Below are 57,671 nucleotides of genomic sequence, written 5' to 3' on the forward strand. Positions count from 1 at the left end.
CTCGTAGCTCAGCTGGATAGAGTACCTGGCTACGAACCAGGTGGTCGGAGGTTCGAATCCTCCCGAGCGCACCATTTCAGAAAAATCCTTCGAAGCGTCCGCTTCATGATCAAATCCCCTGCTATAAATATTCATGCTTAACCAACGGCAACCTTCGTCGTCGTACGGCTTTTATATCAATCACACTCTTTCAGAACCCAGGCACTGCTGCTGTTGCACCCACTCTAACAACTGCTCAAATCGTTCCGGCGGAAAGCAGACAATGCCATGCTGTTGCAGCAGCGCAGCGGTGATGCCGCTATAGGGTGTCAACTGCTTGCTGAATGAGCCATCGTAAGTACTGTCGGTGCCACAGGAAGGAGAACGTGATGCCAGTAACGCCGCTTGTACGTTATGGGCCTGGGCATAAGCCAGGGTTTGCCGAGCGCCCGCCAGAAACGATTCAGTAACGTCGTCGCCACTGCATGTCAGCACTCGGCGCTGGCCAGCCAATACCTGCGTACCATCACCGCCAACGATTTCCGCCGCCGGTCGTGGGGTCGGCAAACCGCCAGCCATTTCCGGGCAGACCGGTATCAGCCATCCCTTGCGCCGCCACTGATCAAGCGTCGCGTGGTGGAGGGCCAGTTTGGTGGCGTTGTCGGCACCATCATAGCGGACGGGCTGACCGAGCAGGCAGGCTGATACCAGAATATTCATGGGTTGATTATCACCGAGTGGTACGTCTGGCCATTACATGGATATAACGACCGAACAGGCGATAGGGATCTTGCAGGCCAAATTCCAGATCGGCCTGATTAACTGCCGACTGGCCAATACGGTCACGGATTTTCTGGTGCATATGATCGTGGATGCAGCGGATGCCACGCCAGCGGACAATATCAAAACCACCCGCTTGCAGCTTATCCATCACCTTGTCTGGGTCGAGAGGATGCTGGGGTGCATTGCCTTCCTGGCGCAGCCGATCATTGGAGCCGTCCGGAGCATGGGTACGGCCGTTCATAAGCTGACGCCACTGATGACCATGGCGGTTGTAAAACATCAGCGAGAGCCAGCCGTTGGTTGCGACCTTGCTGGTGATGGCCTGCAGTGCATCGTAGGGCTGTTCCAGCCATTCCAGTACCGCATGGTTGAGTACCAGATCAAACTGACCAGGAAACCGGTCTGAGGCTGACTGCAGGGAGCAACAGGCACTGTTGAGCGGCAGGTTGTCGGCCGCAAAGCTGTGTTTTGCCTGCGTCAGCATGGTTTCGGAAATATCACACAAATGGATCGCCGCCCCTTGTCGGGCCAGTTCCAGGGCAAATTGCCCTTGTCCGCCACCGAGATCCAATACCCTGGCGTTGGGTAGCGCGATCTTCAGGTCGGCAAAATCCTGTCGCAGGGCCGCCAGGCGCAGCTGGCCTTTGGGGGTGTCGTAAATCGTTTTGCGAAAGCGGGCAGAGATATCATCAAAATTACGATCAGGTGCCAGTTTGTCACTGACTGTTGGCGGTTGAGTACTCATTATCAGCTCTGTGGGCGCACCATTTTTTTCTGTTTGGCCAGCCAGCGATCGAGGCTATTGGCAAACGACTGTTTGTCACGTTGATCAAAGGCAGAAGGCCCGCCACTCTGAATACCGCTGGAACGCATGGTTTCCATAAAGTCCCGCATGTTCAGCTGTTGACGGATGGTTTCGCGGCTATAGGGTTCGCCGCGAGGGTTCATGGCATCCACCCCCAGCTCCATGATTTCTGCGGCCAGCGGAATATCCTGAGTAATCAACAGATCACCGGGACGAGCGCTTTGCACAATCGAGTTATCGGCGACATCAAATCCGGCGGCCACGGTACGGCTGTGGATCCACTCCGATTTGGGTAGCGGTAGCGTATGGTTGGCAACAAACCAGATATGCACCTGTGTGCGCACAGCGGCTTTACAGAGAATATCCCGGATGGCTTTGGGGGCGGCGTCGGCGTCAACCCAGATACAGGCTGGTTGTGGCAGGGTGTTCAATAGAAAAATCCGTTCAAGACAGTATTGCTTGCAGCACCCATCGTTCTTGGTGGTGATGGGCGTGCTCGCCGGTTAAAGGTGGTCGACTGTATGTACCAATGACATGTTAAGCCATGACAGTGGAGGCTTGCATTTACCATCGAGCGTGTCGTTGTGGTTATCAACCAGAGCTGCCGAGACCAAACGATTATCCGGGTTCATCAGGTTAAATCCAAAGCGGCTTTGAAAGGCTATGGGGTAGTCACGATGACCGGCGTTATTCTGGGCGCTGGCGACAGGAAACTGGGTAATGGAGCCAGCCAAGGCTTTATACGTATCGCTGCAAGGGCCGGGAGAGCGGGCCATATCAATGAGCCAGCCACTCCAATCCTGATTGTTGTGGATACCGAAAGCAGCACAATGGTCGATGCCCTGTTTTGCATCCGGGCAAACTCCCCAGGGGATTTGCAGTTCATCCAGCCGTGTTTCCCATAGATGGTTGCTGGCAGATAGCACAACAAACAAGGGTAGCTCACTGCCGATAGCGGATTGCAGTGCTGATTCCAGCTCAGGCAGAGGCATCAGGCTGGCAGATAAATCATTAAGACACGCGGCCTTGTTGGCGACTAATACGATACCGGGAGAAGACATACGATGACGTCCCTGATTCAAGGGCTTAAACCCTACTACAGAGATGGGAAGTGGTAAATATATAACCGTATTGTTTGATCCAGCGCCGTAGAGCAGCCGGGCCAACACCAGGCGCTTGGCAGGCCTTGTGGTTGGGGGCTTATTGATAACTCAAGCTTCCAGAGGGATTAGGCTATCGCAACCTGGCCGAGGCCAAGAAAGATGTTGGTGGTTATCTGATGGACTACTACAACCGGCAGCGACCTCATACATTCAACGACGGTATTTCGCCCGTTGCAGCTGAGGAAAACCTTAAAATGCTGTCCGGAATCAGTTGACCACTACAATCACTCCGGTCGTGATCTAGCCCTCAACGCCCAGTTCGCTGGGCGTTGTTGTGAATGCAGAACGTATAAGCTCAGTTAAGTCGTTCGTGTGGGTTAATTGGTTGTTTTTGTTTGTGCTGCTTGCACCTTGTGAAGTGAGTGCAAGCAATATGTAAGCAAATGTAGATTACCGAGACCGCACTTTTACGTGTTTGACCTCAAGGTCTTGTACGCCCCAATGCTTGTAATATTCTCAGGAAGATTCAGCTCGGTCAGAATAGGGAGCAATGAATTTTCTGTCTGAGTAAGGCTAACTAAAAACTCTGCTTTCACTCCCAGCTCGTTTAACAAGCCTCCAAACGTTTTACCGTAGGATTGCAGCAGTAACGTTAAACTGGATGGTAGTAACTCTGGCAAGTCGAGAGGGATTTTGTCGTCATAGAATTCCTCCTTTGTTTGCCCTGTCTTGCTAAAATGGATATTGGCAGTTCGATATTGTGACGGGGTGATCAGGCCATACTGATTGAGTCTATAAACAATCGCTCTGGCGCTAATTCCCCACTTTACTTTTATCGAATAAATGGTGTTCCAATCTATCCTTGTTTTGCTTCTGCTTGTGTACTCGCGAATTAGAGCAGCGCGAGGAAGTAAAAAATGGCTGGCAAAATGATCCGCTTGTGATTCTGTATCTCTATCACCTGTCTCAACGCCATCGTGGCCGATTATGTGTAACATTTCGTGGCCAATATCCATTCGGATTCTTGGCGTATTCTTTGTTGTGTTCAGGATGATAATTGGACGCCCTCTGTTTAAGGAGAGGGCGTCAATTTTTTCAGATATATCACCAAAAGTTGAGACAATAGCGCCAGCATTTTCTGCAACGCGGATCATGTTTTTTATTGGGCCATCACCCAGCTTCCAATATTTTCGGCATTCAATACTAGCGGATTCAGAATCAGCAAGAGACGAAATTTCAAATTGGGGGAAGTTCACCTTCGGTAGATCAAGATATGCTTCCAGTGTCTCGATTAGCTTGTTCATCATGGTGGCGCGTGCTGCACTTTCCCGTCTTGATGAAACAAGAGTCGTTTTTAATTTTCTAAAGTGACATTCTTCTTCTTTAACTTGGTTCCCAAGCGGATAGCAGAAGAAGCTCGAATCGACACGTAATTCATACGCGAGGGCATCAACTAAATCTTTAGTTGGCACTTTTTTATCGGTGGTCTCAAGTTGATGGATATACTGGCGAGTTGTGCCCACTCGCTCACCTAACTCATTCAGAGAAATGCCCGACATAAGCCGGGCAATTCTTAAGTTATCACCGTTGAATAAAATTCTATCAGTCATTCGTCGCGCTCTTCTGAATCAGATGCTTTGTCTTTTCTTGTTTTTGGCAAAGATGCAGATGCTGGCGGCAACTCTACTGGTTCGCTCTCTGTAGTATTTATAGCTACCAGATTAGTAGATATATCGAAGATTGGCACCGTGCGTGATGCCACTACTTCACCTGACTCGCTCATGCCAAAAAATTCTATGTTGGTGGTCGTGCCTTCAAGATCCGTTTCAACTGCGTAAACCCAAACGAGTTTTTCGGGTATTGGGAGATCATCAAATAGCATGGAGTTTTGACGTAACTCTGGATGGGACTGCGCCCTGCTGCAAATGTTGTTCTTGGGTTTTTCTGCCATGCCTTTGTAGAAGCTAAACTGCACACTGCCGATTTGAGCAATAAAGCGAAGCGATGGGTCGACCACATTTAGCCACGGAATGCTTTCTGCCTGATTCTGAATTTCACTGCAAATCCAAGCATGAGCTCGGCAACCTGTACTCCAGCCATTATCTCTATCTTCGACGGAATCCAAATTTTCAGCTCTGACCCTTGCAATCAGCTGGCCGATATAGTCAATGCGTTCATCAGTAAGGCAGGAATGTATTTCAGAAGGCTTTTTGATCATGTGGCAGTACCCATCTATGGCAGTGAAGGTGTGATCATGATATGGGCTATTTGTGGTATTTGTCAATCTGATGTTAATTTGTAAATCAGAGGGCGGTTTGTCAACTTGATGATAGCAATATCGCGTTGGCAGATTTTGTCAGTTTTACTTAAAAGTAAGCTCATGTAAGCGGGGCGAATGTTTGTTTATCCAGAAAATAAAAAGCCCCGGAAGCCTTACGGCTCGGGGCTTTGATATGGTGGGCCTTCCCAGACTTGAACTGGGGACCTGCCGATTATGAGTCGGATGCTCTAACCAACTGAGCTAAAGGCCCTTCTGATCGAGGTGTGCGGTCGCACGCCTCTGGTTGCTGCCATAACTGTAACTGGCAAAAACAGGGCGCTGATTATAAATTGGCGCTCGTGACTATGCAAAGAGTAGATATAAAAAAACCGGCGCAAAGCCGGTTTTTTTATATCACGCTGGCCGATTACACGACTATTCGTCGATAAAGCTGCGCAAGTGATCTGAGCGGCTGGGATGACGCAGCTTGCGTAATGCCTTCGCTTCGATCTGGCGGATACGCTCGCGGGTCACGTCAAACTGTTTACCCACTTCTTCCAGAGTGTGATCGGTGTTCATATCGATACCGAAACGCATACGCAGCACTTTGGCTTCACGGGCCGTCAGGCCAGACAAGACGGAGCGGGTCGCTTCGGTCAGGCCATCGTTGGTGGCAGTATCCATCGGAGACTCGGAATGCGCGTCTTCGATAAAATCACCCAGATGCGAATCTTCATCGTCGCCGATTGGCGTTTCCATGGAGATAGGCTCTTTGGCGATTTTCAGTACTTTGCGGATTTTGTCTTCTGGCATTTCCATTCGTTCTGCCAGTTCTTCCGGCGTTGGTTCGCGGCCCATTTCCTGAAGCATCTGGCGGCTGATACGGTTCAGCTTGTTGATGGTTTCAATCATATGTACCGGAATACGAATGGTGCGTGCCTGGTCGGCAATCGAACGGGTGATTGCCTGACGAATCCACCAGGTGGCGTAAGTCGAGAACTTGTACCCACGACGGTATTCGAATTTGTCGACGGCTTTCATCAGGCCGATGTTGCCTTCCTGAATCAGATCCAGGAATTGCAAACCCCGGTTGGTGTACTTCTTGGCGATCGAGATAACCAGACGCAGGTTGGCTTCCACCATTTCTTTCTTGGCGCGGCGGGCGCGGGCTTCACCGATGGAAACGCGACGGTTTACTTCCTTGATTTCCGGGATGCTCAGGCCAACACGGGTCTCAACGGCTTGTATTTTGCGTTGGGCACGGAAAATATCGAGCTTGTAGGTGTCGAGTTTTTTCGAGTAGGGCTTGTTAGAGGCGATCAGGCCTTCAATCCAGTCATGATCAACTTCGTTGCCCTGGAAAAACTTGATGAAGTCCTTGCGATCCATCCCGCACTTGCGCGTCATCATCATCATGATCTGACGTTCCTGGGTGCGAATGACGTGCAATGATTCACGGGCAGCGACGACCAGTCGTTCAAAGTACTTGGGCGACAGCTTGATCGGCGCAAAGACAGAGGCCAGTTCAGACAGGGCCGTTTCGGCTTGTTTGCTGGCGCGGCCATGTTTTTCAATCGTGGCCAGCACTGCTTCGTTGGCGTCGTAGATTTCTTCGAAGCGACGGTTAACCTCGGTCAGGTCGATACCACCGCTTTCTTCGTCATCGTCGTCATCGCTGTCTGAGTCGTTTGTTTCTTCGACTACGGCATCAGGGCCACTTTGTGGGCCGGGTTCCGGGTCTTCATCGGAAGGGTCGATAAAGCCGTTGAAGATATCACCAATGCGGTTCGGGTCCTGTTCGGCGTCTGCAAATGCCTTGAGGATGGTCTGTACAGCGCCCGGGTAATAGGACAGTGCTGACATCACTTCGCGGATGCCTTCTTCAATACGCTTGGCGATAACAATTTCGCCTTCACGGGTCAGCAGCTCAACGGTGCCCATTTCGCGCATGTACATACGGACTGGGTCGGTAGTGCGACCAACATCGCTTTCAACGGATGCCAATGCAGCAGCGGCTTCTTCAGCGGCAGCATCGTCGGCAGCATCGTTCATGAACAGTGCTTCGCCATCCGGTGCCACTTCTGATACCGGAATGCCGATGTCGTTGATCATGCGGATGATGTCTTCAACCTGATCCGGGTTGGCAATGTCATCTGGCAGATGGTCGTTCACCTGAGCATAGGTGAGGTAGCCTTGCTCTTTACCTTTGGCAATGAGTTCTTTCAATCGGGACTGTTGGGTATTCGCAGACATAGGGGCCCTGTGATCCGTTGGTATCAGGCGTGGCAAGAAAAGCGCCGAAGTATATCTTTTTGACCGGTTTTAGGCCAGCACCAAGGGGATGGGTTCCATCCGGGCTGTGAATAAAAATATACAACAAGGACTCTTTGTGTTGAGTCGGGGCATTTCTGATACGACTTATCCATATGGGGGTGAATGTTTGTGTTTTCAAGCAGCATAGACCGGATCTAACGCTGATGTGGGTTGTTCAGGTAAATATCGCCACGTCCGGCGGTGAGTTCACGGCGTTGGCGTTGGTAGGTTTTCAGCTGTTTTATATCGTCGGCGCTCATTTGGCGGCGGCTTTCCTTGTGCTGGTAGCGTGCCAGTAGTGACTGGTATTCACGTTCCGTCTGGCGGGCACAGAGGCGCTTGATGGCATTGCCAACTTCGGCAAGAACGGGTCTGACCGGTGTTTCGTTGTGGTTGGCCAGGCGAGTCAGCTCGGTGTGGAAGGGGGTGCCTATCCATTGTATGAGTAGTCCAACGCTGCTGGATTGTGGCGATTGATGCAGCTTTTTCATAACTTCCAGCAAGAGTTGTTCGCGCTCGGTGAGGGGCTCAAAGTCGACGGGGTCCAGCTGGCTGGCGAGTGCCGGATTGCGTATCAGGGCGGACAGTGCGCGTTCCACTGCCGCTACCATGCGTTGGCTGTCGCTGGCGGAACTGTTGTCGGAACCGCTTTGACCAGTCTGGTTATTGTAGGGGTGGCTGGTATCGGTGGTGTCATCATCGAGCCAGGCGGGCACGTTATCTGAGTGTGGATGGCGCTCGATTGCTGGCTGGTGATTCTGGCTGGCAGGTGGCGTGTGATCGTCATCGGCGCTGTTGATTTTGTTCATTGCCCGGCTTTGCACGCCCAGCTGTTTTTCCAGTTCAGCGGTCATCAGGTCGCGCAGGGTGCCACGCGGGATCTTGCTGATCAGTGGCGCGGCCAGTTGGTCCAGTCGTGCTTTGCCATCCAGGCTGTCGAAGTCGACCTGTTGTTTGAGGTGATCAAACAGAAACTCTGGCAGATGGCGGGACTGGTTCAGGCGCTGTTCGAAGGCTTCTTTGCCTTCCTGTCGTATCAGGGTGTCCGGGTCTTCACCATCGGGTAAAAACAAAAAGCGGGCTTGCAGGCCATCTTCAAGGATGGGCAATACGGTTTCCATGGCCCGGGCAGCGGCGGTGCGACCAGCGGCGTCGCCGTCAAAGCAGAAAATCAGTTCGGGCACCATTTTGAACAGCCGCCGCAAGTGATGCTCGCTGGTAGCGGTACCGAGGGTGGCAACGGCGTAGTGAATTCCGTATTCGGCCAGGGCGACAACATCCATATAGCCTTCGACGATCATCAGGCGATTCAGTTTCTGGCGAATTTTGCGGGCTTCGTAGAGGCCATACAACTCTTTGTTTTTCTGGAATATCGGCGTTTCCGGCGAGTTGAGATATTTGGGTTTTTCGTCGCCCAGCACGCGGCCACCAAAGGCGATGACGCGGCCACGGATATCCCGTATCGGGAACATGATGCGATCGCGGAAACGGTCATAGCAGCGGCCGTCGTCTTTTTCGATCAGCATGCCTGATGTGATCAGTTGTTTGATATCGCCGGGAGTGTGGCCCAGAGCATCGAGCAGGTTGTCCCAGCCGGGCGGGGCATAGCCAATGGCAAAAAACTTGGCTGCCTTGCCGGAGAGGCCTCGGCTTTTCAGGTAATCGACGGCGCGCTGGCGCTGGCCATGCTGACGTAGCTGGCGACTGAAAAAATCACTGGAGTGAGACAGTTGGCGATACAGGGGATCCTGTTCTTGCTGCTGCCGTACCATATCCTGGCTTTGCTGGTCGCGAGGGACATCCAACCCGACACTGGCGGCCAGTTTTTCGACGGCATCAGGGAAGCTCAGGCCGTCAAATTCCATCACAAATTTCAGCGCACTGCCGGAGGCGCCACAACCAAAACAATAGTAGAACTGTTTCTCGCGGCTGACGGTAAACGAGGGGGTGTTTTCATTATGGAAAGGGCAGCAGGCGGAGTAATTTTTGCCGGCCTTTTTAAGCTTGACGCGACTGTCTACCACATCGACAACGTCGGTGCGTGAGAGCAGTTCATCAATAAATGCTTGTGGTATCCGGCCCGCCATCGATTATTCAACCCGTCGACAACTACACCTGCGGTATAGCGTAAATAAAGATAGCAGAAAACAAAAAACGCCACTGTAAAAAAGTGGCGTTTTGACTCTGGCGTTGGTGTCTGTCCAGCCGCTTAACCGAGTATGGCTTTCACCATTCGGCTGACTTGCGCCATATCTGCGCGGCCTTGCACCTGTGGTTTGAGGATGCCCATAACGTTACCCATGTCCTGCACGGAGGCAGCACCGGATTGTGCAACGGCATCAGCAACGAGCTGGCTCAGCTCATCTTCACTCAGAGCTGCTGGCAGAAATTCGCTAAGCACATCAATTTCGAATTGCTCAACGGCTGCCAACTCATCGCGACCTGCTGCCGTATACTGGGCAATAGAATCGCGACGTTGTTTGGTCATCTTGTCGAGAATAACCAGAGCCCGGGCATCATCTACGTCGATGCGCTCGTCCACTTCCACTCGTTTGAACTCAGCAGTTAATAATCGCAAGGCGCCCAACCGGTCTTTCTGTTTGGCACGCATGGCGTCTTTTACAGCTGCTTTTACCTGTTCAACCAAAGTACTCATGATGGCTCCTGTTGTTATTCAGAACAAAAATCAGTACAGGCGAACCAGCTTGCGTGATTCACGTTGTACTTTTTTCAGATGACGCTTGACGGCAGCGGCAGCCTGGCGTTTACGGATCCAGGTTGGCTTTTCGTAGTGTTCACGACGGCGTACTTCAGACAGTACACCGGCTTTTTCACAAGAGCGTTTGAAACGACGCAGAGCGACGTCAAATGGTTCGTTTTCTTTAACTTTTACAGCGGGCATCCAATCACCTACGTTTTAGCTGAATTCTTTTGTCGAGGCCGATGATTCAGGAAACTCCTGCACGGACCCCAGTTAGAGGGCGGGCATTCTAATGTTTTTTGCAGCGGAATGCAAAGCCCTGACGGTCTGTTTGGTTGGCTTTCGATCAACTGGGCCGTATTATGGGCGGCTTGGCTGTTGCTGCAAGATATTCTTGGTGGCGGTCGACCAAAATCAGGAGCAGGTGAATGAACGTGTTGAAGGGTGTGGCGTGATTGTATTGGGGCTGGAAACGTCTTGTGATGAAACCGGTATTGCCGTTTACGATACCCGCCGTGGATTACTGGCGCACCGGTTGTATTCCCAGATTGCCGTGCACGCGGAATATGGTGGTGTCGTGCCGGAACTGGCTTCGCGGGATCATGTTCGCAAGGTGATGCCACTGATTCATGAAGCGCTGGCGGAGTCCGGTCTGGTGGTAAACGATCTCGACGGCATTGCCTACACATCGGGGCCTGGGTTGGTTGGAGCCTTGCTGGTTGGGGCCTGTTTTGGCCGCAGCCTGGCCTGGGCGCTGGGAAAACCGGCGATTGGCGTTCATCATATGGAAGGCCATTTGCTGGCCCCCATGCTGGAAGATAATCCGCCGGAGTTTCCGTTTATCGCCCTGTTGGTCTCGGGTGGCCATACCCAGCTGGTACAGGTGGACGGTATTGGTCAGTATCAATTGCTCGGTGATTCGCTGGATGATGCGGCTGGAGAAGCGTTCGACAAGGCGGCCAAAATGATGGGACTGCCTTACCCTGGCGGCCCGGCTCTGAGTCAGCTGGCGCTGGCCGGTGACGACAAACGTTTTACGTTCCCGCGGCCAATGACCGACCGGCCTGGTCTGGATTTCAGTTTCAGTGGTTTGAAAACCTTTACCCGTACCAAAATCCTGGCGATGGCTGTCGATGGTGTATTGGCAGAACAAGACAAGGCTGATATCTCTGCCGGGTTTCAGGCGGCAGTGGTGGATACCTTGTCGCTGAAGTGCAAACGGGCGATGAAACAAACCGGTATCAAGCGGCTGATTATTGCTGGTGGGGTCGGTGCCAATACCCGCTTGCGCCAGCAGTTGCGAGATACCGCGGAAGCCATGGGCGGAGCGGTGTATTACCCCCGTCTGGAGTTTTGTACCGATAATGGTGCCATGATCGCTTACGCCGGAGCACAACGTTTGGCGGCGGGTCAATCTTCAGATTTGGCGGTGGCGGTTGTTCCCCGTTGGCCTTTGGTTGATTTACCGGCTGTCGCCGGAGTAACAGCAATGGAGATCGCCATCGATGGATAGAGTGTTTATTGAAGGCCTCAGGGTGGACGCCGTCATTGGTGTATTTGAGTGGGAAAAACAGGTTCGCCAGCCGTTGGTGTTTGATTTGGAAATGGCCTGGGATATTCGTCAGGCCGCGGTGACCGATGATCTGGCGTTTGCCCTGAATTATCAGGCGGTTACTGAATATATCGAAGGGTTTGTGCGTGAGCAGCACTTCCAGTTGCTGGAGTCGTTGCTGGAGCGCTTGTCTGACGGGTTATTACAAGAATTTGGCATGCCCTGGTTGTCGATCCGGGTAGAAAAGCCGGCAGTGGTGCCGCAAGCGCGGGCTGTCGGGTTAAAAATTGAGCGAGGAGTCTTGTAATGGCGGTTGTCTTTCTGGGGATCGGTTCCAACCAGCGGCCAGAAGAAAACATCGTGGCTGGCTTGGTGGCACTGGAGCAGCAGTTTGGGCTGGAACAGGTGTCGCCCTGGTACCGCTCACCAGCCATGGGGTTTGATGGCCCGGCGTTTATCAATCTGGTGGTCAAGATCTCGACCGATTTGTCGTTACAAGCGTTGGGGCGTGTGCTCAAGCAGCTGGAGCGGGATTTTGGCCGCGCTCCCGATGCGGTGAAATTTTCATCCCGTACGCTGGATGTGGATGTGTTGCTGTACAACGATCTGGTTGGTGAATACGAAGGCCATTCGTTGCCGCGTGGTGATATCCGTCGCTGTGCTTTTGTGTTGCGGCCGTTGCTGGATATCGCACCGGACCTGAGTTGCCCATCGAGTCATCAGCGGTTTGACAGTTTTTGGCCAGCATTGGCCTTGCAACCGCTGGAGCAAATCACGCCGCCGGTGGATGTCGAAGGGCGAGTGCCCTGTTTCAAGCAACCTGCCTGATGGCTAAGATCAGGCATCACGATGCCTGATGCGCTTTCCAGTCTTCCAGGTGGGTTTTTCTGGCGGCCGCCAGTGCGGGTCGAATAGCGGCTCCGCTAATACCGGTGGCGATAATGTCCTGGGCGCTGATGGTCAGTACTGCTGCCAGCGCGCGTTGCAAATACTCCACTTGCGGGTAGTCGCAGTCTTCAAAACCGGTTCGGCCTCTGGAGTCCGCCTTGGCAACCAGCAGCAGTTGCTCAAACCGCTCCCGCCGACGCCAGACATCCACCCCATCGAATAACTTCAAGATGGTTTCTGGTCGTAATTCCAGTGCCCGGTGCACATGGGTGTGCCATTGACTGGACAGCAAGGATAACTCGGCAGCATCTTTTGGGGTTTTCAGGCGTTTGGCCAGTTGCTTGGCCGGCTTGATGCCTCGTGTTTCGTGGCCAATATGGCGCGGCCATTCTGCTGGTGCGGTCAGGGCTTTGCCCAGATCGTGGGTCAGAGCCGCCCAGCGGACTGCCACCAGGCTGGAGAGACGTGCTGCCGCGGTGAGTGACATCAGGGCATGGATGCCGCAGTCGATTTCCGGGTGATGCTGTTCCGGTTGTGGCACGCCAAACAGGGCGTCGATTTCCGGGAACCAGACCGCCAGTGCGCCGCAGTCACGCAGCGTTTGAAAATAGACCGCAGGCTGGTTTTCTTGCAAGGCGCGTTGGGTTTCTTGCCAGACCCGCTCTGGCACCAGGTGGTCTAGCTCACCGGCTGCTACCATGGCGCGCATCAGGGTTTGGGTTTCGTCGGCGACGGTAAAGCCCAGGGATGCAAAACGAGCGGCAAAGCGTGCGACCCGCAATACCCGCAAAGGGTCTTCTGAAAACGCCGGAGAAACATGGCGCAACAGCCGGTTGTGCAAATCCTGTTGGCCGCCATAAGGGTCAACCAGGCTGCCATCTTCTTGCTGCGCCATGGCGTTGATGGTGAGATCCCGTCGCAGCAAGTCTTCTTCCAGTGTAATGTCGGGACTGAAACGGCATTCGAAACCTTGATAGCCGTTGCCGGACTTCCGCTCGGTGCGAGCGAGAGCGTATTCCTCGTGGGTGTCCGGGTGCAGGAATACCGGAAAATCGGCTCCGACCTGTTCATAACCCTGGTCGAGCAACTGTTGTGGTGTTGCGCCAGTCACAACCCAGTCGTGATCTTTTACCGGAATGCCCAGTAGTGCGTCGCGGACGGCACCGCCGACCAGATAAGGCTGCATGATGTTGGTTATCCTGAACGAGTGGGTTGTCTGGCTTTGCTTGTCTTGCCAGAACGACAAGCATAAAAAACGCCAGCGGGCTTGTCACCTGCCGGCGTTTTCGGGTTGGTGTGACACCCCTGTTGGGCGTGTCAGGCCGAGGTATTAAAAGTAAAAACCGGTTTCCAGAGCGATGCCGGCTTCTTTTTCAACATCGTTGGGGTTGGCCATGGCGGCAATATCGATATGCACGCCAAAGGGCGAGAAGCCGAAACCGATCGAGGCGACTTCGGCATCGGAGACACTCAGGTTGGTGCGGTAACCAGCCCGCAGCTGCAAGGTGTTGTAGATATCAAATTCTGCGCCGACAGCGACATATTGCGTGGGGTTTTCCCAGGCAACCGGGTCGTTTTCGGTGAGATCAACGTCCAGGGCGACGGTGGTCCAGTTGCCATTAAAGGCCAGGCCTGCGCGGAACTGGGGGTTAAGGGATATTTTTGGCCCTGCCAGAGTGGTTGAGTCTGCTGAGCCGCGAATCACCACTTCCTTGGCTTGATAGGTTTTGCCAATCAGGTTTTTACCAACCAGACCAAATACCCATTTGTTGGTGGCTCCAAAACGGAAGGAAGCCCCCAGATCGACGTTGAACTGGTTAAAGGTTTCGGAAGCATCTTCCAGATCCTGTTCGTCGATATCACCTTCATAGTCGGCTTCTGCGGCATAGTGAAGCGTGATAACGCGTTGGTATTTCGGTGTGATACCAATGGCCACTTTTTTGTCCCAGATGCTGAACTCCCGGGAAAAGGAAATCCCGAGGTCAGAGACAGCAACACCCACCATTTCCAGATAGGAGTCCATGTCGGTATCTTCGGCTTCAGAGCTCAGCTGGCCATTTTCGATGATACTGATATCACCGGCTGCGGTGGAGATGCTGTCGGATGTGTAGTTGCTGGTATTTTCGGCTTGAGTGGTAATCCAGTCGAGATCATCTTCTGTCACATCACCGTTCTCGGCATCGTTGAGCAGCGCGTCGAAGTCGGTGCTCAAGGCGTCGGCATCGTCGACGTAACCACTGGCGGCATCACCATAGCCGTTAATCAGGTTGTTATCGTTCGAGCTGTAGCCAACGCGGCCAGAAAAGGTCACGTTGGCAGACAAGCTGATGGCCGCGGCAAAACGTTTGCTGGGCAAGGCAATGGCGGCAGAAGTGCCCAGACGGCCACTGAACGGGTTGCCGGAGATAGAAGTCAGATCACTGGTCAGCTGGTCTGTCAGGCTGTCGACCTGTTTCAGGTCGTCATTGACGGTGTCCAGAGCACTTTGCAAGTTGTTGTTTTTGGCGCGTAGTTCGGCGATGGTTTCATCGACATTATTGACATCGTTTGCGCTCAGGCTGTCGAGTGCGTCGTACAGGGCCTGGGAGGCATTATCCAGTTCTTCCAGGTGCTGATTGAAGTTGTTATTTTCGGCGTTATCAAACAGAGCTTCAAATTCAGGAATCAATTCGTCATTCATGTCGATGAAGGTATCGTACATTTCTTCTTCATCGGCGATGGAAAGTCCGAGCTGTGGAAACAGGATGGCAAAATCATCATCGTGTTCGGCTTGTGATAGCAGCGAGGGGTTGTAGGCCGGCGCGTGCGCACGTTGGGCACTGGCAACACCGGTATTACCCATCGCAAGCCCTCGGGCGTCCATCGGCAAGAAAGGGGTTGCCTGAACACTGGCTGCACCCAGTGTGGCAATGGCTATAGCAAGCAGTGAGCGTGTCATCATATCCGGGTCCTGATATTGATCTATGTGATAAAGCGATTGATGCGTATTACTTCACGGCCTGATCAAGCTTGATCTTTTTCTCGTCAATGGGTATTCGCTGCCTGGTATGACGAAAATAGAGTCATAAAAAAGTCATCTTTTGTCGGCGCTGTAAAGTTCCGTAATGTTAGCGATTTTTTTTTACCCTTGCACGGCTATTGCTGGATAAGCAGGCTACTGGCTCATTTGGCACTGCAGACAGAACAGGGGAGGAGGTAAGGAGGAGGTTGGGAGCAAAGAAAGTACCTGCAGCTTGTTTGAGCAGCTGCAGGGTGGTGGATCAGGGGCAGAACATAACAATATTACGGAATAATGAAACCAATGATGCGATTATGGTTCTTTATTGGTTGCTATCATCCGTTAGCGACAGGGTTTGCCGGGAAATTTGGCCACATATCAAAAGGCTGTTTTTCGAATAGCATCTCACCATCCGGGCCTTGTTCTATGTTGATCCAGGCCTGCCAGTTTTCTTTATCGACTTCCGGGTAGTCGAGGCGGTAATGGCTGCAGCGGCTTTCGGTACGCATGATCGATGCCTTTAATTTCATTTCGGCAGTAATAATCATGTTTTCTGTTTCATGAGCAAGACGTAATGCATGTAAATCCTCAGCCATTAACATCGGACTGTGGTGGTCTCGCAGTTCTTCGATGTAAGCCAGAGCGGCTTCCAGTAAACGGCCTTTTTTAATATATAAAACGAAATTCGGAATCATGATTCCCTGCAGAACCTGAGTGACCCAGGCCGGGCTGTAGCCCCGCTCACGCAGCAATGGAGCCAGGATTTGCTCGGTATTGTAGCGCTGGTTGGCAGCGCTGATCGGATTGTGTGGCAAGGTTGCACTTTGTTTGGCGGCTGCTTCACCGGCAATGGCTCCCTGCACGGCTGAACCGGCCAGTGACGAGCCAATCTGGGTGTAGATGCCGCCCGACATATAAGAACCCAGCGCATCACCGGCAGCATACAAACCTGCAACGGTACTCAGGCCGGTTTCATTTATGGGAACCAGTCCTTCGGATTTGTGAATGGCCATGCCGGCACTGGAGCCTCCCACCTGTTCGCCACCCATACCCGGAGGGCCGGAGGGTCTGCCTTTACCAAACAGCGCTGCCAGGCCGGGCTCTGGTGGTGGCATGGGCGGGCGACGGTCCGGGTGCCTGAATGCGTCGGGTATCCATGGGCCACCACTCAATTCGGTGTCTGTTTGGGCTCCGGGGGGTGCCATGGTGACCGGAGCACCCAGATTATAGGCTTGATAATTGAGGTCAACGCCGAGATCGTGGTGTACCTCAATACCCGTGGTGGATGGCTTTTCTTCAATTTGACCATGCCAGTTGTCATAACTGGAGCCTGAATTTTGGGCGGATCCCGGGTGGCCATCGTTCCATTCCTTGCCGGTGATCTTGGCACCAATCTTATAGGCCATGATACTGCCGTCATGGGTCAAGTCGCAGACCGGAAAGCCATTGGGCTTGAAGCCACCAGAGCCGGTACACAGCACAACGGTTTTGGCGTGAAAGTGGATGATTTTGGGGCTGTCGAGACTGAAACCGGAGGCTCCCACAACACGACCATCCTGCTTGACCAGATGGGTAATCATGATGCGTTCGTGCAAGGGAATGCGGCGTTCTTCGATGGGCCGCATAAACGACTGGTTGTACAGGGGAGAATCAAAGAATCCCCAGGCTTTTAATTCCTGTACCCGATCATAAGAGTGTTCAGCCATTTGGCGGGTAAATACCGGATTGTTGGTATCTATGGCGGATTCCGTTACTTTTTCTACGAACTCATCCAGGCTGATCTGGCTGTTATGCTTGTCGTAACAAAAAATACCTTTGGCAAAGGGCGTCAGGCCGGAGCTGCCTAGGCGGCCTTTCGATACCATGGCGACCGTGGCCCCGGCATCATGTGCCTTGACGGCGGCAAAAAGGCCAGCCATTCCGCCACCAATCACCAGCACATCGGTGGTCTGGTTGTCGGTGGTGAATTCGGCGGATTCGATTTTGCGTTTGTTGATGGTTGGCGGTTGCCCCAGAAAATGCTGACCCAGCGCATAGCTGCCAATGGCTGCGCCGACAGCACCGCCGGTGAGGCCGATAAATTGACGCCGGGATAATCCGCTTTGCCCGGCTTGGGTGCCTTGCTTGCTCATGTTATCTCCAGGAAACCATAACAGGGATGCTTTTTTCCGGCGTAATGGTGATTGCTCCGACCGGACAATACAGGCGACACAAATGGCAAATCTGGCAGTCTTCTGGATAAGCGATCACGGCCTTTTTGGTTTCCTGATCCAGTTTTATCACATCGGTCGGACAGCTTTTAATACATGACTCGCAACCAATGCAGCCAGAAATCTGATGAATAGGCATAATGAAACGTCCCGGGTTGGTTATTAAAAGTCAAATTCTTCGTAAATGATGTTGTTTTTCGGGATATGCAACACCCCCAGATCTTTTTGAACACTCTGCATCATTCCCTCTGGGCCACAAAGATACACAGCCCAGTGTTGTGGTTCTGGGATAGTGGTTGCCAGGCTGTTGCTATCGATAATACCGTGATGAATGTCAGGGTCCGATGTGGGTACTTCACAGACAAATAGCGATTTGAAATCTACCATGGACTGCTCCAGCGCTTTGATCTCTTTATACATCACTATTTGATCCTGCTTTTTGTTGCCATAGAGTAAACGGACAGGGCGAGGGTCATGGTTTGCGGCCAGCTGGCGTAACAGCCCCAACATTGGCCCGATACCGGCTCCTCCGGCAACCAGAGTGATGCCTTTGGCTTTTTGGCTGGCATCGAGAGTCAGCTGGCCAAAGGGGCCATCAAGGTAGACGGTTTGCCCGACCGACAATTGACCGAGCTGGCGGGTGTAATCTCCCAGCTCTCTGATAACAAAAGAAATATCAGGCAGAGACTGGGTGCACGAAGCGATAGAAAAAGGGTGGTAATCCAGACTGTAAGGGGAAGCATGTGTATTAATCCAGACAAATTGACCGGCGTCAAAATCAAACGCTGTGTGTGATTTTCCCGTCAGTGTCAGTTGCCAATCAGTGCTACTGATTTTTTCGATTGACCGGATAACAAAAGCATGTTTTTGCAGCGTTTTGGGCTTGATGGCGTAGTTGTAAAAAGAAATAGCAACAGCCATACAACACAGTCCCCAGAAGATACTATTAAATACGGGTTGTAACTGACCATGACTGCCAACCGCCGTGATATGGAGCGTTGCCAGAATGGTAATAACAACAAAACCCAAAGTGTGCCAGAAACGCCATACCTCATAACCTAATGGCAGTTGTTTTTTTAACGCTGAAAAAACAACCCAAACAAATAATAGTATCCAGGCGATAATGCCGGTGAGCATCTCAGGTGCAAACAGGACCGTCTTGATGGCCAGCCAGCCATCTGCTGTGGATAACATCCATTTGGGAGCCATAATCAGAAACGGGTGCAGAAAGAATATTCCACCAATCCAGTACCCCATGGATTTATGCTTGGCCACACTCCAGTTTATATTCTTGAATAAAGGAAATGTCTTTAAACGCCCGGTTAATGGAAATTGCAGATAAAACGCTGCAATCCCCACCAGGTTGATCAAAATAATCAGCCGAACATAATAACCCTTGTCATCCATCGGAGAAACAAAAGAGCTGAAGTAAAGTATGAGCAGCAAAAAACTGTAACCGATAGAGAATTTTGTATTTTTGGATAGAGAAATTTCAGGCATTCTCACAGACAATCTCCAGCACAAACAGAATGAAAACGGTGTTTATTGGATCACAAGTTTATTGTGGCTATCCATGATCTTTATTAAGAGATTGGGTTTTTATGAGTATGTTTGCGAAGGATTACAATATTTACAATTGACTTATACTTGTCGACTTGAGTGTTTGGTACTGTTCCTGCTGAACTTGGAGGCGGAGCAGAGCGGTTGACAGTCAACGATCTAACGTCTGTTTGTTAATTTCAAAATAACTGATTTTCCTGAAACCAGGCCATTGTCTGGCGTGTAATACACTCTGTTTTTGCTCCTTGTTTTCTCAACGAGTAAAGTCCGGAAAGCCGTTAACGGCTGGTGTTTATTTTATAGAGGATAGATATGAAAAAAAATTTGATCGCCTTACCCTTATTGGTTCTGTCTGCTTATAGTCTGACAGCAGTAGCCGCTGACGATGATCGACCACAGCGTCCACCCAGCTTTGAACAGATGGATACCAATGGCGATAATGAGCTGAGCAAGGATGAGGTAAAAGGGCCACTGCTGGATGATTTTGACAAGTTTGATGAAGACGGCAGCGGCACACTGACAGAAGACGAACTGCCAGAACCTCCCAAGGGTCGATAAGCTGGCGACAAGGGTTTCACAACCGTGGAGTCCTTGTGTCCTTTCTGGCCAATTGCCATTGGCCATCGTGTTGCGTGATGCCGCTATCGCGCAGCTCAGTATCTCCACCTTCTGATTGATAAGCCGCCAAGGCATCCTGCCATACAGGTTGTTGCAGCAGACGCCATGGCTGCTTCTCATCCTCGTCCTGTACTGAAATCAGCCACCGCCCGATAAGTTGTCTGGATCAGGTTTGTCAGCAGTGTCCACATGAAGGCCCGTGTCACAACAGAGCAGGCTATCTGGATCTATAGCTCTGGATTCGAAGGGTTACTGTATTCCGCAAGCACAATGCTCAGATTGGTTCTCAGAGAGCCATAGCACCAGAATCTGGCCAAACAGGACACCCACTATGAAAGACATCACCAATCTCGATATCACTGCGCAATCTTCACAGCTGGTTGAGCTGTACAACACCGGCATTAGCGAGCTGTGTCGTTTCAAAGACCCATCACCACGCATTGAGGCCATGTTGAACGACGATCCTGCCTTTGTGATGGGACTGATTCTGCAGGGCAACCTGTGTTTGTGGACCACCGACAAGGATGACCATGGTGGTGCGTTGGAGGCACTCACTGCCTTGCAGACACTGCCAGCCACACACTTTAATCACCGCGAACGCATGCACCTGGCGGCGCTGGAACCCTGGGTTAAAGGCGACCTGATGACCGCCTCCGATATCTTTGATCAGCTGCTGGTGGAATACCCGCAAGACATACTGGCGCTGCTCAGTGGCCACCAACTCGACTTCTTTTTGGGCCAGGTGCTGAATTTACGTGATCGGGTTGGCCGGGTACTGCCGTGTTGGGATCAGCAACATCCACTATACGGATACTTGCTGGGCATGCTGAGTTTTGGCCAGGAAGAAGCCGGGCATTATGAGCAAGCCACCGACAACGGTTTGCGGGCGGTGGCGATGAATCCGGGGGACATCTGGGGTATTCATGCGGTGGCTCACGCCCGGGAAATGCGTGGCCAGTTCCAGGACGGTGCGGCATTCATGCGCCAGTACGAACCGTACTGGAACAAGGATAACGATATGATCAGTCATAATGCCATCCACCTTGACCTGTTCCTGCTGGAAACCGGTGAACTGGAGGAAGCTGTGGCGGTTTACGATAAATATGTCCATTTCCCGGGTGTCAATCCGGCACCAATGGCCTTGTTGGATGGCTCCTCGGTGTTGTGGCGGCTGTATCTGGAAAACCAGAACCTGGGGCATCGTGCCCAAGCACTGGCCGACTCCTGGATGGATAAACACAAACAGCGGTTTTATGTCTTTAACGATGCCCATGCTGTGATTGCTCACGTTGCAGCGGGAGACTTTGATACGGCGACGGATATCGTCACTGACCTGAAAGACTATCTGGTACATGGCGATAGCGCCCCGACCAACTACCAGATGGTGAAACAAACCGGCCTGGCCGTGTGTGAAGCATTTTTGGCCTTTGGCCAAGGAGACTATAAAGCAGCGGTGAACAAACTCTGGCCAATCAAGAACAGCAATGGTCAATTCGGAGGCAGCCTGGCTCAGCGTGACGTACTGGCACGTACCCTGCTGGAGGCTGCAATCCGGGATGGTAATCGCTCACTGGCACAGGCACTGGTCAATGAACGTTTATTGGCGCGTCCGGCGAGTCCGTACAACCTGGGCAAGCAGGAAACCATTCGCGCCATGGCATAAATGCGTGGTGCAAGTGCGTGGTGCTGGCCGGTGATTTTCGGTTATGGCTGTTATTGGCGGGCTTTTTGACTCGGTTGATTGATAGAATCCTGTGAGTCACTCAGCCGTTTGAGTCGGACAACGACCCGGAAAAGTACCGATACACCATGTTCAAACAACTGTTTCACCTGAACCCGGACAGCACCAACACCTTGCAGCAGCAAGTGCGAGAGCAAATCAGCAAAGCGATTTTGGCAGGCCATATCCCGGCGGACATGCAATTGCCGTCTACCCGTGAATTGGCCAGGATGCTGAAGATCTCCCGCAATACCGTCATCATCGCCTATCAGGAATTGATCGATGATGGCTACCTGATCTCGCGACAACGGGCCGGGTTTTTCGCGGCCCCAGATATCCGCAAGGATTGCTTGCCGGTGCCGTGCGACCATGACCACCACACCCGTCATACACCAGACTGGCAAGGGTTATTGATCGACAAACCGGAGCTGCTGGCGGAACCCGGACAGGTGCGCTGGCAACAGGCTCAATACCCGTTTGTATACGGTCAGCTTGACCCGGCCATGTTTCCGGTCAAGCGTTGGCGGGAATGCAGCCTGGATTCGGTCAGAACCCAGTCTGTCAAAAGCTGGTCATCGGATCATTACAATAGCGATGACCCCTTGCTGATTGAACAGATTCGTTCGCGGTTGCTACCGCGGCGTGGCATCTGGGCAGAAGCGGACGAGATATTGATTACCGTTGGTGCCCAGAATGCGCTGTACCTGCTGCTGAACGCCCTGCTTGGACCTGGACGGGTGTTCGGTTTTGAAAATCCCGGCTACCCGGACCTGTCCCGTATCGCCCGCCTGGTGGGGGCCAAAACCCGGGCCCTGCCCGTTGACAGGAACGGGCTGGTGGTAAATGAACAGCTGGATCACTGCGATGTGGTCTTTACCACGCCCAGTCACCAGTTTCCGACCACCGTCACAATGCCGCTGGACAATCGTAAGGCACTGCTGGAACGCGCTGCCGCCGATAACTTTCTTATAATTGAAGATGATTATGAATGCGAAACCAACTTCGCTTCCCATCCGACTCCGGCACTGAAAAGCCTGGACCGTCATCAACGCGTGATCTACGTGGGCAGCCTGTCGAAAACCCTGTCACCAGGATTACGGATGGGCTATATCGTAGCTCCCAAACCCCTGATTGCCGCCTTGCGAGAATTACGGCGCTTAATACTAAGACACCCACCAACCAACAATCAGCGAACGGTTGGACTGTTTCTTGAGCGGGGCTACCACGACAGCCTGATTCGCCATCTGCTGGAAGTGTATGAAGAACGCTGGCAACTGATCCGGCAAGGGGTTGATGAGCTGATGCCGGTCAGTACTATCCCTCCGACCTTTGGCGGCTCCGCTTACTGGATTGAAGGTGACGCCGGGCTAGATAGCCTGGCCCTGCAATCCCTGGCGGTGCAACAGAGCATTATTATCGAACCTGGCCAGTGTTATTACGATCAGAATGGGCCACTCAACTGTTTCCGGCTGGGCTACTCATCGATAGCCACTGAACGGATTCGGCCTGGCCTGGAACGTTTGGCAGTTCTGGTGGCTCAGCTGACTCGTTAGGCAGTCATCAACCATGAAAGACTATCGGTCGTCAGGTGTGCCGTGGTGAAATCTGGGTCTGTAGCGCTGATAGCTTTTTAAGAAATAAACTATCAGGTGTTTAGTTTTGTTTGATTTTAACTATTTTATAAAAGCGTTAATCTGTCTGTGTACCTAATCAATGCCAGACAACGCCTACCAGGCAACTGGCGAGGAGCTTGAAATGACCAAGACATTAACCTTTGCTGTCATGCACTTTTCTGTCGCTTTTACCGTTGCTTATGCTTTGACCGGAGACTTGCTCGTCGGAGGGTTGGTGGCGATTGTCGAACCGGCGATTAACACCGTAGCTTTTTACTTCCACGAACTGGCCTGGAATATGAAAACCAATGTGACGGATCAGATTCAGACGGCAGGCAGTGCGGGTATGGAAGGCTGGGTGGCGGTGCAAGCAGAAGGCGCAGGTCGTTAGCTGCGTGTTAGAGGGTATTAATCAGGGGTATTAATCAGGACACCCATGAGTGAGTTAATCAGAGTTAATCAGGACATCCATGGAGTTAATCAGAGGTATTAATCAGGACACCCATCATTAAATCGCTCAGGAGTATTAATCAGGACACCCATTATTAAATCGTTCAGAGTTAATCAGGACATCCATCGATTAAATGGGGAATTAATCAGGACACCCATCATTAAATCGCTCAGCAATCCTCTATATTCTGCGATTTCTGACTTCGTTATGGTGCCTGTGTGTTTTTGATGCTCGCTGGCAGGGTGTACTGGTGATAATTGAGGGTAAAACCGGACTTCTGGGCGTAATAAAACCTCAGAGCGCGGTTCTCTGATCAAGGCAATGCGTTAATCTGGGCTTGTCGGAGTCAATCAGCCTGCCAGTAACTGTCTGGCTGGCGCTATACCGGTCGGTCGTTTGTAACCGAGTCGTTCGCAGGCAGAACGAACATTGGATTCGCTACCAACAAAGGTTGTGAAGCACTGCTCGAATTGCTGACTAATGGTCAGCCACTGATTGTCATCCAGGCCAATTCGGCTGAGGATCGGCGATACGCTTGTATCAATCGCGCCACGTTTATCGGCACGAATAATTTGCCCCGTTGCATCAACTAACGCCAGATAGTCACTCAACGGCATCTGGATACCCACGGGTGAATGTTGTTTCGGATGGCCAACAAATGGCAAAAGCCCGGAAGATTGCCGTTCGATGGCATCGGTATTTACCGTCGTTGTTGCGTCATTGATTCGACGGCTAACGGATGTGTGATCGGAGGTTTCAAGCGTCGCGGCAATTTTCGCTCTCACCGGATTTAAATCCACGTAAGCCATGCAACTGAGTAACGCTGCTTCATCGAGCAATGCCTGGGACTTGAAACGACCTTCCCAGAATCGCCCGGAGCAGTCGTCTTCCGCATTCGCCTCGCGGGCAATGGCTTCGTTTAACACGCGCATAAACCAGCTGATATCCGACAGTCGGGAACGCCATTCCTCAATCAGTATTGACAACCGCTGCTGCTCCGGCTCTGAGAGCAATTCTTCCCGCACAAACCGCTGCGACAGCGCATTGCCCTTGAACAGCTGATGCCAGCGCAGCACAACGTCCATATCGCTCCAGGCCTGAGCCTGCCGGGTATCGATAAACAGCACCACGTGGTAGTGATTCGACATCACTGCATAAGCCGCAACCTGGATGGCGAATATTTGCGGTAACGCCAGAATACGCTCTTCCAGCCAGCCGCGCCGATGTTCGTAACTCTGGCCAGACACTGAATCTGTTCCGCACAGATAAGCGCGGCGTACACAGCGGGAGACGCAGTGGTAATAAGGAGTGGCCTCAATCGAGACCTGTTGTTTACGAGGCTTGGGCATAGTCGAACTCCGTCCGTGAAGTTGATGATTTTCAATTATGACATCGCGACGCGGCAATGGAATCAGGCAAAAGTACTTGATTGATGGGTGTCCTGATAGTCTGTCGTCCCTACTTAAGTGGGTGTCCTGATAGTCCATGGAATCAGGCAAAAGTACTTGATCGGTGGGTGTCCTAATAGTCTTGCTTGATCGGTGGGTGTCCTAATAGTCTGTTCCTGATAGTCCCTGATAGTCCCTGATAGTCCCTGATAGTCCCTGATAGTCCCTGATAGTCCCTGATAGTCCAAGAATGAGCTGACACAGAACTTTAAACACCCCGCTGACAGCCCCTACGAACGAGAGCCTCTATATCACTTTGCTGTGTTTTATCACTTGAGTTGATTGTATTAAATCCAGAGCAAAAAGATCCTTGGTATAGTCCGCATTCATATGGGTTGCCAGTGATTCCTGACTGGTAAAAATCTCCCATAAGATAAACTGGTTTGGCTTTTCAGCTGCTTTAAAAAACCTGAATTCAACACAGCCTGGCTCGTCGTTGGTGACTTTCTCGAACTCTGGCAACTGTTTTTCCAATGCTTCTACACAACCGGTTCTGGCTTCAATAACAGCAGTCATTGCAATGTAATCTGACATATTCATTTTCCTGTTACTTCAAGAGATACAAGCAGCTTATGTTCCAGTAAACACGGTATAAGCCAGCGGATAATCACATTTCAGCAAACCGATTTCTGCTTGCTGATGTACCTGTATAGCTTGTGCACCAGCGGGCAGGTAGTCCAGTGTCAGTATTGGGAAAAAGAATTGCGCAGGTGGTATATATCTTATCCCTGCGGCATTTGTGTGGCCGCTGCTTGATTTTCCGTTAACTCAACTCCCGAGCCGCTCTGCCAGAAAATCCACCAACAGCCTGACCTTGGTCGACAGGTGGCGGCTGTGCGGATACAGCGCCCAGATCCCTTCGGCTTCCGGCTGGAATTGCGGCAAGAGCTCAACCAGTGCGCCACTGTCGATATGTTCCTTGACGTAATAATTCGGCAGCTGAACCAGACCTATGCCCTTGAGGGCTGCATCGACCAGCGCCAGGCCGCTGTTGGTGCGCAGGTTGCCGCTGACGCGAAGGATTTTTTCCCGGTTGTACTCTCGAAAACGCCAGTAATCGAGAGTGCCCAGCAAACAGTTGTGGTGTTGTAACTCCGAGAGCGAATGGGGCTCGCCCCGTTTGCTCAAGTACTCTGGCGAAGCACACAGATATTGCTGGCGAGTGGTCAGGCGGCGAGCCTTCATGGAGGAGTCTTCCAGCTTGCCCAGGCGAATGGCGAGGTCGTAACCGCCGTCAATCAGATCGAGTTTCTGGTTGGTCATCTGGCATTCAAGCTGCACCTGGGGATGCAGCAGCAGGAAGTCGTTGAGCAACAGGGAAATATGATTTTCACCATAGGTGAACGGTGCGGTCAGTCGTAACAGTCCGGTGGCTTTGTGGTTGAGGGAGTTAAGCGCTTGCTCGGCTTCTTCCAGGCCATCGAGCAAAGGCCGACAATGCTGATAATACAGTCGGCCGGCTTCCGTCACCGACACCTTGCGGGTGGTGCGGTGGAGCAATTCGCTGTTGAGTCGGGCTTCCAGTGCGGCAACCTGGCGGCTGACCTGAGCTACCGATAGTTTCAGCCGTTGGCTGGCCGCGGTAAAGCTGCTGGTTTCGGCCACGGCAACAAATTCTCTGACTCCTTCCCATTGCACCATTATTTCTACACCGTAAAGATAAATTGTTAATTGAGGGGATTATATCCATGTGGGGAAAAACTAGAATGGTGTTTTACAATAAATAAATCCTCAGCAGGAGAACAACATGACTGGATCCATCACATGCCGTGCCGCGATTGCCTGGGGCCCGAAAGAGCCTCTGAAGATTGAAGAAGTTGAAGTCGCTGCACCAAAAGCCGGTGAAGTGCGAGTAAAAATTGTCGCGACCGGTGTGTGTCACACCGATGCCTTCACGCTGTCTGGTGAAGATCCTGAAGGTATTTTCCCGTCGATTCTGGGCCACGAAGGTGGTGGTATCGTTGAGTCTGTTGGTGAAGGCGTGACCAGCCTGAAAGTAGGCGACCATGTGATTCCGCTGTACACCGCCGAATGTGGCGAGTGCAAGTTCTGTAAATCCGGTAAAACCAACCTGTGTCAGGCTGTACGTGCCACACAAGGCCAGGGCCTGATGCCAGACGGCACCACGCGTTTCACTTGTAAGGGTGAGCCAATTTTCCATTACATGGGTTGCTCTACTTTTTCTGAGTACACTGTGCTGCCAGAAATCTCTCTGGCCAAAGTCAACCCGGATGCCCCGCTGGAAGAAGTGTGTCTGCTGGGTTGTGGTGTTACCACTGGCATGGGCGCAGTGATGAACACCGCCAAGGTCGAAGAAGGTGCCACCGTGGCTATTTTTGGCCTGGGCGGTATTGGTCTGTCAGCCATCATTGGCGCCACCATGGCCAAAGCCAGCCGTATCATTGGTGTGGATATCAATGAAAGCAAATACGAATTGGCGAAAAAACTGGGTGCAACCGATTGCATCAACCCGAAAGATTTCGACAAGCCGATTCAGGAAGTGATCGTTGACCTGACCGACGGTGGGGTGGATTACTCGTTCGAATGTATCGGCAACGTCGATGTGATGCGTTCAGCGCTGGAATGCTGCCATAAAGGCTGGGGCGAATCCGTGATCATCGGTGTTGCCGGTGCCGGTCAGGAAATCTCCACCCGCCCATTCCAGCTGGTGACTGGCCGAGTCTGGCGCGGTTCAGCGTTTGGTGGCGTCAAGGGTCGTTCCGAGCTGCCGGAAATCGTTGAACGTTACATGGCTGGCGAATTTGCCCTGAACGACTTTATCACCCACACCATGCCACTGGATCAGATCAACGAAGCCTTTGACCTGATGCATGAAGGCAAATCAATCCGTTCCGTTATTCATTACTGAAACCCCTGATGCCAGATGGCGGAGGTCTGGCCTGGCCAGCTTCGCCGTCGGCATTGCCGTTTAACCATTTGCATCTGACGTCTGCTGGCAGGCGTCTGACCTATCTGAAGGGGACTTCCATGGAAATGATTAGTCAGAACAAAAGCTTTGATGGCTGGCACAAGCAATATACGCATCGGTCGGAAGTACTGAACTGCGATATGCGCTTTGCGATTTATCTGCCGCCACAAGCGGTGCAGGGGCAAGATGTACCGGTGCTGTACTGGTTATCGGGACTGACTTGTAGCGATGAAAACTTTATGCAAAAAGCCGGTGCCATGCGAGTGGCAGCGGAGTTGGGCATTGCGATTGTCGCACCGGATACCAGCCCGCGTGGTGAAGAGGTAGCCGATGCAGACCAGTACGACCTTGGTCAGGGGGCTGGTTTTTATGTCAATGCCACCCAGGAGCCTTGGAGCAAGCACTATCGCATGTACGATTATATCGTCAGCGAATTGCCCGCCCTGATCGAAGCGACTTTCCCGGTGACAGCCAAACGGGCAATTGCCGGTCACTCGATGGGTGGCCACGGGGCATTGACGATCGCCTTGAAAAATCCGGGTATGTTTTCATCTGTATCGGCATTCAGCCCTATTTGTAATCCGGTGAACTGCCCTTGGGGTCAGCAAGCCTTGACTGCTTATCTGGGTAAAGACCGTGAATTGTGGAAGCAACACGATGCCAGTGAGCTGATGAAAAACCCAGCGGTGCGTATTCCAGCGCGAGTGGATCAGGGAGAGGCGGATAACTTTCTGGTGGAGCAATTAAAGCCAGAGGCACTGACCGCTGCTGCAGAAGCAAGTGATTACCCACTGACATTGCAAATACATGCCGGTTACGATCACAGCTATTACTTTATTGCTTCATTTATTGAAGAGCACTTACGTTTTCATTATCGCCATTTCTGATATTGGCGCTCGGGTATTGGTTAGCGCTTGCTTATCAATCACTGCTCAGGGGTAACAAGCAGAACATGGCTTGAGAGTCGAGAGTGGGGATACTGGCATCTGCGGATAGTCGTCGGATGCCAGTATCGTCGTTGATCGCTCGCGCAGCCATCAGGCTGGTGTACCCGTCAGCTCCAGTCTCTAGCAGGCTGTTGATTTTATCCCTGATACCTACTGGCTTCGGTAAACCACCATCAAACTGGATGAACGGGTTCCAGACGATCACCCTTTACGATCCATCAAAACCCTGTTCGATCAGGCACTCAACCACATCGATTGGAAACTCAGCCTGATCCATTCCTCCGGAGCGTTTATTGAGAGCCTTGCTGCTGCAAATCCTCCTCAGTATTTACAGCGAACGGCAGCTGGTCGAGCAGATTCAGTACAACATGCTCTATCGCTGGTTTGTCGGCCTGAGCATTGATCACTCCTTGATCTGATATGTATGGATATCCAGTATAATTGAAAGTTGCCCAAATCAATGCGCGCTTTTTCAGAAGCCTTGCGCGTTTTCCCGGACGTTGTTATCGTCAAGGCATTGATACACGGAAAGTTGTTGCGCAGGTTGACAGATTAATACGCAAGGCACACAGGAACAGGAGTTAATGCGCATGCTCGCTTTCACAGAATGGACTGATCTGGAAATGGATTTTACTTCCTATCATTCAAGTAGTTACGGTGATTTCCCAGAACCCGGCTTACCCAGAAACCGCGCATGCGCACTAATAAACTGTTAGCTGTTTCGGAGATTCAATGTCCCATTACATATCAATATCAAGCTTAAACGTACAACTGATGAATCTTGCTAGTTTAGCCATAGCTGGTGAGGATTTATGTCGTAGGTATATGTATAAGGCAAGCCTTAGTATGTACGATAAAGAATTTTATTCGAAAACCTTAAAGCTTTCCGTGTCCGAATCTTTAATAGAGCTGGCCGTTAAGCTCAGATCATTTGATGATTTTTGCCAATTTGAACCAGAAAATGATATCGATATTTATGAGAACAAAATTAATAAGGTATCTAAGAATTTAAGGTTTATTTGCAACAAAATTATCCATGCTGATGAAGTTCATTTAGATTATCAAGGCAATATAAACTACAACAAAGATTTCACTTGGTGGAGTGGTCAAATTACATTGAGTGGAAAACAAGGTAAGAATAGTTGGGTTTTATTTTTTAATGTAACGCAATTTTGTGATTCAGCAATAGACTTTCTTTATAAAATGCAGCAAGTAATTGAAAGTAAACAAACTAAAGCGAATGACTTGCTACAACACAGCTAACAAGCAAATCAACAGGACTAAAACAGCAGGCTCTTCGCTTCGCTCGATTTTAGCCTACTATTTTAGCCCGTTATTTGGGCGTTAGGCTTTAGAATTCTGTATACATAGTAGTATTTAATAATTAGAAAGGTTCTGGATGAATATATTAGATTGGATTAATGTTGGAAAAGTATCAGCAGAAAGAGATGATTTGTTATCTGAATACTTCTTTGATAATGGCGTTCTGAAAAGTGTCATAGATAGTCCCTCGTCATTCTTGATACTGGGTAGAAAAGGCGCTGGAAAGACTGCTGTATTTAAATATCTGTCTGATAACAAGGAAAAGTTTATAAAAAAGGATGATATCCTAATTCCGTTATCCTTCGAGGATTACAATTGGAACATTCACGCTTTATTGGTCGATAAAAACAAAGCCCAATCCCTTGCATATAAGCAGTCTTGGAGATTTGTCATTCTAATTGAATGCGTAAAGGCATTTAGAGAATGGTTTTTGGCTAAGGATGAAAAGGTCCCTAAACAACTTGAAAAGGCTAACAAACTTCTGGAAAAGCTTTTTGAATCACCTGTTCCATCAATATCCCAGTTAGTTGGTAGAAAGCTGTTGTCCCTTTCCGGTATTTCCCTTCCAAAAGGCGGTTTAGATCTAGAGGATGGAGGTCTTGATTCTATTAATGTAAGTGGGGGAGATGTCTCTTTTGATGATGTGCAGAAAGATAAAACCCTTCAGCAGCACCTGTCTGAAAATATTGAAAACCTAATTAGATATTTAGATGACGTACTTGTAAATATTATCGCTGATTGTCCAAAAGTATATATTTGTTTTGACCGAGTTGATGAGGCTTGGGATGATGTTTCTTATAATTCTTCTAAGAGAGTTATTGCTGGCTTGGTTTCTGCGAGTGATTCAATAACAGCACAATATAAAGGTGGTATTAGGCCTATCGTTTTCTTGCGAGAAGATATTTTTGATGTTTTGAGTATTAATGATGCAAACAAATTAAGAGAGGATTGTGGCGCATTACTTCACTGGGGAAGGCCATCGTTATCTAACCTAATGATTCGTCGTATTAACTTTTATGCTGAACGTGGTAATGCTGAATTGATTGAGAGCATTGATTCGATGTTCGATAAAAAAGAAATGAGACAAAGAACTAAGCCTCTTAACTACTTATTAAAGAGAACAATGATGAGGCCTAGAGATCTGATTTCTATTATGGGTCGAATCATTCAAACAATGAAAGAAAAGGCTGAAGACCCATTTACAGAAGAAGAGATAACTTTTGAGAAGCTTGAGGCAGAATCAATTTATTCCGCAGAGCCGGGCTATTCTGATTGGCTAAAACAAGAAATATTAGATGAATGGAGTGTCCAAAAGCCTATTATTGTTCAGCTTTTTAATGCAATTCAGAATAATGCCTCTACCAACTTTACAAGTGATGATATTTCTCGTGAGTTAGAGAATCTCAATATTAAGGCAAATAAAAGTGAAGTCCTATCACATATTAGATTTCTATTTGACAATTCAATAGTGGGTTTCAAACTTGGAGATTCAAAAGAATGGCGGTTTAAATGTTTTTATCCTGCACAGGGTTTTTTAGATTCAACTGAATATAGGGTTCATGAAGGACTGGTTAGAGCGTTCAATTTACGTGAAAATAGAGATCGTGATTAGCCTAACAAGTCAAAGCACTCGGAATTGGTAAAGCTGTCATCAATTTTGTTCCAAAATTGCCGCCAACTTCACCAGTCCGGTGTTTGAGGCGTTATAGCGCAATGGTAATTATAATAATATGAATGTATTCTTTAAGTTTTTTTTGGCTTTTTTATGCTTTGCTGTCGGAACTGCCGGTGCTTTGATAATAATTTCTGGATATGTGTCAGATCGAGTTCTTTTTAGTCAAAGTCTCGCAGATATCGGAGCGTTTGGAAGTTTTCTTGGAGGGTGTGCAACACTGGTTGCTTCAATAGCGGCAATCATTGGTGTTAATACTTGGATAAAGCAGATCAAATTAGGACCATACTTCGACTATATATGGAGTGCGAAAGTAGCCTTAAGAAAGATCAATAATGAAAAAATTTCTTGGTATATATTTAAATATCAGCTTAGAAATAACCCAGATTTACCTGAAGAAGTAAAAGATCAGTTATCAGGAAATATCGAAAAACATAAAAAAGAGATTGAAAGTCAGTTTGATATTTTGAAAGATAAATTTGATCATATCGATCAAATTATTGCTAAAAATGATTATGAGTGGGCAAATCACTTATCAAGATACCGTCGAGCATACAAAGACATTGGTGATTTTTTAACAACGACAAATGTGCCTGTTTTCGATGAAAGTAACTTAACTGAGTTTTTAGTTGATAATTCAAAATTAGTTACACTAAATAGTCATTTTAGCAATTACTATGATTTTTTATGTACAGAATTGGATAAGCTTGAAATGAAACACTCAGAAGCGCTATAACAAGGCAAATCAAAGGACGCTAACAGTTGTCACGGTTTTTGCCAAAACAAAAAGCTCGCAAAAACAGCGCCAACTTACGCGACATTACGATCCCGTGGCGTCTCCAGCTCAAAGGACCCGGAAGCCGTTTTAATGGTTTTGCGAGAGGCCCCGTTTTTACGATTAGGCTGGGAATCCTGCCCCAGATGTTCATCCAGTTCAGCACCTAATGTAGCTTCGGTGATCTGCTTGATCAGAGGTGTTAGCAGACCGTCTTTGCCATTGAGGTCCTGACCGGACTGGAGGGCCTTAGCAAAGGCTTGAATGTCGATTTCGTATTTATCAGACATGATGTGTCACTCCCTGTAGAGGGTAAACTATAGGGGTGACACAGAATTTTGAACACTACCCTACTGGCTTCGGTAAAATGCTCTTTTTCAATGAATTCCCGGACTCCCATGCGTGGCGCTGATATTACTCAGGAGCCTCTGTTCACCACCATCAAACTGGATGAACGGGTTCTAGACGATCACCCTTTACGCTCCATCAAAACCCTGTTTGATCCGGCACTCACCAATATCGATTGGAAACTCAGCCTGATCCAGGGTCAATCTGTCTGATAAACGGAAACGGGATGGATAATCCCGTTTTAAATAGAAAACCTGGCTAGAAAACAACCAAACAAGTGTGATTTATAAGGCGGAAGGAAGAGCTTCTATCAGCGAATCAGATACGAATTTCAACGGCCTGCTAGAGCACGATATCGTCAAAGCTGCTGACTACCGGGTGAGGTGATTGGGTTGGCAACTCGCCATCACGTACCAGCCAGCAAGTTTGCATGCCAGCGGCAGCGGCAGCGTCCAGTTCAGCTTTGATATCCGACAGAAACAACACCTCGTGGCTATCCCGCTGTAACTGTTGGGCAATCGCCCGGTACGATGCAACTTTCTGTTTGCCGCCGACCGTGGTGTCGAAGTGGCCACGAAACAGTGGCAATAAATCGCCATCCTGGCTATAGCCAAAAAACAGCTGCTGCGCTTTTACCGACCCGGATGAATACACGTACAGAGGAATGCCTGCCTGATGCCATTGTTTCAGATTGGCGGTGGCATCCGGGTACATATGTGCGACGTAATCACCGTTTTTGTAACCCGCTTCCCAGATCAGCCCCTGTAATACCTTGAGTGGAGTGGCCTTGCGGTCAGTGGCGATCCACTCCAGCAGGGTATTGATCAGCGCATCGGTATCCGCACTGCTGATACCACTGCCGGGGGCTTCCTCTTCGAGTAGCTGCGCCGTAGCATGCAGCTGCTGCTGTACCAGAGGATCGTGCTGGTTGGCCCGTACGTAACCGGCCAGATGGCTGGCCGCGTAAGGAAACAGCACCTCTTTGACAAAGGCGATGGAAGAGGTGGTGCCTTCGATATCCGTAAGAATGGCAGTTACCGTCATGGTCAGTTTTCCAGGCGATTAAAACGGTCGGCAATGGGGTTACCGGTGTAATTGGCCACCCAGCCATCCGGGTTGTTAAACAGGCGAATAGCGATAAAACCGGGATTGTCACCCATATCAAACCAGTGTGGCGTATTGGCCGGTACACTGATCAGATCACCTTGCAGGCAGAGTACTTCGTACACCTTGTTATCGATATGCAGGCTGAACAGCCCTTCGCCAGCGACAAAAAAACGGACTTCATCTTCGCTGTGGCGGTGTTCCCGCAAAAATACCTGACGTAATTCGGCTTTTTTCGGGTTGTCAGTATTGAGGCTGACCACGTCGATGCTCTGATAGCCTTCTTCCTGTACCAGGCGGTCGATGTCTCTGGCGTAAGCGGCAATGACGTCTTCCTCGCTAGCGCCGGGCGTTAACTCGGTATCGGTGCTCCAGTGTTCAAAGCGTACACCCACCTGTTGCAGGCGTTCGCGAATGTGGGCGTGGGTGTCGGTCGTAAATAACAGTTGTGCGGTTTCGTGGTCCGGGTAAATTCGCAAGATGCTGCCGGGCTCTTCTTGCACCATATCCAGCTCGGCGCGCATGTAGCCACTGCGTCGGGCGTGGGAGGGTTTACCATTATTCCAGGTACGGAGATCTTTACGAGTCAGGCTCTGACGAGTGATGTACCTTGGTTTTGGTGGACGTTTCATTGCTGCCTCAGTCGTTTGAGTTCCAGTTGATAGTCGAACAGGTGTTCCAGTGCTTCGAGGTGACGCATGCATTCGGCCAGATTCTGTCCCCAGGTATAAACCCCGTGACCACGAATCAGGTAGGCATGGCCTTGTTGGCTGGCTTGCATGCGCTGTTCAACCTGCTGCGCCAAACGGTGGATGTCCTGATCGTTATCGAACACCGGAATCACCATTTGGCAGTGATGGCTGGTCTGGCCTGAAAAGGCTTTCAGCAGTTCCCAGCCGCTGAGTATCAGTTCACTGGTCGGGTGGATATGAGAGAGCACCACGGCGGCTTTGGAGTGAGTGTGTAACACGGCGCCAATGGCGGGGTCACGCTGATACAGTTGTGTGTGTAACAGGGTTTCGGCACTGGGCTTGCCTGCAGTCCAGGCCTGTCCTTGCCAGTCGACCGCCAGAATATCTGCCGGGGTCAATTCCCCCTTGTGCTTGCCCGAACTGGTCAGGGCACAGCCGTGCTCATTCAGGCGTACAGAGTAGTTGGAGCTGGTGGCCGGAGACCAGTCGCGATCGTATAGCTGTTTGCCATAACGACAGAGGTCAGAGGCGGCCAAACGGAAAGCTTCCGGATCAAATACAAGTGCCATGATACTCCTCGGCGATATCCTTGTCAGTGAGTTGCCAGCAGAGCAGCCACTGATGCAACCGATGGTTGATGAATCACACCACGCTCGGTCACGATGGCGTCGATCAATCCGGCCGGAGTAACGTCAAACGACGGGTTGATGGCCTGGCAGTCGTCCGGTGCAATCTGGATACCTTGCAGACGGGTTACTTCGGTCATCGGCCGTTGTTCAATCGGGATATCAGCACCGGATGGCAAGCTCAGGTCAAAGGTGGTGGAGGGGGCGACGACCATGAATTTCATGCCATGATGGCGGGCCAGTACTGCCAGGCTATAGGTACCAATCTTGTTGGCGACATCACCGTTGGCGGTAATGCGGTCAGCACCGACAATAACCCAGGCGGTATCGCCCTGTCGGAACAGCTGGGCGGCGGCCCCATCACACACCAGCGAGACCGGAATACCATCCTGCATCAGTTCCCAGGCGGTAAGACGCGCCCCCTGTAACCAGGGACGGGTTTCTCCGGCGTAGACATGACGGATCTTGCCATCAGCCCAGGCACTGCGAATAACGCCCAGTGCGGTGCCATGGCCACCGGTTGCCAGTGCACCGGTATTACAGTGGGTGTACACCGTGGTCTGGTCGCCCAGTAATTCGCTACCCCATTGGCCCATGGTCAGATTGGCCTGGATATCTTCCTCGTGAATCCGTCGTGCTTCGGCCAGGAGTTGCTGGCCGTTGGCATTGGTCAGCGCGGCCATGCGCTCCAGTGCCCAGAACAGATTCACCGCCGTTGGCCGGGATTCGGCCAGTACCTGATACGCAATATCCAGATCGCGACCTGCCAGTGCATCCAGTGCGAAGCCATAAGCGGCAGTAATGCCAATTGCTGGCGCACCACGAACCACCATTGAACGAATGGCATCGGCGGCATCGGCGGCGGAGTGGCATTCAACCAGCTGATGTTGGTGGGGAAGGATGCGCTGATCGAGCAAATGCAGCGTCTGTTGCCGCCATTCAATGGCGACGACCTGAGAGTGTAGAGACATAAGCGTGGGTTATTCCAATGGGAACGACAGACCCTCGATACCCTCGAGTATGGCCTGTCTTAGAAGATATAAACCCGCACAGTTTAGCGCTAACCGTGGCAACTGTCGCGACCGGGACCGTGGCAATCGCCGGAAAAATACCTTCCGGCTGCGTCATGTCAGGACATAACGCAGCCGCTGATCAAAGTTTCGACTGCATGCAATGGAAGGCTTCAATCAGACCGCTGGTGGAGCTGTCAAAGGTATCCGGGATGGTATCGGATTCCAGGGCATCCAATACCTTGCTGCCGAGTTTTTTACCCAGTTCAACCCCCCACTGATCAAAGGAGTTCAACCCCCAGATCATGCCTTGGGCGGCCACCTTGTGCTCGTACAGGGCGATCAGGGCACCGACGCTTTGCGGCGTTGTTTTGGGGAAGTAGAGGGTATTGCTGGGGCGATTGCCGTTGATGGCTTTTTGCTTTGCCAGTGCCTTGGCCTCGGCATCTGTTTTGCCTTCGGTCATCAGTTCGGCGATGGCTTCCTGTTCTGTTTTGCCTTGCAGCAGCGCCTGGCTTTGGCTGAGGCAGTTGGATACCAGCATGGCATGGAAGTTATCGATGGGGTTGTGACTGCACATTGGCATGATGAAGTCGCAAGGAGAAAAATGCGTGCCCTGATGCAGCAACTGGTGGAAGGCGTGCTGGCCATTGGTACCAACGCCGCCCCAGATCACCGGGCCGGTATGGTAATCCACCGGTTGGCCGTCGAGGGTGACGGACTTGCCGTTACTTTCCATATCCAGCTGCTGTAAATGCGCGGGCAGGCTGCGCAAATAATGGTCGTAAGGCAGAATGGCGTGGGAATTGACACCAAAAAAATTGACGTACCAGATACCGAGCAAGGCCATGATAACGGGCATGTTCTGCGCCAGCGGCGCGGTACGGAAATGCTCATCCATATGGTGAGCGCCACGCAACATATCGCGGAAGTTGTCGATACCAATCGCCAGCGCCAGCGGCAGGCCAATGGCTGACCAGAGTGAATAACGGCCGCCGACCCAGTCCCACATCGGGAATATGTTTTCTTCGGCGATACCAAATTCAATCGCTTTTTCAACGTTGGAAGAAACCGCCGCAAAATGCCGACACAAATACTTTTCACAGCCGCCATTGCTGAGAAACCACTGACGGCAAGCCAGAGCGTTTTTCAGGGTTTCCTGGGTGCCAAAGGATTTGGACTGGATAATAAACAGCGTCGTCGCCGGATTCAGGTGTTTGAGAATCTCGGTGATATGGGTGCCGTCAATGTTGGCCAGGTAGTGCACATTCAGGCCGCTGTCGGAATACGGCTTGAGGGCATTGGACGCCAGTTTTGGCCCCAGAAATGACCCTCCGATGCCAATGGACACCACGTCGGTAAACGGCGCGTTATTGTAGCCGCGCCATTGGTTACGACGAATCTTCCAGCAGAATTCTTCCATTCGCCGTACCGTGTCGCGTACTTCCGGCATGATATCTGTGCCATCCACCATCACTGGCCGGTCACTGAAGTTACGCAGGGCGGTATGCAGGGCGGGGCGGTTTTCACTGCGGTTAATCGCTTCGCCTTCAAACATGGCGTTGATTTTGGCCGGTAACTGGCGTTCCTCCGCCAGTTGTAACAGGTGGCTCAGGGTCTCTTGGGTGACACGGTTTTTGGAGTAGTCGAGACTCAAACCGGCAGCGTTCAGATGAAAATCATCAAAGCGGTTCGGGTTGGCAGCGAACCAGTCAAGCATGTGCTGGTCTTTGATCTCGCCGTAATGGCGCTGCAGGGTTTTCCAGGTATCGGACTGGGTCAGGCTACTGGCCAGGGTCATAAAGCTTCCTTCAATGTCCATATGGTCTGTGAGGAGTATACGGAACTGCTTCATGGTCAGCAAAAAATCGCATAAGTACTTTGGTCGGCGTTATATCAACGGGAATAAGAGCCGGACAAAGAAGCAACAGAAGAGAAGCAACAGAAGAGAAGCAACAGAAGAGAAGCAACAGAGAAGATGCCCATATCGAAGATAACGACACATAGGCAGTAAAGAACAGCAGGGAAAAACACCGTGGCGGACAAATCGCCAGCAAAAGAATCGGCCACCACGGGAGGTGGCCGGGCAGGTCAGACGACCTGTACAGGAATATCGAAGCTGGTATGGCTGGCGGTGTTATCAGCGTTGATATACACCATTTTGGGTTTGTACGTTGCCAGTTCTGCTTCGTCAAAATTACCGAAGGTACAGATGATAATCCGATCACCAACGTCAGCCATGTGCGCGGCTGCCCCGTTCACTGAAATCATGCCAGAGCCGTCTTCCGCCCGAATGATATAGGTGGTGAAGCGTTTGCCGTTACTGATGTTGTAGATCTGGATCTGTTCGAATTCGCGCATACCGGCGAGATCCAACAGAGCGCCATCAATGGCGCAGGAACCTTCGTAATTAAGCACTGAGTGTGTCACACAGGCTTTGTGAAGTTTGGCTTTCAGCATAATGGATTGCATGGTAACCCCTTAAGAGTACTGCGGTTCGACGCACTTGGAACGACGCCGAAACCGGGGATTTCCCTCGCCAGATCGGCCAATAATTGCACGATTGATGCAAGGGGGCGGGAGTATGCCCTAATCAAAATCGGTATTCAATGACACCAGAATATTATCGATCAGCCGGGCTTTGCCAAGCGAGGCGGCAGCCAGGATCACGATTCTGGTGGCTTTGGCTAACTCGCTGGTGTCCAGTTCGGCCAGTGTATCGGCATCACGTACTTCGATGTAGTCCCTGATGAACCCTTGTTGCTGCAGGTCATGGTCGGCCTGCTGCAGTAATCCGGGCAAGGCTTCACCGGCTTGCAGGCCCTGGGCGATTCGGGTCAGCGTGCGATACAGCTGCGGTGCCGCCTGTCGTTCAGCATCGGTCAGATAGCCGTTACGGGAACTGAGTGCCAGCCCATCGCTGGCGCGAGCCGTTGGTACTGGCACCAGCGATACCGGAATATTGAGGTCTTCGACCATTTTCCGAATCACCGCAACCTGCTGGAAATCTTTCTCACCAAAAAACGCCAGATCCGGCTGTACCATATTGAACAGTTTGGATATGACGGTGGCGACGCCATCAAAGTGGCCCGGACGACTGCCACCGCACAACCCGGCAGACACCCCGGGTACGTGGACATGGGTCTGGATGCTCTGGCCATGGGGATACATTTCGGCCACAGAAGGGGCAAACACCAGATGGCATCCGGCGTCGGCCAGTTGCTGGCTATCGGCTTCCAGCGTGCGCGGATAACGTTCCAGATCGCTGGGGTCATTGAATTGCAGCGGGTTGACAAAAATACTGGCGACCACAAAGCAGTTTCTCTGCCGGGCGGCGTCGATCAGCGAGATATGACCCCGGTGCAGATTACCCATGGTCGGGACAAGGCCAATATCATGGCCTGCGGCTTTGGCTGCGCGCAGCTGTTGGCGCAGCTCGGAGACGGTGTGAACAGTCATCATGGTGGGTGTAGACATCAGGCAAACTCATGTTCCGGGGAGGGAAAGGTACGATTCTTGACTTCGTCGTTATAAGCCGCCAGCGCTTCGGGAACAGTACGTCCTGAGGTGGCAAAGTTCTTGACGAATTTCGGGACATGATTCGGGTTCAGCCCCAGCATGTCGTGCATGACCAGCACCTGGGAATCGGTTGCTGAGCCGGCACCGATTCCGATGACCGGCACGGTGACGGCCTGCGTAATACGCTTACCCAGGTCGGCCGGTACGCATTCCAGTAAAATCATGTCAGCCCCGGCTTCTGCCAGAGTGACCGCAGCATCCACCATGGTATCGGCATGCGACTGACCACGGCCTTGTACCCGGTAGCCACCTAACTTATTGACTGATTGCGGCGTCAGACCAAGGTGAGCACACACAGGCACTCCCTGTTGTGCCAGGCTGGCAATCAGTGGTGCAAGCCATTGATCACCTTCCAGCTTGACCATATGGGCACCGGCTTGCATCACGGCGCGGGCACTGGCCAGGCCTTGCTCCAGCGTGCCGTAGCTCATAAAGGGCAGATCCGTCATGATCAGCGCCGGTCGTTGTGCCCGGCGGTTGCCATTGGCAACACAGCGAGTGTGATACACCATATCTGTCAAAGTGACAGGCAAGGTGCTGTCTTGCCCTTGCAGCACCATACCCAGCGAATCACCAACCAACAGGGCTTCAATGCCTGCATCAGCGGCCAGTTGCGCGAGGGTCGCGTCGTAGGCGGTCACCACAGCAAAGGTTTGCTGCTGGGCCTTGTATGCCTGTAATGAACGAAGTGTTACTGGATTCAATGTGCTACTCCCGTGTGGATAAGCCACTATCAGGTCGCCAATGGTGCGGATTGGTGATCATAAGTCAATATTGGCAGGTTAACTTTTGTTTATTGGAACAGGTCGTTCGATCCTGCTGCTCATTTTTTGACGTATCAGACGTCAAGCCATTATGCGTACGGATGACGCGACAACAGGATGGTATGAGGGTATTTCACCGTGGCCAGGGTCACGGGGGTGATAGCAGATCGGCGCGACTGGGGGTGGTCATGATAACCAGCTGATCTTGCTCCGTCAGTGTCTCCAGTATCGAGGACAAGGCCGTGCCATTGGGTAATCGACCGTCCGGGGCCAACTCGACCAGGGGCTGGATAACAAACAACCGGTTGCACATCTCAATATGGGGCACCGACAGGCGTGGCAGGTCGATACACTGGTCGGCGTACAGCAGGATATCAAGATCCAGCGTTCGCTCTCCCCAGCGGCGCAAGCGCACACGGCCCTGCTGTTGTTCGATCGCCTGTAACTGGTCGAGCAGCGCCAGCGGTGCCAGGGTTGTGTCTATGCGAGCAACCGCATTGACATAATCCGGCTGATCTTGCGGCCCGACCGGCTTGCTGCGATAAAACGACGACCAGCCTGTCAGCTGGATGTCGCGACACTGCTCCAGGGCGCTTAATGCCTGACGCAACTGCTCGGCGGGCTGGTCGAGATTGGCCCCCAGCCCGAGGTAACAAGTAACCGGTGTCATGTGTTGCGGGGTTTGCGGCGGCGGCGTTTGCGCTGCGGCTCATCGCGATAGGCATGGCGAGACGTATCGGGTACACCTTCGCGTTTTTGTAACTCGGTCCACCAGTCGCCAATACCGTGTAAATCTTCACCGGATTGCTCACGCAGCAGCAGGAAGTCGTAAGCGGCGCGGAAGCGAGGATGCGCCAGCAACTCTTTGGCTTTGCGGCTCTGGATTTTGGGCAGACGCAACTGCAGCTCCCAGATTTCGCGCATCGGAATAGAAAAACGCTTGGGAATGGCGGTGTGGCGAATCTGCTGCGATAAAACCCGGTCAGCGGCTTTTTGTAGCGCCGGATGAGGGGCCATACCGGACGCTTCAAATTCTTGCTGCATTCTTACCAGAGCAGGCCACAGCAGTGCCGCCAGGAAAAAATACGGCGTAACCGACTTGCCAGCCTGAATGCGGGTGTCGGTATTACGCATGGTGTTTTCAGCGATATTGCGAGCAACTTCATCTTCTTGCATACACTGTTCGGTTGCCGGAAACATATGCCGGAACAAACCATGATCACGCAGTAATTGCAGAGTGGTCAGTGCCTTGCCAGCCAGAAACAGTTTCAGTAATTCATCAAACAGGCGAGCGGCAGGAATTTGCTCCAGCAGCGGTGCCAGCATGGGAATCGGTGCCGCGGTATCAGCTTCCAGATCAAAATCGAGCTTACCCATAAAGCGGATGGCTCGCAGCATCCGTACCGGGTCTTCACGATAACGGGTTTCCGGATCACCAATCAGGCGCAACTGGCGGCTTTGCAGGTCGTCCCAGCCACCGGCATAGGAATACACACTGAAATCCGCAATATTGTAGTACAGCGCATTAATGGTGAAATCCCGCCGCAGCGCGTCTTCCTCGCGATTACCGAAGACATTGTCTCGCAGGATCATGCCCTGGTCGCCGGTAGAGGCTTCCTTGCTGGAGTGTGCTTCGGTAGGAGGGGCGCGGAATGTCGCGACTTCGATAACTTCCCGGCCAAACACCACATGCACCAGCTTGAATCGGCGACCGATCAGGCGGGAATTACGGAACAGCTGGTTCACTTGTTCCGGCGTGGCGTCGGTGGAGACGTCAAAATCCTTGGGCGACAGACCCAGTAAGGTGTCCCGTACACCACCACCAACAAGCAAGGCTTCATGGCCGGCATTATGGAGCCGGTACAAGACCTTTAAAGCCGCGTCGCTGATCTGGCTGCGACTGATATTGTGCTCATCACGGCTGATAACACGCAGGTTGGCGGAAGGCGCGGCGTTGTCGGCAACGTCGTCGGGCTGGAGAATATTTTTGATAAATTTGGTTAGGCGCTTCACTGATGCTCAGTTTGGTTACTCGCAACGAAGCGAAAGAGTTTACCAGTGTCAGCCACGATTGATAAATCAATCCGTCAAACAGGCAATAAAAAAGCCGCACAATGGCGGCTTTTACTGGGAGGCCCTATTTTTATTATTGTGTCCCTCAATGCTCGGACTGGGTGTCCGCTCTTTTGAATATTCAGTATCGCCTGTTGTTATTTTTATCAGCGAGACCATTCATTCGAAACAGCCGACAGGGCGCATCTCTTGTTATTTTTGTTATCGAGACTTGCCACGGCAGATGGAAATTATTGTTATTGTCATCTGCGAGAAGCGCTTCGCATTGTTGTTTTTATTGTCCGCTGCGCTTCGTGATATAGATAAAGCAGGTGCTGTGCCAACTTTTAAAATACCATTTAAATCAATGGCTTATGATTTTTTAGAAATTATTTCCCCAATATTTGGCCCGGATTGTTACCTGCTTTCGGGGTCTAAGGTAACAACCAGTGTGCGAGGTAACACTTTGAGCCAAAGAGGGTTTTTCGTGCCAGAAAAGAATCAGAATGCAACTTTTAATTTTGCTACCAGCCGATTTTTACGCCGCACAGTCAGCAGCCGTCACCAGTAACAGTCACCAGTCACCAGCAGCGCCGGATACCCCAGGCACCGGCCATACAGCTCGATGGATTATCGGCACCAACCGTATCGCAAGGGCACTACGGCGGACGATCACGGAAATCCTGACGGCCCCAATGCCCTGAATACACACGATCCCGGCTTGTACAGAAATTGAATGGAGTGGAATCAGGCATTAAGCGAATCGATGTGATGGTGTCGCAGTGATGGTGTCGCAGTGATGGTGTCGCAGTGAGAAGGGATGAAATAACAAACCCCGCCACCTTTACAGGTGCGGGGTTCCGGGGGATAGCATGGTCTGTCCTATACTCAATCACCGTTTGTTATTTTTATTGTCGGTGATGGCTGGCTGAGTGCAGCTTGTTATTTTTATAGTCTGCCTCAGCTCTTGTTCTTGAGTTTAATATAGCGAGTACCGTGCCAAGAAATAAAACTTATTTAATATCAATGAGTTAGGTATTTCAGAGTGCATCATGTCCATGAATGACAGGCATTTGTTACCTTGATAGCGGGGAGTTGGGTAACACATTGGCCATGGCGTAACACTTGGGTAGCACTTCTTTGGGAGGAGAAGCGGACAAGGACAAATGGATACGAATGGAACCGGTATGAATATAGACAAAGGGACACGGACGGAGCCGGGGGCACGGATAGAGTGATACGGAGAGATGGATGTAAATAGAGCCTGGTATGGACGGAGCCGGTTATAAATACGGCGGCCCGGAAAAGAACAAACCCCGCCATCTTTACAGATGCGGGGTTCGCGAGAGAGTACGATTTTTTTTTGTTCTGACGCTCATTCGCCGATTGTTATTGTTATTGGCGGCGTAAGGTTGGAGATCACTGATTGTTTTTATTGGTGGTGATGCCAGCTCTTGTTGTTGCGCTGGTTAAAGCGATTTGTGTGCCAATAAACGAGCTCTTCCTTTCTTTTATTTTTTATCCTTTAAAATCATCAGGTTACGTTTTTTGGTTGTGGTGGGTGTCCATAATGATATTGGTATTTTTACGTAATGATGCGAGGTGTTACTCAGTGTGTTACCGCGAGTAGCGTTGCCGTCGGCTTGTTTGGGGTAGTGGGGTAACACTTTGGTGGTGGGCTGTTTGGGGTGTGCTGCTGCAATGGCAGCTAGCAGCACGAATGCCCGCCCTGAACGATTTCGTGGCGGCCAGGTGCTGCGGTTGCTTGAGGCGTGGTTGGTGGAGCGCGGTTATTTTTTCTTGCGCGGTATGCCCAGGCGCTGGCGTCGTTCCCACAGGCTTTTACGGGAGATGCCGAGTTTGCGGGCAAGGTCGGTCTCGGTCATTTTGGCTTCGTTTTCCAGTACAAAATGCACAAAGTAGTCGTCGAGAGACAAGTCACCCTGGTCGCTGTGTTCTGCCCGTTCGGCGGTCGCGGGGTTGTTGTTGTTTTCGATCAGGTTCTCGCGCATGGCGGAGCTGATGTAGCGATCGGGGGAGAGGTCGATGCCAAGCAGTTCTGCGCTGACGTACTGATCTTCCGCAAGAATAACGGAACGCTCAACGGCGTTTTCCAGTTCACGAACGTTGCCAGGCCATTGGTACTGTTTGATGCTGGCGATGGCGCCGCTGTCGAATTGCATCGGTGGTTGGCCGAGTTTTTCGCAAGCCCGTGTGAGAATAAAGCTGGCCAGTTCGATCACGTCGTCACCGCGCTCACGTAACGGCGGCAAGATCAGTTCAACCACATTCAGGCGGTAGTACAGGTCTTCGCGGAATTCGCCACAGGCAGCCATTTCCTTGAGGTTACGGTGGGTGGCGGCAATCAGGCGTACATCGACCTTGATACTTTGTACGGCCCCCACGCGGCGGATTTCACTTTCCTGCAATACCCGCAGCAGTCGCGCCTGGGCTTCCAGTGGCAGCTCACCGATTTCGTCGAGAAACAGGGTGCCACCATTGGCGGCTTCAACCAGCCCCTGACGCTGGCTGGCAGCGCCGGTGAAAGCGCCTTTTTCATGGCCAAACAGTTCGGATTCCAGCAGGGTTTCGGGGATGGCGGCGCAGTTGACCGAAATCAGCTGGGCGGCGGCGCGGTGGCTCTGGTTGTGCAGGGCCTTGGCAACCAGCTCTTTGCCGGTGCCGGATTCACCATTGATCATCACGGTTGCGTTGGTGGGGGCAACCTTGCTGATTTTACGAAACAGTTTTTGCATGGCATCGCAGCTGCCAATAATGCCGTTGTTGCGGGAGATATCGGTGGCGTCGTTGTGTCCGGCCTTGTTGCTGTCGCTGGTTTGAGCGGGCACCGGCTGGCTGGCAGTCACGGCGGAGGTGTCTGTCAGCGATTGACGGGCCTTGTCGAGGATCGATTTGACGGCTTCGACCAGTTCGCCATGGTCAAAAGGTTTGGCTATGTACTCAACCGCTCCCATTTTCATGGCATCGACCGCAGAGCGGAGGCTGGCAAAGCTGGTCATGATCAGAACCGGGGTGGTGCCGGCCAGTTCTATCAGATCGGTGCCCTGGCCACCGGGCAGGCGCAAATCGGTGATCACCAGATCAAAGGTGCTCAGATCGTGCTCACGGGCGGCATCGATACTATCGAGGTCGGTGACTTCGTAGTGGTGACGCTGCAGTAGTCTGCGTACCGATTGGCGAATAATGGCTTCGTCTTCGACGACCAGAATGCGACTCATAGATTTGTTTCCATCCTGTTTTCCGGCAGGTAACGCGGGAGGCTGACTTTAACACAAGTACCGGCATTCCCGCTGACTGGGCTGACGATCTGTACCTGACCATAATGTTCTTCAATAATACTGTACACCAATGCCAGACCAAGACCGGTGCCTTTCCCCACTTCCTTGGTGGTAAAAAAAGGCTCGAATACCTGTTCCATTGTATCGGCCGGAATGCCGTGTCCCTGGTCGATAACGCGAACAGTCACCTGATGCATGTCTGCCAGTGTATCGGCAATGACTTGTTGCCCAGGTTGACTGGCATCACGGGCGTTGCTTAGCAGATTAATAAACACCTGTACCAGGCGCTGGGAATCACCAATGACCATCAGTTCGGGGTCGCTTTGGTTAACGAACTCGATATCCGGGCTGCGCTTGTTCAGCCGCAGCAGTTGCATGGCGTCTTCCAGGCAGTGATGCAGGTTGACTTCTTCGTTTTCGGTGGCGTGATTACCGGCATGGGCGAAATTCATCATGGATTGCAATATGCGGCTGACACGTTGGGTCTGCTCCCGGATTTGCTGGGCAATCTGGTGTATCTCGGGGTTGTCGGTTTCGTATTCCATGCTTTGGGCGAGGCAGTCGATACCTGTGATCGGGTTGCCAATTTCATGGGCGACACCCGCCGCCAGACGGCCGATCGAGGCCAGCCGTTCACTGTGAATCAATTCCCGCTCCAGCAGCTGGGTTTCGGTCTGGTCTTCCAGCAGCAGCACGATACCGCCGGGCTGGCGGTTGGCCGACTGGATAATGGATTTGTGCAATGTGTACCAGTGGGGCTGCAAGCCAATATCGACCCGTTTTTTGTGTTCATGGAGGGTGGTTGTGGTAATAAAGCGGCCTAATAAATCACCCCATGGCTCGGGTAATTGCGCCAGCAAGGTGCCGGTTACCCGCTCCGCTGCCAGGCCGGTCAGCTCAACCATGGCCTGGTTCCAGAGCAGGATTTCGCCATCTTCTGCCAGCGAGCAGGCACCGATAGGCAACCGTTCCAGGGTTTGGCGATGATAGCGGCGCAGGTGGTCCAGCTCTCCGGCAATACCAGAGAGGCGGTCATTAAAACCTTCGAGCCGCTGCTCAATAATATAAATATCACTACTGAGTTCGGTACCTTCCTGCAGTGGCAAATAGCGGCGGATAATATCCTGTGCCACGGTGGGGCCAAGCAGGCTCGACAGGTTGGCTTCGAGCCGTACCCGCAAACGGCGCAACTCGTGCGGCCGGTCTTCGTAGCTGGGCAGGCCGAGGTCGGTCAGTGCCTGATGCACTTCACGTTCTGCCATATAGCGGCCCAGTGGCCGACTGAGCGTCAGAATGGCGTCGTTGGAGTTTTCGGCTTCCAACAGTTGCATGCTGGGGCGCTGGGCGGCAATCACACAGGCATCGGCGGCACTGAGCTCGGCATCCTCTGGTTTGCGTGTCAGGCTGATGCCGACAAACAGCATGGCGTTACCAAGCACACTGAGCAGCGCCGTGCGGTGCCAGTTGCTTTCGTCGGGAATCATAAACCAGTGCTCCCACTCGGAGCCGGTCAGTAACAGCGGCAAGAGCAGCCCCAGCAACCAGATACCGAGGCCGACACTCAGGCCAACCACAAAGCCGGTGCGGCTGGCTCCGCGCCAGTACAGCAGGCCGACGATACCGGGCAAGAATTGCATTGCGGCCCCGCAGGCCAAAATACCGAGGCGGTTGATGTCGAGGGTATCGCCCATCAGCTGATAAAAAAGATACGACAGCGCAATCAGCCCGAGAATCAACAACCGCCGTGACCATAGCAGCCAGCGGTAAAAATCGTGTTTCGGGCTGGGCTGATAGTGCGGAAACAGCAAGTGGTTCAGCAACATCGAGGTGGTGGCCAGCGTCATCTGGATACTGACACCGGTGGCGGCGGCGACACCACCCAGAAAGACCAGCAGCGTAATGGTCGGCGAGCCGGTTTCCAGCCCCAGCCCCAGGGCAAAGTACTCGGTAGGCACCGTTAGCTGGTGGTTCATGCCACCCCAGAGCAAGGGCGGTATCGACAGGCTCAGCGCCAATAAAATCAGTGGAAAGGCCCAGCTGGCCAGTCGCAAGGCCCGGTTGCTGACGTTTTCGGTAAAGGTAATGTGAAAGGTATGGGGCATTGCAATCGCAATCGCCAGACACATCAAAAACAGCGTTAGCCAGGGGCCACTGGGTGGCCCCGAAGGGCGGCTGGCAAGGTATTGATGAATCGACTGCAGCCATTGGTCGCCACCGACAGAGGCCGGAATAATATCGAACAGCAGCACCAGGGTCGTCACGGCAATGGCAATCAGTTTGAACAGGGACTCCAGCGCCAGAGAAAATACCAGCCCTTCGTGGTTCTCACGGGGGGTCATCTGGCGCGCGCCAAACAGGACCGCCAGCGTCAGCAGAATGGCGGAGAAGCCGAGCGCCAGATAATTCACCGGCCAGCCTGGGCTGAGAATGTCGAGGGTATCGGCCACGGCCTTGATTTGCAGGCTGAGTAACGGCACCACCACACACAGCATACAAATACTGACCAGCACACCCGCAGACGGGCTGCGATAGCGGAAGGCCAGCAGATCGGCGAGGGAATTAAGCTGATAGCGGCGGGTAATACGCAGGATCGGCCGCAGCAACAGTGGCGTCAGCAAAAAAGCACCGGCGAGGCCACCAAAATAAGACAGGTAGCCGTAGCCGTACAGCTGCGCCAGCGCGACACTGCCGTAGTAGCCCCAGGCGCTGGCAAATACCCCCAGCGACAACAGATACACCAGCGGTTGTTGTACCCAGCGGCGCGGTATCCAGCTGCGCTCGACAGCGTAGGCGCTGAGATACAGCAGAGCCAGATAGCCAAGTAATATCAGGCAGAGCAGACTGAGGCTGAACGTCATCAGGCAGGTTCCTGGTCTGGAGCGGGTGACCGTCACGAGCAACAGCGGCGAGGCCACTGCGTTATCGGGCTAAAACCGCGACGCTAAAAAAGGACGACAGGGTAACATAAAGCCTTTCAGCGCTGATATTTATGCCGGATCACTACTGCCAGGGCGTTGAAACGCCGCCGGAGCAGGCAGCTGGTGGCGGCCATGCAAACGTTCGGGTTGCCAGTGTTGGATCGCCCACTGCAACAGGGTGTGATTCCCTGCACCTTGCAGAGTGGCGGGTGGTTGCTGGCCCAGCCAGTCCAGCGCCAGCCAGAGCGTCTGGCCGCTGTGGTCGGGTTGTAAGGGCAGTGCCAGGTTCTGTTTGCTGAGCTTCTGGCCGTTGCGTTCGGTGGCGACCGGAATATGGGCGTAGCTGGGTGCATCCCAACCGAACGCCTGATAGATCAACAGCTGGCGCTGGGTCGAGTCAATCAGATCAATGCCCCGAACGATCTGGTTGATACCCTGGTCGTGGTCATCCAGCACCACTGCCAATTGGTACGACCAGAGCTGGTCGCGGCGACGAATCACAAAATCCCCGATGTCACGACTGGGTGACAGGCAATAGCGGCCTTGCAGGCGATCGTCAAAACACACCGGCGCGGCCTGGGGATCAACCCGGAAACGCCAGGCGTAATCCTGCCCTGCTTCCCTGTTGGGGGGATGGGCGCAGCCTGCCAGATGCAAACGCCCTTGCAACTGCTTGCGGGAACAGCCGCAAGGAAACGCCAGACCAAGATCGGCCAGCTGATGCAGACCGTCTAAATAAGCCGCATGACGCTGACTCTGGTAACAGACGCTGCCATCCCAGGTCAGGCCATAGGCTTCCAGCGTGCGGAGAATATGCTGGCTGGCGGCGGGATCTTCCCGCTGCGGGTCAAGGTCTTCAATACGCACATGCCACTGGCCACCGGCGTGGCGCGCATCCAGATAGCTGGCCAGTGCCGCCAGCAACGATCCAAAATGTAAGGGGCCAGTAGGCGACGGCGCAAAACGGCCGATATAAACCGCTTTATGAGCTGTTGTGCGTGGGGTTGCCAGTTGCGCAGAAGAGGCGTGTTGGGAGGTGGCGGAATCAGTCACTGGACTGGTTGCCGGATGGTGTGCGGAAACAGCAGCAGAGCAGGGCATAAGCACTTGGCATCAGGAAACGTGCGGGCAAGTATTGCCCGCCGCGTACAACCGGGTCAGACGCCCAGTTGTTTTTCTTTGATTTCTGCGAGGGTTTTGCAATCGATACACAGGTCGGCGGTTGGACGTGCTTCCAGACGACGAATACCAATTTCTACACCACAGGCTTCACAGTAGCCGTAATCACCTTTGCTGATCAGCTCAATGGTTTTATCGATCTTTTTGATGAGTTTACGCTCACGGTCACGGGTCCGCAGTTCGAGGCTGAATTCCTCTTCCTGGCTGGCGCGATCATTGGGATCGGCATAATTGTTCAGCTCCGTTTGCATGTGCTCTTTGGTGCGATCGACTTCTTCCATCAGCTCTTGTTTCCATTTACGCAGAATATTTGCGAAATGCTCAAGCTGAGCGTCGTTCATATACTCTTCAGTCGCGGACGCCTGGTAAGGAGTAAAGTCTGTCAGAGCGAATTCTTTTTTATCTTGCGGCATGGTGTTGCTGCCTCACCTGGTTAACGGGTTCAATCAACCGAACACTTGGCGCTCATGGCAGTAAGGACCAGTGGCCTGATCCGGCATGTCCATGGACGCCAAAATAATAAGGCCGGGAAACTATCAGATAACGGCGCGAGCGCCAACTATTTCATGGGGCCGAAGCCGCCAGCAGGCAAATAGACGCGTTAGTGCTCGACAATTTGTCGAATTGCTGGCTTCTGTCACACTATTGAGTTCGATGCAGGAGACTTTTGTGGAACACACCGCCCAACCATCCCAGACACCAACCGAGCCCGCCATGACCCGGCGCAGCCAGGCAATATCCCCGTTTCAGGTGATGGCGATCCTGACCGAAGCGCAAACCTTGCAGGCCGCCGGTCACGACATTATTCACCTCGAAGTCGGGGAACCGGACTTTCCAACGCCAGCGCCCATGATCGATGCCGCCTTTAGCGCGTTACGGGCGGGCAAAACCGGCTACACCCCGGCGCTGGGCCTGCCAGCACTGCGCGAAAAGCTTGCCGAGTGGTATCAACAGCGCTTTGGTATCCGCGTTGCGGCGTCCCGCATTGTGCTGACTCCCGGCGCTTCCGGTGCCTTGTTATTACTGGCTGCCGCCCGACTGGAAAGCGGCGACAAGCTGATGCTGGCTGACCCCGGCTATCCGTGTAATCGCCACTTTGCCCGGCTGTTTGAAGCCTGTGGCCAGCTGATTGCTGCAGGGCCTGAGCAACGTTATCAGCTGACCCCGGCGATGCTGGAACAGCACTGGACACCGGCTACCAGGGCCGCACTGGTGGCCAGCCCGGCGAATCCGACGGGTACCGTCCTGAATCTGACGGAATTGTCTCGATTGGCCAGTACAACTGAACGGCTGGGCGGCGAGTTATGGGTTGATGAAATTTATCAGGGGCTGAATTACGGCAGCAGCCCGGAAACCGTGTTAGCGGTTGCCGATAACGCCGTGGTGATTAACAGCTTTTCCAAATATTTTGGCATGACCGGCTGGCGGCTGGGTTGGGCCGTTGTGCCGGAGCACTGGGTGCCGACACTGGAAACCCTGGCGCAGAATGTCTTTCTGGCACCGCCAACCCCGGCCCAACACGCTGCCATGGCCGCCTTTGAACCAGAAACGCTGGCGCTATTGGCTGAGCGGCGGAACATTCTGGCTGAACGCCGAGACTATCTGCTCACCGCCTTGCCAGCGCTGGGTTTTGTGGTGCCGGTAGCACCGGATGGTGGATTATACGTGTACGCCGATGCCAGCCGTTTTACCGACGACAGTCTGGCGTTTTGTTTGCGCGCCTTGCGCGAAACCGGTGTTGCCCTGACACCCGGGGTGGATTTTGGTGAATATCAGGCCCAGACCCATATCCGGTTTGCCTTTACCGCCGATCTGGCGCGGCTGAAGCAAGCGGTCGAACGGCTGTCAGACTGGCTGGTGCCACGCGGATGAAGTACAGCTCCGCACTGATTCCCGGCCGTTTGATCAAACGCTACAAGCGCTTTCTGGCGGATATCGAGCTGGCCAACGGCGATATAATTACCGCCCACTGCGCCAATACCGGTGCCATGACCGGCTGTGCCGACCCCGGCTGCCGGGTCTGGTTATGGGACAGCGCCAACCCCAGGCGCAAACTGCGCTACAGCTGGGAATGGACTGAAGTGGCAGGGTTGTATAAAGCCTGCATCAATACCGCCAGAGCCAATCAGCTGGTGGCTGAATTTCTGCAGGCCCAATTGACGGCGGAGCCAGGCACGGCTCCGGCCAGCTCACCAGACAGCCTGACGATATCTGAGCGCTTCCAGGGCTACACCCGGGTACAACGAGAACCCAAAGTGACGGATGGACGGCTGGATTTTTTGCTGCAGGGGGAAGGGCTGCCGGATTTGTATATCGAAGTCAAAAGCCTGACGCTGCTGCGTGAAGATCGGGGCCACGGCATGGGCTGTTTCCCGGATGCCCGCACCGAGCGTGGCTTGAAGCACTTGCGCCGCCTGCAGCAGCTACAACAACAAGGCCATCGCAGCCTGTTGTTATTCTGTGTGGCGCTGGAGGGAATAACCCGGGTTGCCGCAGCGGCGGATATCGACCCGGACTACGCCACGGCATTGGCCGAGGTGATCCACAGTGGCGTTGAAGTGCTGGCCTTGCCAGTGCAGTTTGATGTTGAGCAATCCAGCTTACAGCTGTTAGCCAATCAGGAAATAGCGGTTGTGTCTGCTGCTGTGGCTCCGGGGACGGAATAAGCCGCTTCCAGCCAGATTGGGGTCGCCGCAGTAGCCGGGCGGCGGCAAAAAACAGCGCCATAAACGACAGCCAATCACTGTATTTTGCGCGACACCAGCCTGGTGCCGTTTATGTAAAGAACAGCAAGAAGACATTTGCCCCGTTAATTATTGCTCTTTTCCGACTATGCTGTTGCTCGCGATCCGCGGGCCAGTCGCAACGAGCGTATTGGCGCATCCATGGATACATATTAACGACTCCGGAGTACTTGTATGAATGTAACCACCCGATTGATTTCTGTTGCCAGCCTGGCTGTCGTATTGGCGGCACCTGTTTATGCCGATGACGAGCCGTCCTGGTGGGACAGCCTGGTGAGCAAAGGCAAGGCGATGTTTGATAGTGGCGAAGAAGACGTTGCCAGTCAGGTCGATGACAGCAGCGAAGCCGTCGCAGACAGCTCCGACGAAGGCGAAAGCATGGCGGCAGAAGGAATGGAAGCAGGCAAGGAGATGGCCCAGGACAGCTACGAATCCAGCAAGGAAACCCTCAAGGAAGGTTATGAAGCTGGCAAGGAAACAATCACAGAAGTGGTTAAAGAAAGTTATGACAACGGCAAGGATGTTGCCAAAGAAAGTTATGACGAAGGTAAAGAAGTAGCCGAAGAAAGTTATGAATCCGGCAAAAGCGCACTCAAGAATGCGTTTAACTAAAAGCCGCTGACGGAGTCGTCGTCTGCTCCGCAAGATGGCTGGCGCTGCCAACCGGCAGCGTCAGCGGTTGTTCAGGTGATGGTTAAAACGAGGTATCAGGCTGGCGGTATCTTTATCCATCCAGTTGTACCAACAGCTGGCCGTCCCGGATTGTCGATGCAACATCCGTTAGATACTGGCCGCTACAGGGGCCAGCGATACACCGGCCATCCTCAACCTGAAACAAGGCCCCGTGGGTGCTGCACTGGATAAAATGGCCATCGATATCCAGAAATTGATCTGGAACCCATTCCAGCCGAATCCCCAGATGTGGGCACTGATTGCGGAAAACAAACCACTGCCCGGCCCGCCGCACGATCAGTAACGCCGTATCATCCAGCTCAAAACCTCGACTGCAACCCTCGGCAATAGCGTCTGTGGCACATACGCTGCGCCATGTATTTATCGTCATTATTACCCCGGGTTAATATGGTGTGACGCAAGGGGACGGCAGCTGCCGCTGGACAATAGCCCCGCCTACCGCTCACGCAGAGCCACGAATGGTAATACCCAAGGGCCAGCATGACCAGTTATGCGCAAGTGCGGAATAGCGAGAGTGACCGGGATAACAGGGAACAAGCACAAGTGCGAGTAGCAGGAATCAGAAGCAATAAACGGAAGCAATAAACAGCAGGCAAAAAAACGCCCCTCAAATAGAGGGGCAAAGCAACCGTGATTAGCTTGATGAGAGAGATCACCGCACAACCTGAGCTGTGATGTGAACACCGTGCTATCTCTAGCGCCGATAAGTAAACAATAGTCATTCTCATTATCGGTGTCAATAATAATTCTCATTTATTTTGGGCGGATGCCGGGAGTGGCGCATTATGACCTTCCCTATGATCTTCTCTAATGACCTTCTCTTGGAGGTATGAACGCATGCCGCGGCTGATAGCCCTTACTCTCGGTTGGGAATTGGCTGTGAACCGGGTGCGGCCGGTTACTGATCGGTTGTAGTCAGCCAAAACCAGGTTGATTAAACTGGACACCCACCTGCACCGATGATCCTTCATGAGCCGTTCGCTTGATGCCTTTCTACTGACTTCCAGCTGGTCGGATAGCGCCCCAGCCCAGGATTCTGAGCTGGTATTCTGGTGGCACACCCCGAATGGCCCGTTACGCCAGCAACTACGTCAGCCAGCGGTGTGTTTTATTGAACGTCGCCATCAGGCAGACGCTGAACGCATGGCCCACACCCTCGGTTGGCCTGTGCGTTGTCGAGCGGTTGAACTCACCACCTTTACACAGCAAGCGGTCACGGCGTGTTATATGCCCGCCAGCTACTGCTATCGCTGGCGCAACTTGCTACAGAACCAGGGCATTCCCTGTCGCGAAGTGGATGTGCGTATTACCGACCGCTACTTGATGGAGCGTTTTATTTACGGTGCCGCGGTGATCCATTACGAAGAGGGCGGGCTGGCATCTGCGTTACCCGTGGTTGCCGACACCGACACAGACACAGAGGCCGCTGGCCCTGCCTATCAATGGCTGAGCGGTGGCCATTTAACCCCGGGCAGCTACCGCCCGACTTTGCGCTGGCTGTCGCTGGATATCGAGACCAATATTCCACGGCAGGGAGAAGCGCTGAAACTCTATTCGGTGGGGCTGGTGACACCGACGCACCGGTGTGTGCTGCTGGTGGAGCAACATGGTGCCGCACCAGCAGCGGCAACAGATCCATCTGAGCTGGTCCGGCTAGCGGACGAAGCATCGGTATTACACGCCCTCAACAACCGGATAGCTGCCAGCGACCCGGATGTGATACTGGGCTGGAACCTGATCCAGTTCGATCTGGATGTGCTGCAGCAAAAATACCACGAACATACTATCCCCATGAGTTGGGGCCGGGACGGCAGCATCCTGCGGGTTCGGCAACAACGGAATACCCCCGACCGGATTATCGTGAATATGGACGGGCGGCTGGCACTGGATGGGATCGAACTGCTCCGGGCAGCCAGCTACCAGTTTGAAAGTTTCTCGCTGAATGCGGTGTCTGAACAGCTGTTAGGTGACTCCAAGCTGCTGACCGGCAGCCAGCGCGGTGACGATATTCAGCAGCTTTACCAAACCGACCTGGCCGCCTTCAGCGCCTATAACCTGCAGGATTGTGATCTGGTCTGGCGTATCTTCGAAAAGGTCAAACTGCTGGATTTTGCGATCGAACGCAGCCTGATGACCGGGCTGGCACTGGATCGGATGGGCGGTTCGGTGGCGGCCTTCGAGAACCTCTACCTGCCGCGCCTGCACCGCGCCGGTTATATCGCCCCCAATATTGGCGAAGGTTATCAGGCCGAAAAAAGCCCCGGTGGTTATGTGATGGATTCAACCCCGGGCCTGTTCGAGCACGTACTGGTGCTGGATTTCAAAAGCCTGTATCCGTCGATTATCCGTACCTTCAAGATCGACCCGATGGGCTTGATCGAAGGGCTGGCCACCGACGCCACACAGGCGTTACCCAATGACCATTGGGTGCCGGGCTTTTTTGGTGGGCGTTTTCATCAACAACAGCATATTTTGCCCGAACTGATCCGAGGGTTGGGCGAACACCGGGAACACGCCAAGCAAGAAGGCAACAAGCCGCTGTCTCAGGCGATCAAAATCATTATGGCGTCTTGTTACGGTGTTTTGGGGTCGGAAGGCTGCCGGTTTCACGACACCCGGCTGTCGGCTTCGATTACCAAACGCAGCCATGAAATTATCCAGGCCAGCTCCGACTGGATTGCGGCACAAGGCTACGAAGTGATTTATGGCGATACCGACTCGGTATTTGTCTGCTTGCGTACGGCGGTCTCCGATGCCGCCGCCGACCGGATTGGCCAGCAGCTGGCCAGTGACCTGAATCGCTGGTGGGCAGATAACCTGCAACAACGGTTTGGCATCCAGAGTTATCTGGAAATGGAATACGAAACCCATTATCAGCGCTTTTTTATGCCCTCGATCCGCGGGGCAGACACGGGCAGCAAAAAACGTTATGCCGGGCTGATCCACGATGCCGATGGCCTGCCACACATGGTTTTCAAAGGGCTGGAAGCGGTGCGCTCCGACTGGACACCGCTGGCGCGGCAGTTCCAGCAACAGCTGTACCGGAAAATCTTTCTGCAGCAGCCGTATTCTCACTGGGTGCGGCAACAGCTGGATGACCTGCTGGCGGGGCACTCGGACCATCTGCTGAGTTACCGTAAACGTTTGCGACAACCGTTGGCCATGTACCAGCGGCAGATACCGCCCCATGCCCGGGCAGCAATGAAACTGGATCAGTGGCGACAACAGAACGGCCTGATGCCGAGATACCAGCAAGGGCGTGGCTGGATACGTTACCGCATCACCGCCAAAGGCCCGGAGCCGCTGGATGACATATCAGAGAACGACCAGCTCGACGGCATAAGCTACCCAACTGCCGCACCGGATTATCAGCACTATATCGACAAGCAACTACGGCCCATTGCCGCTGCGATTTTTCAGTTTACTGGCGATGACGTGGATGACCTGCTGGGGATGCAAGGGTCCTTGTTTTTGTGACAGGTAACGGGCAAGCCGCCGTGCATAGCGGTAATTACCGACAGGCACGGCGGTGTGATCACATGGTGGAGAGTCCCTGATCCAGTATCGCCAGGATCTGGTCAATCTGAGCGTCGGTGACACACAAAGCCGGGCTCATATTAATCACGTTATTAAACGTATCAAAACAGCGGTTGGTACGGCCGACCAACAAGCCTGCGTTTTTACAGGCTCCCACCAACTGCATGGTTACGGACTCATCCACCGGTTCTTTGCTGTGCGGATCGGCGACCAGCTCCAGCCCACACAATAGCCCTTTACCGCGAACATCACCAATCAACGGGTATTTGGCTTTTAATGCCTGCAAGCCCGCCATCAACCGATCACCCATCACCTGACAGTTTTCGATCAGGCCTTCGCGCTCGATAATATCCATATTGGCGAGGGCCGCAGCCGGGCCAGCCAGACAGCCACCATAAGTGGAAATATCACGGAAGTAGCCCATCGTATCGGCGGCATTCTCTTCCTGCAGCGCCTGATACACCGTTTCGGTAGTAAC

At 52.6% G+C, this 57,671-nt stretch carries 52 protein-coding genes, 1 tRNA gene and 4 pseudogenes (1 of these 57 running past the window's edge); 20 read left to right on the plus strand and 37 right to left on the minus strand.

Annotation, left to right across the window (positions count from 1 at the left end; all coding sequences use genetic code 11):
• Positions 1-180 precede the first annotated feature (180 nt).
• The 4 genes from Q4551_RS12570 to Q4551_RS12585 form a co-directional block, all read right to left on the minus strand.
• Entirely contained in the window at positions 181-699 is a 519-nt protein-coding gene (locus tag Q4551_RS12570; RefSeq protein ID WP_303434195.1) for a DUF523 domain-containing protein, read from the minus strand.
• A 10-nt stretch (positions 700-709) separates the two neighbouring features.
• On the minus strand, positions 710-1,507 hold the full coding sequence (locus Q4551_RS12575) for a methyltransferase domain-containing protein (protein WP_303434196.1): 798 nt from the start codon (positions 1,505-1,507) through the stop codon (positions 710-712).
• Positions 1,508-1,509: 2 nt separating this feature from the next.
• The gene (locus Q4551_RS12580) at positions 1,510-1,998 is read right to left on the minus strand and encodes a YaiI/YqxD family protein (protein WP_303434197.1); all 489 of its coding nucleotides are present in this window, start codon (positions 1,996-1,998) and stop codon (positions 1,510-1,512) included.
• A gap of 72 nt (positions 1,999-2,070) precedes the next feature.
• Positions 2,071-2,649 (minus strand): hypothetical protein, encoded by a 579-nt coding sequence (locus Q4551_RS12585; RefSeq protein WP_303434198.1) that lies wholly within the window; start codon positions 2,647-2,649, stop codon positions 2,071-2,073.
• Positions 2,650-2,798: 149 nt separating this feature from the next.
• Here Q4551_RS12585 and Q4551_RS12590 point away from each other — a divergent pair.
• A pseudogene (locus Q4551_RS12590) lies at positions 2,799-2,945 on the plus strand (IS3 family transposase); the annotation flags it as partial.
• 192 nt (positions 2,946-3,137) lie between these two features.
• Here Q4551_RS12590 and Q4551_RS12595 read toward each other — a convergent pair.
• The 7 genes from Q4551_RS12595 to rpsU form a co-directional block, all read right to left on the minus strand.
• Complete coding sequence (locus Q4551_RS12595) at positions 3,138-4,280, minus strand: XRE family transcriptional regulator (RefSeq protein WP_303434199.1); 1,143 nt, start codon at positions 4,278-4,280, stop codon at positions 3,138-3,140.
• Positions 4,277-4,888 (minus strand): hypothetical protein, encoded by a 612-nt coding sequence (locus tag Q4551_RS12600; protein WP_303434200.1) that lies wholly within the window; start codon positions 4,886-4,888, stop codon positions 4,277-4,279. The genes Q4551_RS12595 and Q4551_RS12600 overlap by 4 nt, the downstream gene beginning before the upstream one ends.
• Before the next feature lie 236 nt (positions 4,889-5,124).
• Positions 5,125-5,201, minus strand: a tRNA-Ile gene (locus Q4551_RS12605).
• Between the two features lie 164 nt (positions 5,202-5,365).
• On the minus strand, positions 5,366-7,183 hold the full coding sequence (gene rpoD / locus Q4551_RS12610; protein WP_303434201.1) for an RNA polymerase sigma factor RpoD: 1,818 nt from the start codon (positions 7,181-7,183) through the stop codon (positions 5,366-5,368).
• A gap of 215 nt (positions 7,184-7,398) precedes the next feature.
• The gene (dnaG, locus tag Q4551_RS12615) at positions 7,399-9,330 is read right to left on the minus strand and encodes a DNA primase (RefSeq protein WP_303434202.1); all 1,932 of its coding nucleotides are present in this window, start codon (positions 9,328-9,330) and stop codon (positions 7,399-7,401) included.
• A 122-nt stretch (positions 9,331-9,452) separates the two neighbouring features.
• Positions 9,453-9,899 (minus strand): GatB/YqeY domain-containing protein, encoded by a 447-nt coding sequence (locus Q4551_RS12620; RefSeq protein ID WP_303434203.1) that lies wholly within the window; start codon positions 9,897-9,899, stop codon positions 9,453-9,455.
• A gap of 30 nt (positions 9,900-9,929) precedes the next feature.
• Entirely contained in the window at positions 9,930-10,145 is a 216-nt protein-coding gene (gene rpsU / locus Q4551_RS12625; RefSeq protein WP_303434204.1) for a 30S ribosomal protein S21, read from the minus strand.
• Between the two features lie 250 nt (positions 10,146-10,395).
• On the opposite strand from rpsU, the gene tsaD reads away from it, so the two are divergent.
• From tsaD to folK (Q4551_RS12640), 3 genes are read left to right on the plus strand one after another with little or no spacing between them, the layout of a single operon-like run.
• Positions 10,396-11,457, plus strand: coding sequence for a tRNA (adenosine(37)-N6)-threonylcarbamoyltransferase complex transferase subunit TsaD (gene tsaD / locus Q4551_RS12630; RefSeq protein WP_303434253.1), 1,062 nt, complete (start codon positions 10,396-10,398; stop codon positions 11,455-11,457).
• Positions 11,450-11,803: a dihydroneopterin aldolase gene (gene folB / locus Q4551_RS12635; RefSeq protein WP_303434205.1), complete on the plus strand. Its 354-nt coding sequence runs from the start codon at positions 11,450-11,452 to the stop codon at positions 11,801-11,803. Before tsaD ends, folB begins: the two co-directional genes overlap by 8 nt.
• Positions 11,803-12,324, plus strand: a complete 522-nt coding sequence (gene folK / locus Q4551_RS12640) for a 2-amino-4-hydroxy-6-hydroxymethyldihydropteridine diphosphokinase (RefSeq protein WP_303434206.1) — start codon at positions 11,803-11,805, stop codon at positions 12,322-12,324. The genes folB and folK (Q4551_RS12640) overlap by 1 nt, the downstream gene beginning before the upstream one ends.
• A 16-nt stretch (positions 12,325-12,340) precedes the next feature.
• On the opposite strand, the gene Q4551_RS12645 is transcribed toward folK (Q4551_RS12640), so the two are convergent.
• The 5 genes from Q4551_RS12645 to Q4551_RS12660 form a co-directional block, all read right to left on the minus strand.
• The gene (locus Q4551_RS12645; RefSeq protein WP_303434207.1) at positions 12,341-13,570 is read right to left on the minus strand and encodes a multifunctional CCA addition/repair protein; all 1,230 of its coding nucleotides are present in this window, start codon (positions 13,568-13,570) and stop codon (positions 12,341-12,343) included.
• Between the two features lie 144 nt (positions 13,571-13,714).
• Complete coding sequence (traF, locus tag Q4551_RS12650; RefSeq protein ID WP_303434208.1) at positions 13,715-15,325, minus strand: conjugal transfer protein TraF; 1,611 nt, start codon at positions 15,323-15,325, stop codon at positions 13,715-13,717.
• 392 nt (positions 15,326-15,717) lie between these two features.
• Positions 15,718-17,514: an FAD-binding protein gene (locus Q4551_RS12655; protein WP_303434209.1), complete on the minus strand. Its 1,797-nt coding sequence runs from the start codon at positions 17,512-17,514 to the stop codon at positions 15,718-15,720.
• A gap of 1 nt (position 17,515) precedes the next feature.
• Positions 17,516-17,731: a ferredoxin family protein gene (locus Q4551_RS16255; RefSeq protein WP_368501395.1), complete on the minus strand. Its 216-nt coding sequence runs from the start codon at positions 17,729-17,731 to the stop codon at positions 17,516-17,518.
• 23 nt (positions 17,732-17,754) lie between these two features.
• Entirely contained in the window at positions 17,755-19,038 is a 1,284-nt protein-coding gene (locus Q4551_RS12660; RefSeq protein WP_303434210.1) for a ferredoxin reductase family protein, read from the minus strand.
• Positions 19,039-19,464: 426 nt separating this feature from the next.
• Between Q4551_RS12660 and Q4551_RS12665 the strand changes: the two genes are divergently transcribed.
• The 4 genes from Q4551_RS12665 to Q4551_RS12680 all read left to right on the plus strand — a co-directional run bounded on the left by Q4551_RS12665 (position 19,465) and on the right by Q4551_RS12680 (position 23,494).
• On the plus strand, positions 19,465-19,710 hold the full coding sequence (locus Q4551_RS12665) for a hypothetical protein (protein WP_303434211.1): 246 nt from the start codon (positions 19,465-19,467) through the stop codon (positions 19,708-19,710).
• 391 nt (positions 19,711-20,101) lie between these two features.
• A complete protein-coding gene (locus tag Q4551_RS12670) occupies positions 20,102-21,433 on the plus strand; it encodes a tetratricopeptide repeat protein (RefSeq protein ID WP_303434212.1) in 1,332 nt (443 codons plus the stop codon).
• 146 nt (positions 21,434-21,579) lie between these two features.
• Positions 21,580-23,043, plus strand: coding sequence for a PLP-dependent aminotransferase family protein (locus tag Q4551_RS12675; RefSeq protein ID WP_303434213.1), 1,464 nt, complete (start codon positions 21,580-21,582; stop codon positions 23,041-23,043).
• A gap of 202 nt (positions 23,044-23,245) precedes the next feature.
• On the plus strand, positions 23,246-23,494 hold the full coding sequence (locus Q4551_RS12680) for a DUF2061 domain-containing protein (protein ID WP_303434214.1): 249 nt from the start codon (positions 23,246-23,248) through the stop codon (positions 23,492-23,494).
• Between the two features lie 410 nt (positions 23,495-23,904).
• Here the strand turns inward: Q4551_RS12680 and Q4551_RS12685 are convergent, their stop codons facing one another.
• The 3 genes from Q4551_RS12685 to Q4551_RS12695 form a co-directional block, all read right to left on the minus strand.
• Positions 23,905-24,903: a transposase gene (locus Q4551_RS12685; protein ID WP_303434215.1), complete on the minus strand. Its 999-nt coding sequence runs from the start codon at positions 24,901-24,903 to the stop codon at positions 23,905-23,907.
• Positions 24,904-25,248: 345 nt separating this feature from the next.
• On the minus strand, positions 25,249-25,536 hold the full coding sequence (locus tag Q4551_RS12690; protein WP_303434216.1) for a putative quinol monooxygenase: 288 nt from the start codon (positions 25,534-25,536) through the stop codon (positions 25,249-25,251).
• A 234-nt stretch (positions 25,537-25,770) separates the two neighbouring features.
• Positions 25,771-26,643, minus strand: coding sequence for a LysR family transcriptional regulator (locus Q4551_RS12695; RefSeq protein ID WP_303434217.1), 873 nt, complete (start codon positions 26,641-26,643; stop codon positions 25,771-25,773).
• Between the two features lie 106 nt (positions 26,644-26,749).
• On the opposite strand from Q4551_RS12695, the gene Q4551_RS12700 reads away from it, so the two are divergent.
• Both Q4551_RS12700 and fghA read left to right on the plus strand, forming a co-directional pair.
• Positions 26,750-27,871: an S-(hydroxymethyl)glutathione dehydrogenase/class III alcohol dehydrogenase gene (locus Q4551_RS12700; RefSeq protein ID WP_303434218.1), complete on the plus strand. Its 1,122-nt coding sequence runs from the start codon at positions 26,750-26,752 to the stop codon at positions 27,869-27,871.
• 119 nt (positions 27,872-27,990) lie between these two features.
• A complete protein-coding gene (gene fghA, locus Q4551_RS12705; protein WP_303434219.1) occupies positions 27,991-28,818 on the plus strand; it encodes an S-formylglutathione hydrolase in 828 nt (275 codons plus the stop codon).
• Between the two features lie 34 nt (positions 28,819-28,852).
• Here fghA and Q4551_RS12710 read toward each other — a convergent pair whose 3' ends face one another.
• Positions 28,853-29,083: a hypothetical protein gene (locus tag Q4551_RS12710; RefSeq protein ID WP_303434220.1), complete on the minus strand. Its 231-nt coding sequence runs from the start codon at positions 29,081-29,083 to the stop codon at positions 28,853-28,855.
• Between Q4551_RS12710 and Q4551_RS12715 the strand changes: the two are divergent.
• From Q4551_RS12715 to Q4551_RS12730, 4 genes and pseudogenes are all read left to right on the plus strand, one after another.
• Positions 29,051-29,282 (plus strand): annotated as a pseudogene (locus Q4551_RS12715) (transposase); the annotation flags it as partial. The gene Q4551_RS12710 and the pseudogene Q4551_RS12715 sit on opposite strands and share 33 nt — an antisense overlap.
• A gap of 328 nt (positions 29,283-29,610) precedes the next feature.
• Complete coding sequence (locus tag Q4551_RS12720; protein WP_303434221.1) at positions 29,611-30,141, plus strand: hypothetical protein; 531 nt, start codon at positions 29,611-29,613, stop codon at positions 30,139-30,141.
• Between the two features lie 136 nt (positions 30,142-30,277).
• The gene (locus Q4551_RS12725; RefSeq protein WP_303434222.1) at positions 30,278-31,813 is read left to right on the plus strand and encodes a hypothetical protein; all 1,536 of its coding nucleotides are present in this window, start codon (positions 30,278-30,280) and stop codon (positions 31,811-31,813) included.
• Positions 31,814-31,931: 118 nt separating this feature from the next.
• Positions 31,932-32,609: a hypothetical protein gene (locus Q4551_RS12730; RefSeq protein WP_303434223.1), complete on the plus strand. Its 678-nt coding sequence runs from the start codon at positions 31,932-31,934 to the stop codon at positions 32,607-32,609.
• A gap of 86 nt (positions 32,610-32,695) precedes the next feature.
• On the opposite strand, the pseudogene Q4551_RS12735 reads toward Q4551_RS12730, so the two are convergent.
• Positions 32,696-32,938 (minus strand): annotated as a pseudogene (locus tag Q4551_RS12735) (transposase); the annotation flags it as partial.
• A 108-nt stretch (positions 32,939-33,046) separates the two neighbouring features.
• Here Q4551_RS12735 and Q4551_RS12740 point away from each other — a divergent pair.
• Positions 33,047-33,160 (plus strand): annotated as a pseudogene (locus Q4551_RS12740) (IS5/IS1182 family transposase); the annotation flags it as partial.
• A gap of 178 nt (positions 33,161-33,338) precedes the next feature.
• Here the strand turns inward: Q4551_RS12740 and mtnC are convergent.
• The 10 genes from mtnC to pcnB all read right to left on the minus strand — a co-directional run bounded on the left by mtnC (position 33,339) and on the right by pcnB (position 42,784).
• Positions 33,339-34,040, minus strand: coding sequence for an acireductone synthase (gene mtnC / locus Q4551_RS12745; protein ID WP_303434224.1), 702 nt, complete (start codon positions 34,038-34,040; stop codon positions 33,339-33,341).
• A 2-nt stretch (positions 34,041-34,042) separates the two neighbouring features.
• Entirely contained in the window at positions 34,043-34,606 is a 564-nt protein-coding gene (locus Q4551_RS12750) for an acireductone dioxygenase (RefSeq protein WP_303434254.1), read from the minus strand.
• Between the two features lie 122 nt (positions 34,607-34,728).
• Positions 34,729-35,361 (minus strand): methylthioribulose 1-phosphate dehydratase, encoded by a 633-nt coding sequence (locus Q4551_RS12755; protein WP_303434225.1) that lies wholly within the window; start codon positions 35,359-35,361, stop codon positions 34,729-34,731.
• A gap of 23 nt (positions 35,362-35,384) precedes the next feature.
• Entirely contained in the window at positions 35,385-36,389 is a 1,005-nt protein-coding gene (gene mtnA / locus Q4551_RS12760; RefSeq protein WP_303434226.1) for an S-methyl-5-thioribose-1-phosphate isomerase, read from the minus strand.
• A gap of 181 nt (positions 36,390-36,570) precedes the next feature.
• Positions 36,571-38,229, minus strand: a complete 1,659-nt coding sequence (gene pgi / locus Q4551_RS12765) for a glucose-6-phosphate isomerase (RefSeq protein ID WP_303434227.1) — start codon at positions 38,227-38,229, stop codon at positions 36,571-36,573.
• Positions 38,230-38,519: 290 nt separating this feature from the next.
• The gene (gene panD, locus Q4551_RS12770; protein WP_303434228.1) at positions 38,520-38,900 is read right to left on the minus strand and encodes an aspartate 1-decarboxylase; all 381 of its coding nucleotides are present in this window, start codon (positions 38,898-38,900) and stop codon (positions 38,520-38,522) included.
• A gap of 117 nt (positions 38,901-39,017) precedes the next feature.
• Positions 39,018-39,905: a pantoate--beta-alanine ligase gene (panC, locus tag Q4551_RS12775; protein ID WP_368501396.1), complete on the minus strand. Its 888-nt coding sequence runs from the start codon at positions 39,903-39,905 to the stop codon at positions 39,018-39,020.
• A complete protein-coding gene (gene panB / locus Q4551_RS12780) occupies positions 39,905-40,711 on the minus strand; it encodes a 3-methyl-2-oxobutanoate hydroxymethyltransferase (protein ID WP_303434229.1) in 807 nt (268 codons plus the stop codon). Before panB ends, panC begins: the two co-directional genes overlap by 1 nt.
• Before the next feature lie 208 nt (positions 40,712-40,919).
• Entirely contained in the window at positions 40,920-41,441 is a 522-nt protein-coding gene (folK, locus tag Q4551_RS12785; RefSeq protein ID WP_303434230.1) for a 2-amino-4-hydroxy-6-hydroxymethyldihydropteridine diphosphokinase, read from the minus strand.
• On the minus strand, positions 41,438-42,784 hold the full coding sequence (gene pcnB / locus Q4551_RS12790; protein ID WP_303434231.1) for a polynucleotide adenylyltransferase PcnB: 1,347 nt from the start codon (positions 42,782-42,784) through the stop codon (positions 41,438-41,440). The genes folK (Q4551_RS12785) and pcnB overlap by 4 nt, the downstream gene beginning before the upstream one ends.
• Here pcnB and Q4551_RS12795 point away from each other — a divergent pair.
• Complete coding sequence (locus Q4551_RS12795) at positions 42,759-43,394, plus strand: hypothetical protein (protein ID WP_303434232.1); 636 nt, start codon at positions 42,759-42,761, stop codon at positions 43,392-43,394. The genes pcnB and Q4551_RS12795 overlap by 26 nt on opposite strands.
• A 1,219-nt stretch (positions 43,395-44,613) precedes the next feature.
• Here Q4551_RS12795 and Q4551_RS12800 read toward each other — a convergent pair.
• The 4 genes from Q4551_RS12800 to dksA form a co-directional block, all read right to left on the minus strand.
• Positions 44,614-46,062: a sigma-54 dependent transcriptional regulator gene (locus Q4551_RS12800; RefSeq protein ID WP_303434233.1), complete on the minus strand. Its 1,449-nt coding sequence runs from the start codon at positions 46,060-46,062 to the stop codon at positions 44,614-44,616.
• A complete protein-coding gene (locus tag Q4551_RS12805; RefSeq protein ID WP_303434234.1) occupies positions 46,059-48,980 on the minus strand; it encodes an ATP-binding protein in 2,922 nt (973 codons plus the stop codon). The genes Q4551_RS12800 and Q4551_RS12805 overlap by 4 nt, the downstream gene beginning before the upstream one ends.
• Before the next feature lie 129 nt (positions 48,981-49,109).
• Positions 49,110-50,093 (minus strand): tRNA glutamyl-Q(34) synthetase GluQRS, encoded by a 984-nt coding sequence (gluQRS, locus tag Q4551_RS12810; RefSeq protein ID WP_303434235.1) that lies wholly within the window; start codon positions 50,091-50,093, stop codon positions 49,110-49,112.
• Positions 50,094-50,197: 104 nt separating this feature from the next.
• Positions 50,198-50,632, minus strand: a complete 435-nt coding sequence (gene dksA, locus Q4551_RS12815) for an RNA polymerase-binding protein DksA (RefSeq protein ID WP_303434236.1) — start codon at positions 50,630-50,632, stop codon at positions 50,198-50,200.
• Positions 50,633-50,888: 256 nt separating this feature from the next.
• Between dksA and Q4551_RS12820 the strand changes: the two genes are divergently transcribed.
• From Q4551_RS12820 to Q4551_RS12830, 3 genes are all read left to right on the plus strand, one after another.
• Positions 50,889-52,091, plus strand: a complete 1,203-nt coding sequence (locus Q4551_RS12820) for a pyridoxal phosphate-dependent aminotransferase (RefSeq protein ID WP_368501398.1) — start codon at positions 50,889-50,891, stop codon at positions 52,089-52,091.
• Complete coding sequence (locus Q4551_RS12825) at positions 52,088-52,885, plus strand: DNA/RNA nuclease SfsA (protein ID WP_303434237.1); 798 nt, start codon at positions 52,088-52,090, stop codon at positions 52,883-52,885. The genes Q4551_RS12820 and Q4551_RS12825 overlap by 4 nt, the downstream gene beginning before the upstream one ends.
• A 252-nt stretch (positions 52,886-53,137) precedes the next feature.
• Positions 53,138-53,575 carry a hypothetical protein gene (locus tag Q4551_RS12830; protein WP_303434238.1) on the plus strand — a complete coding sequence of 146 codons (438 nt, stop codon included), beginning with the start codon at positions 53,138-53,140 and terminating at the stop codon, positions 53,573-53,575.
• 112 nt (positions 53,576-53,687) lie between these two features.
• On the opposite strand, the gene Q4551_RS12835 is transcribed toward Q4551_RS12830, so the two are convergent.
• Positions 53,688-54,026 carry a Rieske 2Fe-2S domain-containing protein gene (locus Q4551_RS12835; protein ID WP_303434239.1) on the minus strand — a complete coding sequence of 113 codons (339 nt, stop codon included), beginning with the start codon at positions 54,024-54,026 and terminating at the stop codon, positions 53,688-53,690.
• Positions 54,027-54,625: 599 nt separating this feature from the next.
• Between Q4551_RS12835 and Q4551_RS12840 the strand changes: the two genes are divergently transcribed.
• Positions 54,626-57,133 (plus strand): DNA polymerase II, encoded by a 2,508-nt coding sequence (locus Q4551_RS12840; RefSeq protein WP_303434240.1) that lies wholly within the window; start codon positions 54,626-54,628, stop codon positions 57,131-57,133.
• 58 nt (positions 57,134-57,191) lie between these two features.
• Here the strand turns inward: Q4551_RS12840 and Q4551_RS12845 are convergent, their stop codons facing one another.
• Positions 57,192-57,671, minus strand: partial view of an aspartate aminotransferase family protein gene (locus tag Q4551_RS12845; protein WP_303434241.1) — the final stretch only. 894 nt of this gene lie beyond the right edge of the window; the window shows 480 of its 1,374 coding nt (coding positions 895-1,374); its start codon lies off the right edge, out of view — the gene reads right to left on this strand; its stop codon occupies positions 57,192-57,194.

This window comes from Oceanobacter sp. 5_MG-2023 (genome assembly GCF_030548165.1).
GTDB lineage: Bacteria > Pseudomonadota > Gammaproteobacteria > Pseudomonadales > Oceanobacteraceae > Oceanobacter.

What these genes read in the sequence shown, in the direction of transcription:
- Q4551_RS12570 (WP_303434195.1), bottom strand. Translation starts at nt 699, where the DNA reads ATGAATATTCTGGTATCAGCCTGCCTGCTCGGTCAGCCCGTCCGCTAT.
- Q4551_RS12575 (WP_303434196.1), bottom strand. Translation starts at nt 1,507, where the DNA reads ATGAGTACTCAACCGCCAACAGTCAGTGACAAACTGGCACCTGATCGT.
- Q4551_RS12595 (WP_303434199.1), bottom strand. Translation starts at nt 4,280, where the DNA reads ATGACTGATAGAATTTTATTCAACGGTGATAACTTAAGAATTGCCCGG.
- Q4551_RS12600 (WP_303434200.1), bottom strand. Translation starts at nt 4,888, where the DNA reads ATGATCAAAAAGCCTTCTGAAATACATTCCTGCCTTACTGATGAACGC.
- rpoD (WP_303434201.1), bottom strand. Translation starts at nt 7,183, where the DNA reads ATGTCTGCGAATACCCAACAGTCCCGATTGAAAGAACTCATTGCCAAA.
- dnaG (WP_303434202.1), bottom strand. Translation starts at nt 9,330, where the DNA reads ATGGCGGGCCGGATACCACAAGCATTTATTGATGAACTGCTCTCACGC.
- Q4551_RS12620 (WP_303434203.1), bottom strand. Translation starts at nt 9,899, where the DNA reads ATGAGTACTTTGGTTGAACAGGTAAAAGCAGCTGTAAAAGACGCCATG.
- rpsU (WP_303434204.1), bottom strand. Translation starts at nt 10,145, where the DNA reads ATGCCCGCTGTAAAAGTTAAAGAAAACGAACCATTTGACGTCGCTCTG.
- folB (WP_303434205.1), top strand. Translation starts at nt 11,450, where the DNA reads ATGGATAGAGTGTTTATTGAAGGCCTCAGGGTGGACGCCGTCATTGGT.
- folK (WP_303434206.1), top strand. Translation starts at nt 11,803, where the DNA reads ATGGCGGTTGTCTTTCTGGGGATCGGTTCCAACCAGCGGCCAGAAGAA.
- Q4551_RS12645 (WP_303434207.1), bottom strand. Translation starts at nt 13,570, where the DNA reads ATGCAGCCTTATCTGGTCGGCGGTGCCGTCCGCGACGCACTACTGGGC.
- traF (WP_303434208.1), bottom strand. Translation starts at nt 15,325, where the DNA reads ATGATGACACGCTCACTGCTTGCTATAGCCATTGCCACACTGGGTGCA.
- Q4551_RS12655 (WP_303434209.1), bottom strand. Translation starts at nt 17,514, where the DNA reads ATGAGCAAGCAAGGCACCCAAGCCGGGCAAAGCGGATTATCCCGGCGT.
- Q4551_RS16255 (WP_368501395.1), bottom strand. Translation starts at nt 17,731, where the DNA reads ATGCCTATTCATCAGATTTCTGGCTGCATTGGTTGCGAGTCATGTATT.
- Q4551_RS12665 (WP_303434211.1), top strand. Translation starts at nt 19,465, where the DNA reads ATGAAAAAAAATTTGATCGCCTTACCCTTATTGGTTCTGTCTGCTTAT.
- Q4551_RS12670 (WP_303434212.1), top strand. Translation starts at nt 20,102, where the DNA reads ATGAAAGACATCACCAATCTCGATATCACTGCGCAATCTTCACAGCTG.
- Q4551_RS12675 (WP_303434213.1), top strand. Translation starts at nt 21,580, where the DNA reads ATGTTCAAACAACTGTTTCACCTGAACCCGGACAGCACCAACACCTTG.
- Q4551_RS12680 (WP_303434214.1), top strand. Translation starts at nt 23,246, where the DNA reads ATGACCAAGACATTAACCTTTGCTGTCATGCACTTTTCTGTCGCTTTT.
- Q4551_RS12685 (WP_303434215.1), bottom strand. Translation starts at nt 24,903, where the DNA reads ATGCCCAAGCCTCGTAAACAACAGGTCTCGATTGAGGCCACTCCTTAT.
- Q4551_RS12690 (WP_303434216.1), bottom strand. Translation starts at nt 25,536, where the DNA reads ATGTCAGATTACATTGCAATGACTGCTGTTATTGAAGCCAGAACCGGT.
- Q4551_RS12695 (WP_303434217.1), bottom strand. Translation starts at nt 26,643, where the DNA reads ATGGTGCAATGGGAAGGAGTCAGAGAATTTGTTGCCGTGGCCGAAACC.
- Q4551_RS12700 (WP_303434218.1), top strand. Translation starts at nt 26,750, where the DNA reads ATGACTGGATCCATCACATGCCGTGCCGCGATTGCCTGGGGCCCGAAA.
- fghA (WP_303434219.1), top strand. Translation starts at nt 27,991, where the DNA reads ATGGAAATGATTAGTCAGAACAAAAGCTTTGATGGCTGGCACAAGCAA.
- Q4551_RS12720 (WP_303434221.1), top strand. Translation starts at nt 29,611, where the DNA reads ATGTCCCATTACATATCAATATCAAGCTTAAACGTACAACTGATGAAT.
- Q4551_RS12725 (WP_303434222.1), top strand. Translation starts at nt 30,278, where the DNA reads ATGAATATATTAGATTGGATTAATGTTGGAAAAGTATCAGCAGAAAGA.
- Q4551_RS12730 (WP_303434223.1), top strand. Translation starts at nt 31,932, where the DNA reads ATGAATGTATTCTTTAAGTTTTTTTTGGCTTTTTTATGCTTTGCTGTC.
- mtnC (WP_303434224.1), bottom strand. Translation starts at nt 34,040, where the DNA reads ATGACGGTAACTGCCATTCTTACGGATATCGAAGGCACCACCTCTTCC.
- Q4551_RS12750 (WP_303434254.1), bottom strand. Translation starts at nt 34,606, where the DNA reads ATGGTGCAAGAAGAGCCCGGCAGCATCTTGCGAATTTACCCGGACCAC.
- Q4551_RS12755 (WP_303434225.1), bottom strand. Translation starts at nt 35,361, where the DNA reads ATGGCACTTGTATTTGATCCGGAAGCTTTCCGTTTGGCCGCCTCTGAC.
- mtnA (WP_303434226.1), bottom strand. Translation starts at nt 36,389, where the DNA reads ATGTCTCTACACTCTCAGGTCGTCGCCATTGAATGGCGGCAACAGACG.
- pgi (WP_303434227.1), bottom strand. Translation starts at nt 38,229, where the DNA reads ATGACCCTGGCCAGTAGCCTGACCCAGTCCGATACCTGGAAAACCCTG.
- panD (WP_303434228.1), bottom strand. Translation starts at nt 38,900, where the DNA reads ATGCAATCCATTATGCTGAAAGCCAAACTTCACAAAGCCTGTGTGACA.
- panC (WP_368501396.1), bottom strand. Translation starts at nt 39,905, where the DNA reads ATGTCTACACCCACCATGATGACTGTTCACACCGTCTCCGAGCTGCGC.
- folK (WP_303434230.1), bottom strand. Translation starts at nt 41,441, where the DNA reads ATGACACCGGTTACTTGTTACCTCGGGCTGGGGGCCAATCTCGACCAG.
- Q4551_RS12800 (WP_303434233.1), bottom strand. Translation starts at nt 46,062, where the DNA reads ATGAGTCGCATTCTGGTCGTCGAAGACGAAGCCATTATTCGCCAATCG.
- Q4551_RS12805 (WP_303434234.1), bottom strand. Translation starts at nt 48,980, where the DNA reads ATGACGTTCAGCCTCAGTCTGCTCTGCCTGATATTACTTGGCTATCTG.
- dksA (WP_303434236.1), bottom strand. Translation starts at nt 50,632, where the DNA reads ATGCCGCAAGATAAAAAAGAATTCGCTCTGACAGACTTTACTCCTTAC.
- Q4551_RS12825 (WP_303434237.1), top strand. Translation starts at nt 52,088, where the DNA reads ATGAAGTACAGCTCCGCACTGATTCCCGGCCGTTTGATCAAACGCTAC.
- Q4551_RS12830 (WP_303434238.1), top strand. Translation starts at nt 53,138, where the DNA reads ATGAATGTAACCACCCGATTGATTTCTGTTGCCAGCCTGGCTGTCGTA.
- Q4551_RS12835 (WP_303434239.1), bottom strand. Translation starts at nt 54,026, where the DNA reads ATGACGATAAATACATGGCGCAGCGTATGTGCCACAGACGCTATTGCC.
- Q4551_RS12840 (WP_303434240.1), top strand. Translation starts at nt 54,626, where the DNA reads ATGAGCCGTTCGCTTGATGCCTTTCTACTGACTTCCAGCTGGTCGGAT.